This window comes from Coleofasciculus sp. B1-GNL1-01 (genome assembly GCF_040220235.1).
In the GTDB taxonomy this organism is placed as follows: Bacteria; Cyanobacteriota; Cyanobacteriia; order Cyanobacteriales; family Coleofasciculaceae; genus Coleofasciculus.
In genome coordinates this window covers 1-57,671 of sequence record NZ_JAVJTO010000168.1, presented here as the reverse complement: position 1 = coordinate 57,671, position 57,671 = coordinate 1, and the positions used below count along the sequence as shown (strand labels likewise).

47 protein-coding genes and 2 pseudogenes (1 of these 49 running past the window's edge) are annotated in these 57,671 nt (G+C 45.3%); 17 read left to right on the top strand and 32 right to left on the bottom strand.

Annotated elements, in window-relative coordinates:
• A protein-coding gene (locus tag RID53_RS35800; RefSeq protein WP_446392620.1) for a type II toxin-antitoxin system HicB family antitoxin crosses the window boundary here: on the bottom strand, positions 1-314 show its 5' portion. The gene continues 64 nt to the left of window position 1, outside the view; the window shows 314 of its 378 coding nt (coding positions 1-314); the start codon lies at positions 312-314; its stop codon lies off the left edge, out of view.
• A 378-nt stretch (positions 315-692) separates the two neighbouring features.
• Here RID53_RS35800 and RID53_RS35795 point away from each other — a divergent pair, with 378 nt between their 5' ends.
• The 3 genes from RID53_RS35795 (at position 693) to RID53_RS35785 (ending at position 2,894) form a co-directional block, all read left to right on the top strand.
• Positions 693-899, top strand: a complete 207-nt coding sequence (locus RID53_RS35795; RefSeq protein WP_446392619.1) for a hypothetical protein — start codon at positions 693-695, stop codon at positions 897-899.
• A 69-nt stretch (positions 900-968) separates the two neighbouring features.
• Positions 969-1,973 (top strand): phenylalanine--tRNA ligase subunit alpha, encoded by a 1,005-nt coding sequence (gene pheS / locus RID53_RS35790; protein WP_446392618.1) that lies wholly within the window; start codon positions 969-971, stop codon positions 1,971-1,973.
• A 96-nt stretch (positions 1,974-2,069) separates the two neighbouring features.
• Positions 2,070-2,894: an oxidoreductase gene (locus tag RID53_RS35785; protein ID WP_446392617.1), complete on the top strand. Its 825-nt coding sequence runs from the start codon at positions 2,070-2,072 to the stop codon at positions 2,892-2,894.
• A 329-nt stretch (positions 2,895-3,223) separates the two neighbouring features.
• On the opposite strand, the gene RID53_RS35780 is transcribed toward RID53_RS35785, so the two are convergent.
• Entirely contained in the window at positions 3,224-3,961 is a 738-nt protein-coding gene (locus tag RID53_RS35780; RefSeq protein WP_446392616.1) for a 2-phosphosulfolactate phosphatase family protein, read from the bottom strand.
• 113 nt (positions 3,962-4,074) lie between these two features.
• Between RID53_RS35780 and RID53_RS35775 the strand changes: the two genes are divergently transcribed.
• From RID53_RS35775 to RID53_RS35760, 4 genes and pseudogenes are all read left to right on the top strand, one after another.
• Complete coding sequence (locus RID53_RS35775; protein WP_446392615.1) at positions 4,075-4,740, top strand: L-threonylcarbamoyladenylate synthase; 666 nt, start codon at positions 4,075-4,077, stop codon at positions 4,738-4,740.
• Positions 4,741-5,158: 418 nt separating this feature from the next.
• Complete coding sequence (locus tag RID53_RS35770; RefSeq protein ID WP_446392614.1) at positions 5,159-6,415, top strand: HetZ-related protein; 1,257 nt, start codon at positions 5,159-5,161, stop codon at positions 6,413-6,415.
• Between the two features lie 397 nt (positions 6,416-6,812).
• On the top strand, positions 6,813-7,523 hold the full coding sequence (locus tag RID53_RS35765; RefSeq protein WP_446392613.1) for a PHP domain-containing protein: 711 nt from the start codon (positions 6,813-6,815) through the stop codon (positions 7,521-7,523).
• A 356-nt stretch (positions 7,524-7,879) separates the two neighbouring features.
• Positions 7,880-8,512: pseudogene (locus RID53_RS35760) on the top strand (YqiA/YcfP family alpha/beta fold hydrolase).
• Between the two features lie 70 nt (positions 8,513-8,582).
• Here RID53_RS35760 and RID53_RS35755 read toward each other — a convergent pair.
• From RID53_RS35755 to serA, 3 genes are all read right to left on the bottom strand, one after another.
• Positions 8,583-9,035: a PPC domain-containing protein gene (locus RID53_RS35755; protein WP_446392612.1), complete on the bottom strand. Its 453-nt coding sequence runs from the start codon at positions 9,033-9,035 to the stop codon at positions 8,583-8,585.
• Between the two features lie 77 nt (positions 9,036-9,112).
• Positions 9,113-10,003 carry a 50S ribosomal protein L11 methyltransferase gene (prmA, locus tag RID53_RS35750; protein WP_446392611.1) on the bottom strand — a complete coding sequence of 297 codons (891 nt, stop codon included), beginning with the start codon at positions 10,001-10,003 and terminating at the stop codon, positions 9,113-9,115.
• Positions 10,004-10,134: 131 nt separating this feature from the next.
• On the bottom strand, positions 10,135-11,718 hold the full coding sequence (serA, locus tag RID53_RS35745) for a phosphoglycerate dehydrogenase (RefSeq protein ID WP_446392610.1): 1,584 nt from the start codon (positions 11,716-11,718) through the stop codon (positions 10,135-10,137).
• Between the two features lie 421 nt (positions 11,719-12,139).
• Between serA and RID53_RS35740 the strand changes: the two genes are divergently transcribed.
• The gene (locus tag RID53_RS35740) at positions 12,140-12,319 is read left to right on the top strand and encodes a hypothetical protein (protein ID WP_446392609.1); all 180 of its coding nucleotides are present in this window, start codon (positions 12,140-12,142) and stop codon (positions 12,317-12,319) included.
• A 15-nt stretch (positions 12,320-12,334) separates the two neighbouring features.
• Here RID53_RS35740 and RID53_RS35735 read toward each other — a convergent pair whose 3' ends face one another.
• The 4 genes and pseudogenes from RID53_RS35735 to RID53_RS35720 form a co-directional block, all read right to left on the bottom strand.
• Positions 12,335-13,921, bottom strand: a complete 1,587-nt coding sequence (locus RID53_RS35735; RefSeq protein ID WP_446392608.1) for a serine/threonine protein kinase — start codon at positions 13,919-13,921, stop codon at positions 12,335-12,337.
• Positions 13,922-14,407: 486 nt separating this feature from the next.
• Positions 14,408-15,829, bottom strand: coding sequence for a serine/threonine protein kinase (locus tag RID53_RS35730; protein WP_446392607.1), 1,422 nt, complete (start codon positions 15,827-15,829; stop codon positions 14,408-14,410).
• A 76-nt stretch (positions 15,830-15,905) separates the two neighbouring features.
• Positions 15,906-17,249, bottom strand: coding sequence for a serine/threonine protein kinase (locus tag RID53_RS35725; protein WP_446392606.1), 1,344 nt, complete (start codon positions 17,247-17,249; stop codon positions 15,906-15,908).
• Between the two features lie 447 nt (positions 17,250-17,696).
• Positions 17,697-17,927 (bottom strand): annotated as a pseudogene (locus tag RID53_RS35720) (serine/threonine protein kinase); the annotation flags it as partial.
• A 297-nt stretch (positions 17,928-18,224) separates the two neighbouring features.
• On the opposite strand from RID53_RS35720, the gene RID53_RS35715 reads away from it, so the two are divergent.
• Positions 18,225-18,725 (top strand): hypothetical protein, encoded by a 501-nt coding sequence (locus tag RID53_RS35715; protein ID WP_446392605.1) that lies wholly within the window; start codon positions 18,225-18,227, stop codon positions 18,723-18,725.
• 43 nt (positions 18,726-18,768) lie between these two features.
• Here the strand turns inward: RID53_RS35715 and RID53_RS35710 are convergent, their stop codons facing one another.
• The gene (locus tag RID53_RS35710; RefSeq protein WP_446392650.1) at positions 18,769-19,743 is read right to left on the bottom strand and encodes an alpha/beta hydrolase; all 975 of its coding nucleotides are present in this window, start codon (positions 19,741-19,743) and stop codon (positions 18,769-18,771) included.
• 90 nt (positions 19,744-19,833) lie between these two features.
• Here RID53_RS35710 and RID53_RS35705 point away from each other — a divergent pair, with 90 nt between their 5' ends.
• The 3 genes from RID53_RS35705 (at position 19,834) to RID53_RS35695 (ending at position 21,941) form a co-directional block, all read left to right on the top strand.
• Positions 19,834-20,613: a photosystem II S4 domain protein gene (locus RID53_RS35705; protein ID WP_446392604.1), complete on the top strand. Its 780-nt coding sequence runs from the start codon at positions 19,834-19,836 to the stop codon at positions 20,611-20,613.
• A 20-nt stretch (positions 20,614-20,633) separates the two neighbouring features.
• Positions 20,634-21,482 carry an ABC transporter permease gene (locus RID53_RS35700; protein ID WP_446392603.1) on the top strand — a complete coding sequence of 283 codons (849 nt, stop codon included), beginning with the start codon at positions 20,634-20,636 and terminating at the stop codon, positions 21,480-21,482.
• Between the two features lie 255 nt (positions 21,483-21,737).
• Complete coding sequence (locus RID53_RS35695; protein ID WP_446383012.1) at positions 21,738-21,941, top strand: hypothetical protein; 204 nt, start codon at positions 21,738-21,740, stop codon at positions 21,939-21,941.
• A 238-nt stretch (positions 21,942-22,179) separates the two neighbouring features.
• On the opposite strand, the gene RID53_RS35690 is transcribed toward RID53_RS35695, so the two are convergent.
• A complete protein-coding gene (locus RID53_RS35690; RefSeq protein ID WP_446392602.1) occupies positions 22,180-22,626 on the bottom strand; it encodes an SRPBCC family protein in 447 nt (148 codons plus the stop codon).
• 233 nt (positions 22,627-22,859) lie between these two features.
• Between RID53_RS35690 and ispG the strand changes: the two genes are divergently transcribed.
• From ispG to RID53_RS35665, 5 genes are all read left to right on the top strand, one after another.
• A complete protein-coding gene (gene ispG, locus RID53_RS35685) occupies positions 22,860-24,077 on the top strand; it encodes a (E)-4-hydroxy-3-methylbut-2-enyl-diphosphate synthase (RefSeq protein WP_446392649.1) in 1,218 nt (405 codons plus the stop codon).
• Between the two features lie 182 nt (positions 24,078-24,259).
• Positions 24,260-25,357 carry a DNA methyltransferase gene (locus RID53_RS35680; RefSeq protein WP_446392601.1) on the top strand — a complete coding sequence of 366 codons (1,098 nt, stop codon included), beginning with the start codon at positions 24,260-24,262 and terminating at the stop codon, positions 25,355-25,357.
• A 376-nt stretch (positions 25,358-25,733) separates the two neighbouring features.
• Positions 25,734-26,780 (top strand): class I fructose-bisphosphate aldolase, encoded by a 1,047-nt coding sequence (locus RID53_RS35675; protein WP_446392600.1) that lies wholly within the window; start codon positions 25,734-25,736, stop codon positions 26,778-26,780.
• A 252-nt stretch (positions 26,781-27,032) separates the two neighbouring features.
• Complete coding sequence (locus RID53_RS35670) at positions 27,033-27,257, top strand: hypothetical protein (protein WP_446392599.1); 225 nt, start codon at positions 27,033-27,035, stop codon at positions 27,255-27,257.
• Positions 27,254-27,556: a type II toxin-antitoxin system RelE family toxin gene (locus RID53_RS35665; RefSeq protein WP_446392598.1), complete on the top strand. Its 303-nt coding sequence runs from the start codon at positions 27,254-27,256 to the stop codon at positions 27,554-27,556. The genes RID53_RS35670 and RID53_RS35665 overlap by 4 nt, the downstream gene beginning before the upstream one ends.
• Positions 27,557-27,690: 134 nt before the next feature.
• On the opposite strand, the gene hypE is transcribed toward RID53_RS35665, so the two are convergent.
• The 21 genes from hypE to RID53_RS35560 all read right to left on the bottom strand — a co-directional run bounded on the left by hypE (position 27,691) and on the right by RID53_RS35560 (position 56,988).
• Positions 27,691-28,779: a hydrogenase expression/formation protein HypE gene (gene hypE / locus RID53_RS35660; protein WP_446392597.1), complete on the bottom strand. Its 1,089-nt coding sequence runs from the start codon at positions 28,777-28,779 to the stop codon at positions 27,691-27,693.
• 331 nt (positions 28,780-29,110) lie between these two features.
• Entirely contained in the window at positions 29,111-29,323 is a 213-nt protein-coding gene (locus tag RID53_RS35655; protein ID WP_006106176.1) for a tautomerase family protein, read from the bottom strand.
• A gap of 320 nt (positions 29,324-29,643) precedes the next feature.
• The gene (gene hypD, locus RID53_RS35650) at positions 29,644-30,786 is read right to left on the bottom strand and encodes a hydrogenase formation protein HypD (RefSeq protein WP_446392596.1); all 1,143 of its coding nucleotides are present in this window, start codon (positions 30,784-30,786) and stop codon (positions 29,644-29,646) included.
• A 34-nt stretch (positions 30,787-30,820) separates the two neighbouring features.
• Positions 30,821-31,066, bottom strand: a complete 246-nt coding sequence (locus RID53_RS35645; RefSeq protein ID WP_446392595.1) for a HypC/HybG/HupF family hydrogenase formation chaperone — start codon at positions 31,064-31,066, stop codon at positions 30,821-30,823.
• A gap of 188 nt (positions 31,067-31,254) precedes the next feature.
• Positions 31,255-33,777 (bottom strand): carbamoyltransferase HypF, encoded by a 2,523-nt coding sequence (gene hypF / locus RID53_RS35640; protein WP_446392594.1) that lies wholly within the window; start codon positions 33,775-33,777, stop codon positions 31,255-31,257.
• 476 nt (positions 33,778-34,253) lie between these two features.
• Positions 34,254-36,107, bottom strand: coding sequence for a 2-succinyl-5-enolpyruvyl-6-hydroxy-3-cyclohexene-1-carboxylic-acid synthase (gene menD, locus RID53_RS35635; protein WP_446392593.1), 1,854 nt, complete (start codon positions 36,105-36,107; stop codon positions 34,254-34,256).
• A 369-nt stretch (positions 36,108-36,476) separates the two neighbouring features.
• The gene (locus RID53_RS35630) at positions 36,477-39,218 is read right to left on the bottom strand and encodes a bifunctional acetate--CoA ligase family protein/GNAT family N-acetyltransferase (protein WP_446392592.1); all 2,742 of its coding nucleotides are present in this window, start codon (positions 39,216-39,218) and stop codon (positions 36,477-36,479) included.
• Between the two features lie 225 nt (positions 39,219-39,443).
• The gene (locus RID53_RS35625) at positions 39,444-40,055 is read right to left on the bottom strand and encodes a hydrogenase maturation protease (RefSeq protein WP_446392591.1); all 612 of its coding nucleotides are present in this window, start codon (positions 40,053-40,055) and stop codon (positions 39,444-39,446) included.
• Positions 40,056-40,140: 85 nt separating this feature from the next.
• The gene (locus RID53_RS35620; protein ID WP_446392590.1) at positions 40,141-41,307 is read right to left on the bottom strand and encodes a SpoIIE family protein phosphatase; all 1,167 of its coding nucleotides are present in this window, start codon (positions 41,305-41,307) and stop codon (positions 40,141-40,143) included.
• A 105-nt stretch (positions 41,308-41,412) separates the two neighbouring features.
• The gene (locus tag RID53_RS35615) at positions 41,413-41,919 is read right to left on the bottom strand and encodes a PAS domain-containing protein (protein ID WP_446392589.1); all 507 of its coding nucleotides are present in this window, start codon (positions 41,917-41,919) and stop codon (positions 41,413-41,415) included.
• Positions 41,920-42,021: 102 nt separating this feature from the next.
• The gene (locus tag RID53_RS35610) at positions 42,022-42,279 is read right to left on the bottom strand and encodes a (2Fe-2S) ferredoxin domain-containing protein (RefSeq protein WP_006106178.1); all 258 of its coding nucleotides are present in this window, start codon (positions 42,277-42,279) and stop codon (positions 42,022-42,024) included.
• A 16-nt stretch (positions 42,280-42,295) separates the two neighbouring features.
• Entirely contained in the window at positions 42,296-43,069 is a 774-nt protein-coding gene (gene pflA, locus RID53_RS35605) for a pyruvate formate-lyase-activating protein (RefSeq protein WP_446392588.1), read from the bottom strand.
• Positions 43,070-43,430: 361 nt separating this feature from the next.
• Positions 43,431-45,716: a formate C-acetyltransferase gene (pflB, locus tag RID53_RS35600; protein ID WP_446392587.1), complete on the bottom strand. Its 2,286-nt coding sequence runs from the start codon at positions 45,714-45,716 to the stop codon at positions 43,431-43,433.
• Positions 45,717-46,783: 1,067 nt separating this feature from the next.
• The gene (locus RID53_RS35595; protein ID WP_446392586.1) at positions 46,784-47,557 is read right to left on the bottom strand and encodes a hypothetical protein; all 774 of its coding nucleotides are present in this window, start codon (positions 47,555-47,557) and stop codon (positions 46,784-46,786) included.
• A gap of 130 nt (positions 47,558-47,687) precedes the next feature.
• Positions 47,688-49,577, bottom strand: coding sequence for a S8 family peptidase (locus RID53_RS35590; protein WP_446392585.1), 1,890 nt, complete (start codon positions 49,575-49,577; stop codon positions 47,688-47,690).
• A 549-nt stretch (positions 49,578-50,126) separates the two neighbouring features.
• Positions 50,127-51,851, bottom strand: a complete 1,725-nt coding sequence (locus tag RID53_RS35585; RefSeq protein WP_446392584.1) for an iron uptake porin — start codon at positions 51,849-51,851, stop codon at positions 50,127-50,129.
• A gap of 93 nt (positions 51,852-51,944) precedes the next feature.
• On the bottom strand, positions 51,945-52,442 hold the full coding sequence (locus RID53_RS35580) for a transcriptional repressor (RefSeq protein WP_446392583.1): 498 nt from the start codon (positions 52,440-52,442) through the stop codon (positions 51,945-51,947).
• Between the two features lie 192 nt (positions 52,443-52,634).
• Positions 52,635-53,450, bottom strand: coding sequence for a hypothetical protein (locus tag RID53_RS35575; protein WP_446392582.1), 816 nt, complete (start codon positions 53,448-53,450; stop codon positions 52,635-52,637).
• Positions 53,451-53,549: 99 nt separating this feature from the next.
• Entirely contained in the window at positions 53,550-54,515 is a 966-nt protein-coding gene (locus tag RID53_RS35570; protein WP_446392581.1) for a multicopper oxidase domain-containing protein, read from the bottom strand.
• Positions 54,516-54,800: 285 nt separating this feature from the next.
• Complete coding sequence (locus RID53_RS35565; protein WP_446392580.1) at positions 54,801-55,541, bottom strand: FHA domain-containing protein; 741 nt, start codon at positions 55,539-55,541, stop codon at positions 54,801-54,803.
• A 466-nt stretch (positions 55,542-56,007) separates the two neighbouring features.
• Positions 56,008-56,988 (bottom strand): cysteine peptidase family C39 domain-containing protein, encoded by a 981-nt coding sequence (locus RID53_RS35560; RefSeq protein WP_446392579.1) that lies wholly within the window; start codon positions 56,986-56,988, stop codon positions 56,008-56,010.
• Positions 56,989-57,671 lie beyond the last annotated feature (683 nt).

Genomic DNA, 57,671 nt, shown 5'->3' with positions numbered 1-57,671 from the left:
CGACGATAAGCTTGGATATAATCCAACATCTGATCAAATTGAGAATCATCCTTATATTTACCCGCCAATTTCAGCCAAGGATTGTCAGATTGAGGACGTTCAATATCTAGAGAAACAAGTTCAGCGTTCTCCAAACGTGCCTCTAACAATTGACGTAAACTCACTAATGCCGCTTCGCGAGTTTTCCCCGTTGTCTGACAATCAGGTAAACCCCATACCATTGCTTTATAGCTACCCCGTTCTTGTTCAATAAGTACAGAGTAGGTTAACTGAGACAAATTCTCTATCGGAGTAAACATAAAGTTAGTTGTCATAAAACTTGCCCTATTTCACTTCAATCATAACTCCCAAAAGACAGTTTCGTTCGTAGCTGCGCTTGTAATTGCGCTTGTAGTTGCGCTTGTAGTTGCGCTTTAGCGCCATCAACGCTTCAACATTGAGGACAAACTTATAAGAGGGCGACCCAAGTTAATTGAATGGATTAGTATTGTTAATTAATGCAAGCGGGTCGCCCCTACAGGTGGTTAAATGGCGAATGACAAATGACAAATGACAAAGGACAAATGACGAATAACAAACATTATCCTACATCTCCCTACAAACCCTAACATTACCAAGTCCCCTACTTCTGCCTACCTAAAATACCTGTTACCCAAGCCATCATGGTTATATCGATAACCGAGATAAACACCATGATCAACACCAACCCGCCAACCCAACCGAATCTAGAACCCCAAACCAACACCATCGAAACCCTCACACCCACACCCCTAACCCAAATCAACCCCACAACCCTAGTCCAGTACGGCGGGATCACCACAGCCGTTATATTAGCGATCGCACTCCTAATTCTGGCGTTAGCGGAATATAATAAGGTCTTCTTTCCCCCTCGCCGTTAGCCGATAACGGTAAACTAAGAAAAGCCTTTGCTAGCAAAGCACCGCTCAAACCTGATCACGACTGAATTCATGACTACTTCGCTCAACGAGCTAGAAACCCAATTAGTCGCCCTCAAACAAGAAGCCACTCCTGCGATCGCCAAAACCGATACGCTGGATCAATTGGAACAATTGCGCGTCAACTACTTGGGGAAAAAAGGACAGTTATCCCAAATCTTGCGCGGGATGGGGAAGCTATCCGCCGAAGATAGACCACGAATTGGGGCGCTGGCTAATGAAGTCAAAGAAGCCCTGCAACAATCCCTAGACAACAAGCGCCAAGAGTTACAAGCCGCCCAAATTCAGGCACAACTAGCCGCCGAAACCCTTGATGTGACCATGCCAGGGGTATATAACCCTCAAGGTCGAATTCATCCCCTCAATAGCATTATCGACCAAGTGCTGGATATTTTTGTCGGTCTAGGGTACACCGTCGCCACGGGACCCGAAATGGAGACTGATTATTATAATTTTGAGGCATTAAATACCCCCCAAGACCATCCGGCGCGGGATATGCAGGATACCTTCTATCTCCCCGATGGAAACCTGCTGCGAACCCATACCTCTTCGGTGCAGATTCGCTACATGGAAAATAACGAACCCCCGATCCGAATTATTGCCCCAGGGCGGGTTTATCGCCGGGATACTGTTGATGCGACACATTCGGCTGTTTTCCATCAAATTGAGATTTTAGCCGTTGATGAGGACATCACATTTGGAGATCTCAAAGGGACATTAAAAGTCTTTTTCCAAGAATTATTTGGTGAAGATGTCGATGTTCGCTTACGCGCCAGTTATTTCCCATTCACCGAACCCTCGGCGGAAGTTGATGTCAAGTGGAGAGGGAAATGGTTAGAGATGGGCGGCTGTGGAATGGTTGATCCCAATGTGCTGAAAACCGTTGGTTATGATCCAGAAGTTTATACCGGGTTTGCGGCGGGGTTTGGCGCGGAACGTTTTGCTCTAGTTATGCACCAAATTGATGATATTCGCCGTTTATATACCAGTGATTTGCGCTTTTTGCAACAGTTTTAAGGGGTCATTGGTCTTATGTCATTTGTCCTTTGTCATACTCGCTGCCCTTGAGAAGCAAGCTACGTCCTTTTGTCGTTCCTACAATAGGAGTCTCCTATGTCTAGCGGTTCAAAGAAAAAGGTTGCGATGGTAACAGGCGCTTCGTCTGGGATCGGTAAAGCGATCGTGCAGCAACTTCTAAAAGAGGGTTGGATCGTCTATGGTGCGGCGCGGCGAGTGGAAAAAATGGCGGATATTGAAGCAATGGGAGCCAAAGTTCTGCCCCTTGATGTGACCGATGATGCCAGTATGACAACGGCAGTGCAAACCCTACTTACGGCTGAAGGGCAGATTGATGCATTAGTGAATAATGCGGGGTATGGTTCCTACGGGGCGCTGGAAGATGTGCCACTCCAAGAAGCAAAGCGACAGTTTGATGTGAATGTGTTTGGCTTAATGCGGCTGACGCAACTGGTTCTACCATCGATGCGGACGGCAAAATCTGGCACCATCGTGAATATCAGTTCCATGGGAGGACGAATTTGGATGCCTATTGGTGGTTGGTATCATGCCACGAAACACGCGGTTGAGGTATTATCCGATGCCTTACGGATGGAAACCGAACCCTTTGGTATCCGCGTGGTGGTGGTGCAACCGGGGGCGATTGAAAGTGAATGGTCAAGTATTGCGGCTCAGACGTTACGGGAGAATTCCCAGGGATCAGCGTACCAGTCAACGGTTGAACCCATGGCAAAGGTGTTAGAAGATTACCAGAATGCCTCAAGTCCTAATGTGGTTGCTAAAGCGGTGTCCAAGGCGGTGAATAGTCGCCATCCCAAGCGGCGGTATGCTACACCGATGGATGCCAAACTCTATATTTTTCTCCATTGGTTGTTACCAGATTGGGCGTGGGAGCGGTTGATTGCTAGTGCGATTCAGTAGGAAGATGGGGGAGATGAGGGAACACCTCGACTTCGCTCGGTGTGTCAGATGGGGAAGATGGGGAAGTATTGAATGTGTAGGGGCGGGTTTCATGATTATTGTTGCTGAATTGACCCTGATGCGAATAAACCCGCCCTGACCGAGTGTTGACGTTTTGATTAACTTCCCTATCTAAGCTGTTATGCATTTAAATTGGCGATTAGTAGCGAGCAAGATGCAAAGCCTGCGGCATGGCTTCGCTAAACGCACTACAAGGATTTCACCATTATTAACATTAAGGTTGAAATGCCGAACAGCTTACCCTCTGCCCTTTGGCTGGTTTCTAACACTCAGAATTTTCTAACTAAAACTCCAGGTTCTTTCTGAATCGGTAAAACATCTAAACTATCCGCTTGAGCGCAATACTTTAAATCCTCATGACCATTTAACCGCAGTAGGCGTTGACCATGACTGGCATGGTGAAACATTTCTAACATCTTGTCTTTCCACTGAGTATAAAGGGCAAGAGCGCCAATCACTTCATCATTACCCGCGATATCACTAAGGGAGTGATCGGTTTGAGAAATCAGGCTATCGGCGATCGCACCAGCACAGACGGTATCTTCAAGGGAATAAGACCCTTCCCAGCCAGAACCGACTAACCAAACGGTTTCCGGCTTTTGCTCCAGCAAATATTTGACAACCGTCTGACGATTCACCATAGCGGCGGCTAGCACCACAGGAGCGTTCTGCACCCGTTGTAAGGCGCGAGTGCCATTCGTGGTCGTAATAAACAAACGGCGTCCCTGAACCCGCTCTGGCGTGCAGTCGAGGGGAGAATTGCCTAAATCACAACCCGCGACTTTTGATCCGCCCCGTTCTCCGGCGCGAAGGCGTTTTTCTGGGAGCCATTGTTCACTCACTTGCATTAACTGATTAATATCGCTGAAGGCTTGCACCGCTTCAGCACCTGCGTGCAAAGCTGTAGCAATAGTGGTTGTCGCTCGTAGCACATCAACCGCGATCGCACAGTCTGGCGTCGTATCAGTTGGGGTAAGTTCGGGGGTGTGGTAAATAAATAGCTTCACTGGCTAACTGCACCTGCGTTTTCAAATGCCGACTCCATATTGTACCCACTTAAGGTCGTAGGGTTTAGGTTTTTATAAGATCATCTAACCATTGCAATCATTTAGAACGATTTATGGCAACGATTTACACCATCCATCCGGACACGCCTCAAATACGCCGAATAGAGAAAATAAGGGACAACCTGCAAGACGGTGCGGTGATGTTATATCCCACAGATACCGTTTATGCCATTGGTTGCGACTTGAATGTCAAATCGGCTGTGGAACGGGTCAGGCGTTTAAAGCAACTCTCGAATGAGAAGCCCTTAACGTTTTTGTGTTCCTCGTTATCCAACATCTCTCAATATGCTTGGGTCAGTGACCCAGCTTATCGGATTATGAAGCGTCTGATTCCTGGACCCTATACCTTTTTGTTACCCGCAACTAAGTTAGTACCTCGATTAGTGATGAGTCCTAAGCGTAAAACCAGTGGTATCCGAGTTCCGGATCATCCGGTTTGTCAAGCCATACTCGAAGCGCTAGGTAATCCTGTAATTTCCACGTCGGCTCATTTACCTGATGAGATGGGAAACTTCCCCACCGTGGGACTGGAAACCGCCAGACTCTTTGATCAGTTTGAGGGTTTAGTGGACATTATTGTCGATGATGGCTCGAAACCCGGTTTCCAGGTATCCACCATTCTGGATATGACCGGGGATGAACCAACAATCCTGCGGAAAGGTTTGGGAGCAGAAGCCGCCATGACGTGGGCTGTACCCGCTGACCAGAGTTGGGAATAGGGTTGACCCATCGGTGTAACCCGTTAGAGTCAAACCCAATCCAGTTCGGCTTTCGCTAATCAGCATTCGGACTACAGGAGACAGGCGGGGGATTTCGGATGAATGTCCAGAAATAAACCCAGTTTGTGAATTGTCTACTCTCACTCAATATTAAAGCCGTGGAAATACTAACCCCTTGCCAATTGCCTAAATGCAGGTGTAGCAAGGGTTAGCAGCCATAAGCATAGTCCCTAAATAGGCGAGGGTGTCTGCCGTGTACTCGTGATCTCTCGTTTAGTGACACACCACTCAACCAAAGACTAGGCATAACGTTTTACATTCAAATTGTGGACAGCAACAGAGCATTTATTCCGAATAACCACTCGTTCCTCTGCTGATGTCTTGGTAATTCGTAACTGTAGTCTTTAGGGGCAATACCATGAACGTTAAAACTGTCAAATCTATCACTCAACCTTCCCCAAACCACCTAGAGAATCCGGAAGTTTTCGGCACAGACACTCAAAGTTTAATTGATCTGTTGCTAGAGGAAATGCGGTCGGCACTCTATGGTTCCAAAGCTTTAGAAACCAACGGTGGTTTGACTTCTCAGCCCAAACGCCTACCCAGTCGCGCTCAAGTTGTGGCAAAACGCATGGTGCAGGAGGTACAACGAATTTGCCGCAAGAGCGATCGCATTCAAACTTCGGGTCAAGTTCGTTCCTGGCAAATTACGTTAATCCGTCACCGCTTACATAAGTGTTTAGGCTACTATAAATTGGGGTCTAAACAAGGGCGGGTTGATTTACACAGCACATTAAGTGCCATGGTTTATCGCCATGTTGCCCAACCTCAATCCCAGTTAAAATTCTCGGCTCGTTATAATCTGATTGAGGACTTTTTACAAGACTTTTATGCTGAGTCCTTAAAAGCATTTCGTCGGGAAAATGAGGTGGATGTAGACTACACACCTCGCACTCAAATCGAACTGGCAGAGTATATGGCATTTACGGAACAGTATGCCAAGCGGCGCATCACCTTACCGAACCGTTGTAGTCAACAGCTTATCGTCCTAAGAGCGCAAAGCTTTGCCAGACGCCAACCCAATGAAACCGCTCTGGATATTGAGCAAGCGGTAGAATATGCCAAGGGTGAAGAAGCCCAAGAGTTAAGCCGCTCCCCGGCGATGCAACAAGTACGGGCGCACCTAGTCGCTCAAACCACTGATCCCAGTGAATCAGTATTGCGCGATCGCGTGGTTGGTGAACTGATTAATTATCTTGAGCAACAAGGTCACTCTGACTGCGCGGATTACTTGGTCTTAAAGTTACAAGACCTCGCCGCACCGGAAATCGATGAGATTTTAGGGCTAACCCCCCGCCAACGGGACTACCTGCAACAGCGCTTTAAGTACCATGTCGAAAAATTCGCCCGGTCATCCCACTGGAAACTGGTACACCAATGGCTAGGAGCCGATTTAGACCAAAAATTAGGCATGACCTCTGACCAATGGGACACCTTTTTGGCTACACTTGATCAGCAACAACAGCAACTCCTGTCTCTTAAACAAGCCCACAAGAGCGATGCTGAAATTGCTAAAGCCCTCAAGTGTACACCCAAACAATTACAAAAGCGCTGGACAAAGTTACTAGAATATGCATGGAAAACGCGCAATTCTGATGGAACTCTAGCCAAGTAAGGAGTGCAACAGTTGAATGTGGAGGAGGTCGAACGCAAAAACTTGATTCTCTTAGCCTGTTATTTAAACGGTTCAAGTCCAACCGTCCGTTATCCCCCTCTAACTCCTCCGGTTTAGATGGGGGATTCTCCTAGTACAGGCAGATGGCAGACGGTTCGTAGCGGGCTACCTCTGGGAAAAGCGGGAAGATTAGCGAACGTTATGCTAACGCGAGAAAGTACCAATGGTAAATGAGACCGCTTTACAGGGTTTTTACAGACGATGACTACTAAGTTTTGCTAAGCTAGTGTTAACAATTTGAAATGATTAGGACATATATCTGGGCAAGCTCACTAGCTTGAGCAGTTGAGGAGAGCCTCTCATTCATTAGACTCATCTATTAATAATATCAGCAAATATGGTGGTTAAAATGGCTCCAGTTTTAGTATCATCCCCAATAGCAGAACAAGATCAACACGCTCTCCGGCAGGTCTGGCAAACCTTGGGTCCCGATAGTTGTCCTCGTTCCTACAATTTCCATTGTCATACCAAGGCGTCTGATGGTCAGCTTCATCCCCAAACGTTAATTGAACAAGCTGTTTCCATTGGTCTGAAAGGGTTTGCTATCACCGATCATCACACAATCGAGGGCTATCAAATCGCTAAAACCTGTCTAGATTCCCTCCAAGACGCTTTACCCACTCAGGCAATTCCTCACCTCTGGACTGGCGTAGAAATCAACGCTCGCTTATTGAATACGGATGTTCATATCTTGGGCTATGCATTTGATCCCAATCATTTCAGGTTAAAGTCTTATCTCCAAGGCAAAGCCCCCAAACATCAGCAGGCTGAAGCCGCAACTGTCATCGATGTTTTGCATCAGGCGGGTGGATTAGCAGTGCTGGCTCATCCGTGCCGTTATCGGCGGCGTTCAGCCCAAGAATTGATTCCCGCTGCTGCTAGCTTGGGAATTGATGGTGTAGAAACCTATTACGCTTACGCTAACCCGAATCCTTGGCATCCCAGCCCTAGGCAAACTCAGCAAGTGAAACAGTTAAGTGCCACCTATAATTTGTTCAATACTTGTGGTACAGATACCCATGGTTCAAACTTGCTACGGCGTTTGTGATGACAAATCTCAATCAACCAGTAGGGGCACGACATGTCGTGCCCCTACTGTATTGGTGCTAAGTTCTCAGTGATACATCACCACTAAACTCCAGTCTGCATCATCATCAAGATAAAAATGCTCAAAGTCGTGAGGACTAGGAGGATGCCTAGAGCGACCGATTGACCTAAATGTTTTGAACTTTGTGAAACTTTCATGTTTTCGGTGTTTATTTTGAGGATAGATTATGAACATATCAAACTTTTCGTTAAGTTTATGAGAAAAAGCAATATGTCTTAATTTTATTTAACATAAGTACACGTTTTAAAGGTTTCAAAGCGGTATTGGTAAATGAGAAGCCGTAGGGGAAAATAGTTTTGAGGTATATTTACTTACACGGTTTGGCGTCCAGTCCGGGATCAGCAAAGGCTGTTTATTTACGCGATCGCTTTGCGGAGTTAGGAGTGTCTCTGTTAGTTCCCGATTTGAACCAGGGTGACTTTTCTCATCTGACACTTACCCGTCAGATTCAGCAAATTCAGGCGGAGTGTTTGTCAACGCCCACCCCAATCACAGTAATCGGTTCGAGTTTAGGCGGACTTACGGCGGCTTGGTTAGGGGAATATCACACGTTTATCCAGAGGTTGATTCTGCTAGCGCCAGCCTTTGGATTTCTCTCTCATTGGCTATCTACTCTGGGAGAAGAAACACGGCATCAATGGCAAGTTGAAGGATATCGTCCTATTTATCACTATGGCGAACAGAAAGAACTACCCCTTTCTTATAAATTTGTGGAAGATATCCGTTAGTATGAACAAACTCACCGATTGAAACGACCTCTTCCTACTCTGATTTTGCATGGGCAGCATGATGACGTGATTCCCATTAATGAAAGCCTAATCTATGCCAAGGAACGGTCTTGGGTGCAGATTATTCCACTCAATAGTGATCATTCGTTAAGTGGCGTAAAAGCCGAAATTTGGCAGTCAATTCGTGATTTTTGTCAATAACCTTGTAGAGACACGCCATGGCGCGTCTCTATAATTCAGTCAAGGATTTGAACCTCTAGCATTTCATAATTCAAATTGGTCGCAAACGTGTCACCTTCAAGGTAAAAGGACCCCCTCCCGTTTCTCCAAAAGCACGCACCCGAATAATATAGGTTCCGGTTTCAGTAATCCGGGAAAATAGCAACGAATTCGTCGTACCATCGGGACCATCATCATTTTCGGCAATCGTCGAGCCATCAGAGGCTAGGAGCGTAACAATTGTATCGAAGCTATCTGAAATTAAATCAATAGCCACTTGATCGCCAGCACTCAATTCTATCGTGTAGTCCCGGGCAAACCCCCCCTCTCCCGTGGGAATATCTTGGTCAGTGAGGGTATCAGAAACTTGATTACGCTCAGGAATCGGAATCGGATTATACAGTTGATTTTGCGCTCTCACAGCCGCCGCCGTTAAGCCCACTGTCAAAAAGGTTGTAGGAACAAGCAGAGCAAAGCCAAAACGAGCGGCAAAGGCATTCATCATAGAAAATTCATTTACGCTGAACGGGTCAATTATAGGCGTTCTACTGTAGGTATTGATGATGCAGCACTCCTAATCATCTATCGTCGAATATTAAAACAACACCACTCTTGGCGTTTCCAGAGAGTCGCTACTGTCCAGTTATGTTGTTCTAGGGTATCAGCAATAGGTTTAGCCTGATCCAACAATATTCCGCTAATAATTCCCCAACTGTGGGGACTGGCGATCGCACTGATTCCAGGAATCAGGTCAATAATCACTTCTGCCAGGATATTGCAGAGAATACCATCAACCTTTTTCTCCCCCAAAAGATGAGATAATAGCTCAACACTACCTTTCTTCACCACAAAGCGATCGGCACTAATCTGATTCAATTCTCGGTTACTGCGGGCAGAGCGCACTGCTAGGGGATCAATATCTACCCCCAAGACTTTTTTTGCCCCCAATAACACAGAGGCAATGGATAAAATACCCGATCCACACCCAATATCCGCAATAATGGGGTGGCTATTATCATAACCAATTCGCATTTCCAGGGCTTCTAGGCACAGATGCGTGGTGGGATGGGTTCCCGTACCAAATGCTGCACCCGGATCGAGACGCAACAGCAGGCGATCGGTTTGTTGGGGTACAGATAACCAAGCCGGGTAAATCAAAAAGCAATCGCCAATTTCTGTGGGTTGCCAATGCTGTTTCCAACTACTTGCCCAGTCTTCTTCATCAATTAAGTGCCACTGGGTTAAGGGGAGTGGCAATCCTACCGTCAGCGCATCTTGACGCAACCATAAAGAAAGTGCTGCCAAATCCAACAAATGTGCCTGATTTTGGGGTAAGTGCGCTCGGATCAATTGAGAGTGTCCTTTGCTTTCACAAGACATTCCCCGACAGCCGAAAGTATCCAGTCGCCAGAAGATTAAATCCTCCAAGGCTGGATCGCCCAAAATTTTAATTTCCCACCAGCTATTTGCCATACGATTTCAGATTTTAGATTTCAGATTTTAGATTGAGGGAGAGTCGTTGGAAACCAACAGAGACCGCAGGATCGCTGTTCTACCGTCTGAGTCATCCAAAATCCAAAACCCAAAATCCAAAATTGACGTGACTACAGTGTTACCGTATAAGCGTCCCGAATACCAGGAACTTTGGTAATTTCGGTCAAAATTCCTTCCGGTAGGGGATCATCAATGCTCAAGACCATTACAGCATCCCCTCGCACAATTTTGCGACCGACCTGCATACTGGCAATATTGACATTAAAACTACCCAGTAGCGACCCAATTTTACCAATAATTCCCGGCATATCGCGGTGCAGGGTAAAGAGCATGTGGTGACTCGGTGGTACATTAATCGGAAATTCGTCAATACTGGTGATGTGAATTTCACCATCGCTGAGTAGCGCTCCCGTCACCGAATGTTCACCCAAGGAACCCTTTGCCGATAGCAGCAGCGAACCGCCCGAATAATCCTGAACCGAAGCATCGCGGGTTTCAATGACTCGAATCCCCCGTTCTTTTGCCTCAATTGAAGCATTGACGTAGTTGACCCGCTCACGCAAGGCTTGAGATAGTAATCCTTTGAGGGAGGCGACAACTAATGGCTGACTATTATTCGTGGCTAACTCCCCTTGTAACCGGACATTTAGCTGTTCAATTCGCCCACCTGCTAACTGACTGACCAAATTACCCAGGGTTTCTGCCAACCGCATGTAGGGTTTGAGCTGTTCTAGCACATTCGACGATAGTCCGGGAATATTCACGGCTGAACGAGCCGGTAATCCTAAGAGGACATCGCGAATTTGTTCAGCCACATCAATGGCAACATTAACTTGGGCTTCTGCGGTTGACGCACCCAGGTGAGGCGTAAGGATCACTTCCTTACCCAGTTCACGTAGGGGAGATTCTCCCAGGGGTTCTGACTCAAATACATCCAGTGCTGCCCCAGCTATTTTACCTGCCTTTAACGCTTCCGAAAGTGCCGCCTCATCAATGACTCCACCTCTAGAGCAATTGATAATTCGAGCCGTCGGTTTCATTTTCGCCAAGGCTTCAGCATTAATCAGATGCGTGGTTTCCGGGGTTTTGGGAATATGTAGGGTGATGTAATCTGCCTCCCGAAACAACAAATCCATATCCACCAGACGACAGCCAAGCTGATCCGCACGTTCCAAGGAAATAAAGGGATCATACGCGAGTAACTTCATCCCCATAGAACGGGCAACGGTCGCCACATGGGAGCCAATTTTACCCAAGCCTACAATACCGATAGTTTTTTTGTAAACCTCGGCACCGAGAAAGCGCTTGCGATCCCATTGACTATTTTTCACCGACTGATTGGCTTCTGGGATATGACGTGATAGAGACAGCATCATCGCTAAAGCGTGTTCAGCCGCTGCAATAGTATTGCCTTCGGGGGAGTTAACCACGACAATACCCTGACGGGTAGCGGCGGGGACATCAACGTTATCAACGCCAACTCCCGCACGTCCAATAATCTTGAGTTGTTTACCCGCTTCGATGATTTCTTTGGTCACACGAGTGCCAGAGCGAATCATCATGGCATCATAGTCAGGGATGATGTCAACGAGTTGCTCAGGCGATAGAGTGGTTTTCACGTCAACCTGAGCCACTTGGGAGAGGATATCAATTCCAGCTTGATCGATGGGATCGGATACAAGTACTTTAGACATTACCAGTAGAAGGGTTGAAATGAGTTACACCGATTGCGCCTTACTGTAAATTAATATAGGACAGCTTATCAACTACACAACAGGGCTATCGCCGGACAATCGCGATGACTGACCGCAGTAGGTTATTGTAACGGTAAAGGGGTCAGTAGCTACGACATTGACCGAAAGTTTTAAAATTTCCCCAGTTTTCCCGGTTGTTGGCAATGAGAGGTAATCTGTCATGGTTCGCGGAGTCCTCAGCAAAGCGAAGGAGCAGTAGCGAAGCATCGGGTGAGATTCTGACGAAAAGTTCTGACGCTTGTTCCTCGCTAACGCTATAGCGAAAGCTTCACGCTTCCCTCTTCCTAGACACGTTAGAACACAACTTGGTATGGATGATCAGGGACTTCTACGACAAAATTTAAATCCTAGACGACTCACCATGACTATTCGGATAGCTCAAGAATCGGATATTCGCGGAATTCTAGGCTTTGCTGGGATGGCTGAAGATGGTCATGTCACCTTGGCTTATGTACGGTGTGATTGCACTGTTTGTAGTAAGCACTTTAGTGCATTAAAATGCTTTTATTCTAGTACGGAAGCCCCTTTATTATCACTTTAACTCCCGCACATCCATTTAGCAGAACACTGCTTTAAGAAGGAAAAATATTAGTTCAATAAAATTACCAAAAGTTTTGTCAAAGGTTTTAGCTGAAATAAAAATTATCACTGTAGCAATCATAAATAAAAAAAGTGATCCTAAGAAAAAATATGTTCCTATCGATATCCATAATTTGCCACCAAACTTTAAGTGTTTTGGCGATACCATAACCTTCACATCGTTTCCGTATTTCGTGATAATTAACTCTAATAAATTGCTGATTTCAGATACAATCCAATTAACTTCGCGCTCAGTAAGAGCCTCAGTAGGAAGTTTATATACCTGTCTTCCTGCCCGAATTTGAATGTTGTGACGAATACACGAGTCTGTATCGGAATACTGTGAAAATTCTAATTTCCAAATAGCTCTCCTTGGACTTGGGGGTAGATGATTAAGCGAGATTTTGTATGGATCAATCCGCAGTCGGGTAGATTTGGGGAAAAGCTTAATAATTCCTCCTATTATAAGGAAAGAAAAGCTCACTATGAAAATACCTATCAAGCCATTAAGTAGACTCATAAAAAACTTACCGTAAAACAACCAATTAAACACATTGATTATCATGAATACGCCAGCTTTAAGAACTGAAAAATTTACTATAATAAATATAAACAACAATCCCATGCATAGATACCTCAACATTTTTTCTAATCCAGAAAAATCAGAAAATATAAATTCCAATTTATCCCGATAATTATTGATTCTAATTTTACTTACACCAATATTTTTGGTAACCGAGTATATTTCTTCGATTAAGAGCAGTTGTTTCAGGAGTTTAAATGATTGTTTAGCAGAAGTTAAACGATTGTTTAAATCCGGTTCAGTCATCCACTTCAACCAATCAACAAAAGCTGAATCGAGATAATTTTTTGATTTCAACTGAATTCGCCAGTCCTGCTGAGGTAAATCAGCGGGATGCATCCCAGTTACTAAGTAAATTAATGTTGCACCTAAACTGTAGAGATCAGACGTCGGAACAACTTGTCCATCAAATTGTTCCGGCGGCATATACCCATAGGTTCTCACAATCCTAATCGTACTACCTTCTGTTGCGGCTAAGGTTTGAACTGAGCCAAAATTAACTAAATACACTTGACCAACACTGTTGCCTGAGCGGTTTACCAAGAGAATATTACTCGGCTGAATATCCCGATGAATTACTGGTGGATGCTGTGTGTGTAAATACATCAAGATTTCGAGTAATGCTTTAGCGATCTGCTTGATTTCCGCTTGGTTAAAAGTGCGACCCAATTTCACCCATTCTTCTAAAGACTTCGCTTTGATATAGCTCTGTACTAATGCAAATCCTTTAGTCTTGGATGTCTGGAATTTAAAGTAGTCTAAGTAACGCGGAATTGCTGGATGGGAGAGTGATTGTAAGGTTTGGGCTTCTCGCTCAAACAGTTTTAGATCATCCCATTGAAAGTCTGCACCACAGACCAAGAGTTTTATGGCGACTAATTCCTGGGTTTGTAAGTCCCGCGCCAGCAGCGTGCGTCGTCCACCATTTTTACCGAGCGGTTTCTGGATTTGGTAACGTTTTTTTAAGACTTGCTTCCCCATATTTTTACCCTAAGCTGTTGTGCCTTTAAACTACTGACTCAGATTCACTGTTTGCCGAGATCATCAGTCCAGTAATTATTTCCCACCTAAGGTAGCACTCGTTACTCAATATTCCCTTTTGCAGAGACGTTCCACCTTCACATCTCTACGCCTTGTGTCTGTACAGAGGACTTGCAGCAGGTTTTAACGGATTGGTAACTGGTGAAATCGGTTATCCGACAGACTGACTACCGAGTTTTCCGGAAAGTTTTGATTTTTCTTCTAGGATAGCGATCGCGACAGCACATTTCATCCACTAGCCAAATTTCTTAACATCTTCTTCGGTGCTACGCTTGAAGTTAGGTAGCACTATTGCTGGCACAGAAATGTTAATATCGAACATTCTTATTATGTCTGGAATATACCTGTCTATCTAAAAGCAGGAAGGTTCTCGCTTCAGGTGGAGTCGCTATTGTCGTAAAGGTTGTCGGTTAGTAGCTAAGCGTTTTAGCGTATCTGTGACTGGTGACGCACGTATTCATCAGTAATCGGCACACCCGACCATTCGCTGATTTCGTGGGCTAACCACTCCATTTCTGGCTCTACAAGTCCCTCAATATTGGCAGATAGTACATAAGTGAGTACATGGTTCTGTTGTTTAGCAATTATTGTAATTGCTTGATAACGATTGGTATAGTGCAGTTGGCGAATATTATTCTTCCTGATCGGAGGTTTATAGCTTTTTAACCAGGGGTACTCATAAGTCAATGTAATTTGTTGGTTGTTGAGAGTTAATCGAGTTGTTCGGAACAAATTTAAAAAATTTCCAAACGACATATAGATAGCGATTAAAACACCTGTAAAAAATAGAGAAAAGAATAGTAGAAATGAAGATAGTAAAATATTGTCTTTAGCCAAGTCAAATAACCCAAATGCAATAAAAAATGCAACAATAAAGCACGGGAGTGAAAACAACAATATCAAGAGAAAATATGTCCAGAATTTGCCTCTAAAAATTGATCGTGGCGGTGGGATAAAAATATCTACACTTTCCCCATCTTTTTTGACTTGAATCCTACTCCCGAATGGTTGGCGTCTAACCGCCGGGATATAGGTTTGCTGACGAGGCTGATCCAAGGCTTTCATCGCTTCCCCAGCCGATGCCAGACGCCGATTTAGACTCGGTTGTGTCATCCACTTCAACCAATCAATCAAATCTGAACTGATATTAACAGATAATTCAAACTGAAGTCGCAAATTTTCCTGAGGTAATTCAGATGGATTCCTCCCTGATACTAAATAAATTAAGGTTGCACCCAAACTATAAAGATCAGAAGCAGGAACCGTTCGTCCACCAAATTGTTCAGGTGGCATATATCCATAAGTTCCTACAACCGTAATCGTGCTACCTTGTTTTGCCGCTAGGGTTTGTACTGAGCCAAAATCAACTAAATAAACTTGACCGATACTGTTACCTGATCGGTTGGTCAATAAAATATTACTGGGCTTGATATCTCGGTGAATGACTGGTGGCTGTTGCTCATGCAAGTAGCGCAAAATTTCCAGCAGTGCTTGAGCCAGTTGCTTAACGTCTTCTTCGCTAAATGTTCGTCCATTCTTTAACCATTGTTCTAAGGATTTAGCTGGGATATAGCTTTGCACCAAAGCAAATCCTTTACCGATTGAGGTGTCTAGATCAAAATAATCTAGGTAATGGGGAATTGCCGGATGGGAAAGACGTTGTAACGTTTGCGCTTCTCGTTCAAACAGCTTCAAATCATCCCATTGAAAGTCTGATTCAAAAATCAACAATTTTATCACAACTAAGTCTTGAGTTTGTAAGTCCTGTGCCAGCCAGGTGTGTCGTCCGGCATTTTTAGTCAACTGTTCCTGAATAAGATAACGTCCTTTTAAAACTTTATTTTTCATTTTTAATAATCCTATTAATTTTATGTTAGTTAATTATTGAGTTCTAATTATTTTTATTGATAATGGGCAAATCTAACTATTCGCTGAGTTCATGAGCTATCCAATCAATCTCCTTATCAGTAAGGTGTTCGGTAGGAAGGTTATATTGCCGTGTTCCTGCCCAAATCCGAATGTTGCGACGAACACGCCAGTCTGTATCGTACTGTTGGAAAAATCCTAATTTTAAAATAGCTTTTCTGGGACTTTTTCGTCGCTTATTAAGTGATATTTTATGTTGATCAATCCGCAGTATGGTAGATTTTGTAAAAGTTTTTATAACTATTATCAATGGTGTTATGCAAAAAATAATTATAAACAGAATATGTATAAATGATATCAGTAACTTTCCCTGAAAAAAGACGTTAATGGATTCATTTAATATCAAACTAAAATTGTTAAAAAATAAATAAAATTGACGCCCAAAATAATTGATTAACATTATCCAAATCAAGCCAATAGTTGTATACTTTTCTAAAGTATTATGGTCAGGAATTATAACTTCTATGCTAGTTTTATTATTGTTAATTTTTACTTGACTCCAAGTCGGTTTTGTCACAATTATTGGTGTCCTATGATTCTGTTTTTTAAGTGATTTTAACCCTTGATTAGCAGAAGTTAAACGCCTATTTAAATCCGGTTCAGTCATCCGCTTCAACCAGTCAACAAAAGCTGAATCGAGAGGAATTTTTGGTTCAAACTGAATTCGCAGATCCTCCTGGGGTAAATCAGCAGGATGCATCCCGGTTACTAAGTAAATTAACATGGCACCTAAGCTGTAGAGATCAGACGCCGGAACCGCACGTCCACCAAATTGTTCTGGCGGCATATACCCATAAGTTCCCACAACTGTAATCGTGCTACCTTCGGTTGCGGCTAAGGTCTGAACTGAACCAAAATCAACTAAATAAACTTGACCGACACTGTTACCTGAGCGGTTTGCCAATAGAATATTACTCGGCTTAATATCCCGATGAATCACTGGCGGATGCTGTGCGTGTAAATACATCAATATTTCCAGCAACGCTTTAGCTATATGCTTGATGTCATCTTCGTTAAAAGTGCGACCCAATTTTACCCATTCAGCTAAGGATTTCGCTTCGATATAACTCTGTACCAAGGCAAAGCCTTTCGTCTGGGATGTTTGAAATTTAAAGGAGTCTAAGTAATGTGGAATAGCCCGATGGGAGAGGGATTGTAAGGTTTGGGCTTCTCGCTCAAACAGTTTGAGATCGTCCCAATGAAAATCTGCCCCAAAGGTGAGAATCTTGATAGCAACTAATTCTTGGGTTTGTAAGTCCCGCGCTAGTAAGGTTTGTCGTCCGCCATTTTGACCAAGCTGTTTCTGGATTTGATAACGTTCTTTTAAAACTTGCTCCACCATGTTTTCCCCTAAGCTGTTGTGTCTTTCAATTACTAATTAAGATTGACTGTTTGCTGAAAATACTGAATGAAATTTTGGGAACATGGTAACATTTGTTACTGACTATTCCATTTTGTAGAGACGTTCCAGCGGAACGTCTCTACGTCTTTTCTGGTTGTCCGCACCGATGAATTGGGTTGGTGTAGCCACAGATGTTAACGGGTTGACAACTGGTGAAATGCGTTATAGCACTACGGGGATAGGTTAGGACATCAGTTTAGTTTATCCCAATAGGCAACAGGCAACAGGCAACAGTACAGAATGTCCTCTCCCTGCCAAAGTAGCTGCTATATCTGACAGACTGGCTACCGAGTTTTCCGGAAAGTTTTGATTTTTCTTCTCTGATAGCAATCGCGACAGCACATTTCATCCACTAGCCAAATTTCTTAACATGTTCTTCGGTGCTACGAAAGTGCGACCCAATTTTACCCATTCAGCTAAGGATTTCGCTTCGATATAACTCTGTACCAAGGCAAAGCCTTTAGTCTTGGATGTTTGAAATTTAAAGGAGTCTAAGTAACGCGGAATTGCGGGATGGGAGAGTGACTGTAAGGTTTCGGCTTCTCGCTCAAACAGTTTGAGATCGTCCCAATTAAAATCGGCATCAAAGGTGAGGAGTTTGATGGCGACTAAGTCTTGGGCGCAAGCCTTGCGCCCCTACGGTTAGGTGTATCGCATCGGCTGGAGAATTGCTATAGCAGTACAGGGAATTTCATTGACCCGCCAACTTTCTTAACAGGTTCTTAGGTGTTACGATTGAGGTTAGGCAAAAATGAAGCGTAACCCTTAATCTTAATCTGAATAACACTGACTTGAGGGTTTGTAATGGGTGAGCAGGCGTTTATGGCGCTAAAGCGCAACTACAAACCTAGCTTAGTTCAGTGTGATTCATCTTAGTCTCGAAGTCTTTGTAACGATTTAGCTCTACCTGATATTATGAACTACCTGATTGCTGTCCTGAAAAATCGCATTGAAGCCGAAGAAGCGTACACGGTTCTGGAAAAAAGAGGTTTGCCGATGAATCAAGTCACGATTCTCGGTAAAGGCTATCAAAGTGCTGATGAGTTTGGCTTAATTGACCCGAATCTGCAAGCAATCAAGCAAGTTAAGCAACTCGCCTACTGGTTGCTTCCCTTTGGCTTTGCGGCTGGATATGCCTTTAACCTACTCACGGCGATCGAAATTCTACCAATAAGTCCCATAGGGAATCATATCATTGGCGGTATCTTCGGTGCGATCGCAGCAGCCATGGGCAGCTTTTTTGTGGGTGGCGGAGTTGGCATTGCCTTGGGTAGTGGTGACGCACTCCCCTATCGCAATCGTCTCAATCAAGGAAAATATATCATTGTTGTCAAAGGTTCAGATCAATTAATTCGCCAAGCTACCCCCTTATTGAAACAATTTGAACCAGAGACGATTCAAGGATATAGTGAATGACAGTCGAGCGAAAAATGAGACTGATCGCACCTCAGGTGAACCATTAATCGTCCAGTCTTTCTAAGATGATTTTTACGGCTTGGATAATTGCATCGGGTCGATCCACCCAGACAAAATGACCACTGTTTTCAACCGTAATTTGTACGCAATTTGTCGAGAGTTTAGCTAACTTATCGTGGATGCGATCGCGTAACTGATTGGCGGCTTTCAATGGCATCAAAATGGTTAGAAGTGAAGGGATGAAAAATGAAGAGGCTTTAAGACTAACAATCGGCAGATCCTTAAGATGACTAGCGCAGCGGACTTGGCGACCACTTGTATCTAAACGAAAGATTTCTCGGGTCATCGTTACCCAGTGTTTGGGGCGACAGAAAGAGCGTTTTACCGCTTGACGAGAATCCAGGGAAAACTGACGTAATTTTGGTTTGATTAATTCAAATACGCCAATTATATTTAGTAGACGAATGATGCCCAATGTTGCTCCCAGAACGGACATGATAAAGCCTGACGCAAAGAACAATTGTAATCCGCGCAGGATTAGGGGCATTTTTAACATCGCTGATTCATGTAACCCGTCAGTCAGAACTAATCCTACAACTTTTTCCGGATAACGAGAGGCGTAAAGACGCATATTGTAACTGCCAAAAGAGTTGCCCACTAAAATATAAGGAGGTTCTAAACCTGCAAGAGTCAGCATCTGGTTAAGTTCGGTGACAATCTGATTACTGGTGCGAGGATGAGGGCTGCGATCGCTCCAGCCAAAACCCGCACGATCATAAATACAAACCCGCGCAAGTTGCGCCAATTCATCCACCAAAAAATAGCCCTCAACTCCGCCCAAACTATGATCGAGTACAACGGTTGGATATCCGGTTCCTGCTGTAACGTAATGCAAGCAGAAACCGCCCACATCCACCCGTTGACCCGGTGGTGGTGTACGATCTTCTCGCCAGCAGGCGATCGCTTGATACAAGGTTGTAGCCGTTAGGATTAAAACTCGCAGGGAAAACAGCGACATCAGAGGGTGCGCCATAGTAGAACTCTAGCGATTTTTTCCGGGATGAAATACAATTACAAAATTAAGCATAATTCATAATTCATTATTCCCATGTTGCCACGAGAGGACTTACTCAAAGGCGTCGAAAATCGCGATACGGTTGCCCGTGTGATTGATCAAGCGGAACAAGCGATCAAAACTTGGGAAGTGGTGTTAACCGATTTCCTCTCACCGCCTGTACTGGTGGAAATTCAGCAGCAGTTTGCGCGGTTGACGGAGGTACAACTTTTACCATGGGGAGGATATCCTCAAGCTGAACGTCAACGGCTGGGGATCACCCGTGAAGAATTACCTCTGGATCAGTCTCAGGTTGAGGTAGCGGCGTTAGATATTGAGGGTAATTTTCTCTTTGATCCAGCCACCCATCGGGATTTCTTGGGCGCGATTCTGGGAACAGGGATTGTGCGAGAGAAAGTTGGCGATATTATTGTTTTAGGCGAACGCGGCGCTCAAGTGATTGTGATTCCAGAAATTGCCTCGTTTCTGGAGACGCAGCTAACTCAAGTGCGTTCGGTTCCGGTGAAAACTCGACCGATTGAGTTGAGTCAACTCAAGATTCGAGAACCGAAGAAGAAAGAAATGACGACAGTCGAAGCATCGATGCGCCTAGATGCGATCGCGTCAGCCGGATTTGGCACATCTCGCAGTAAAATGGCAGATTTGATTGGGGCGGGTGATGTGCGGGTAAACTGGAAAGAGGTGAGCCAAGCGAGTTACTCGGTTAAACCGGGCGACTTAATCGCGATTCGGGGTAAAGGGCGCTTGCAAGTTGGAGATGTTAGCATAACCAAAAAAGAGCGTTACCGTATCCAGTTAACCCGATTTATTTAACCATTTTCCAGCAGCATTAGATGACAGACTCAGTAAGCCATCAGCAGGAGGAACTTCCCGTCGAGATGCAATCATCTAAACTCAAGCCGAGCTTTTCTTGGCAAGGGATATTTTCTTTGCTGATGTTTTTTTATATGTATCTGCCGATTTTGGTCTTGACATTTTATAGCTTTAATCAGTCAGCCTATAGTGCCAATTGGCAGGGATTTACGTTGGAGTGGTACATTAAGCTATTTAGTGACGCACGGGTGCTGAAGTCGTTGCAAAATAGCTTGACGGTTGCTTTTGTTGCTGTCATCATTTCCGCCGTGATTGGCACGTTGATGGCGGTGGGGTTGGTGCGTTATCAATTTATGGGCAAGGGGTTATATCGTGGAGTATCCTACTTACCGTTGATTATTCCCGATATCGCCATGGCAGTGGCGACTCTGGTATTTCTGGCGGTGATTGGCACGCCATTAAGCTTGTGGACAATTGTGGCGGCGCATGTGGTATTTTGTTTGGCATACATTGCCTTTGTTGTCTCTTCGCGTATTTCCAGTCTTGATCCGTATTTGGAAGAAGCAGCACTCGATTTAGGCGCAACCCCCTTTCAAGCGTTTATTAAAGTGTTGTTGCCAGAATTGATGCCTGCCATAATTGCAGGGTGTTTAATTTCCTTTGTTCTCAGTATGGACGATTTTCTGATTGCTAGCTTTACGGCTGGAACCGGATCGACAACTCTACCGATGGAGATTTTTAGCCGCATTCGTACTGGAGTTAAACCCGATATTAATGCCTTGAGTGTAATTTTAATTGGCGCATCTGGGGCAATTGCCTTTGTGGGTGAGTGGCTGCGCTATCAAGGGGAAAAGAAGCGATTGAGATAGGGATTCGTCTTATGTCTTATGTCTTATGTCTTATGTCACTCGTTACTCGTCATTCGTCATTCGTCATTCGTCATTCGTCACTCGTCATTCGTCAAAGAATAGTAAGCATGGAATTATAAAAAAATATAGGTTAGTTGTCAAACCATAAGACTATATTCTCCAGGATTGGCTAAATGCATTAAAATTTGTAAATATAGAGAAATAAGATATAGCGTTTAAATTTGTCCGACGAACCTGGAAATAAGGAGGGGAGAAGTGGAACCTACCATAAACTGTGCTGAAGCCTGCGTCAATGGTTGTGTATTGGGTGATAAATGTCCCCACAAGGAGTATGCGGCTAAAGCCTCAACATTTATCAATGAGACGTCATTGGATAAAATGTATGAGATAGCTGAGGAGGCGCGACGGAAGAAACTGATGGAACCACCTAAGTGGGTGATTCCCGATTTTCCGGAGTAGTTAAAATTGGATTAAACTCACGTATTGCACCAGTCTCCATCAGCCAATGTCATGTAAGGTGGGCAAGAGTTATAACCGTTACCCCCTCTGAGAGTAAAGCGTGTTGCTTTTGTCCACCCCACGGCAACTTAGAATTCAGGATTCAGTTAGGAGAGAGGATGGGAATGATGATAAATAAGTATATAGACATAAATTTTTGTTAACTGAGTTACAGGTTGTCAAGGACATTAATTATTTACTATTCTCTGTTTTTGAGTTGACCTGATTCTACAAAATTCTTTAAGCTCGACAGTAATAAATCCCAAACCTTAAGCATTTCAGAGTACATTTGCTCAGACTTTAAGTTGGTATGTTCTAGTTTAAGATTCGTTCCCCGGTCAACTTCATCAAGAGTGTAACAAATAGTCAACTGGTTTTCTGGCGTTCTATCTGTACCGTGATTGTCGCTCCAATATGTATACTGAAACTTCTGATTAGGGGTTAAGATATCAATTTTACCATAATCAATAAAGTCTTCACCGTTATTGTTTCCTTTAAGGATAATATCACTACCAACTTGCCAATCGGATATCACTTCTTTCAGAGGATAATATTGGATAATCTTTTCTGAATCGGTTAACGTGTCAAAGAGTAAACTCGGCGGTGCATTAATAAACAAGTTTTTTGTTATTGAAAAGCTTTTCATGATTTCTTGTCCTACAGCGTGAGCAGGAGAACTGGTATCATACGCAGTACCATCACCAGGCGTGGCACTGCAAATCCCTATTTTTAGCAGCTATGGCTAGTTAGAGCCTACGTTAACACTACCAAACGCGATCGCACTTTCTCTTGCCTTAACCCAAAATCGCCCCAACTGTGGCACTCTGGGATAATAGAAAACATACAGATAGTCTAGTTACAGAAATTATCCCGATGGTTATGCAAACACTTCCAACTCCTCAAACGGCTGCCAAACCCCCAGCATTGGATACCGTTATCCACCGTCGCCAAACCCGCCCGGTATCCGTCGGGAATGTCACGATTGGGGGCGGACATCCGGTGGTGGTGCAGTCGATGATTAATGAAGATACCTTAGATCTTGAGGGTTCCGTGGCTGGGATTCGCCGCTTGCATGAAATTGGCTGTGAGATAGTCCGAGTCACGGTTCCCAGTATGGCACACGCCAAAGCCCTCGCCCAAATTAAGCAGAAACTGATTCAGACGTACCAAGAGGTTCCCTTGGTGGCGGATGTTCACCACAATGGGATGAAAATCGCCCTAGAAGTCGCCAAGCATGTAGATAAAGTGCGGATTAATCCAGGGTTATACGTGTTCGAGAAACCAAAGAGCGATCGCACGGAGTATACTCAAGCTGAATTTGAACAAATTGGCGCAAAGATTAAGGAAACTTTAGCACCCCTGGTCGTTTCTCTCCGGGATCAAGGGAAAGCGATGCGAATTGGGGTGAATCACGGTTCCCTGGCGGAACGGATGCTATTTACCTACGGCGATACCCCAGAAGGGATGGTGGAATCGGCGCTGGAATTTATCCGAATCTGTGAATCCCTCGATTTCCGCAATTTGGTGATTTCCCTGAAAGCCTCCCGTGTTCCCGTCATGCTGGCGGCGTATCGGTTGATGGTACGGCGTATGGATGAGTTGGGGATGGATTACCCCTTACATCTGGGTGTTACAGAAGCTGGCGATGGGGAATATGGACGGATTAAGTCTACAGCAGGTATTGGTACTCTGTTAGCCGAAGGAATTGGGGATACGATTCGCGTTTCCCTGACGGAAGCGCCGGAAAAAGAAATCCCGGTTTGTTATAGCATTCTCCAGGCGTTGGGACTGCGGAAAACCATGGTAGAATATGTCGCCTGTCCGTCTTGCGGTCGCACCTTGTTTAATTTAGAAGACGTACTGCACGAAGTTCGGGAAGCAACGAAACACCTGACGGGTTTAGATATTGCTGTGATGGGGTGTATTGTTAATGGTCCAGGAGAAATGGCAGATGCGGATTATGGCTATGTGGGTAAGCAACCCGGTTATATTTCCCTGTATCGCGGACGGGAAGAGATTAAGAAGGTGCCGGAAACTCAAGGGGTTGCGGAGTTAATTAATTTGATTAAATCCGATGGTCTTTGGGTTGATCCCTAAGATGAGTGGGGTACGAGCGATCGTACCCCTAAAATCACATTAGCAGAAGGTAGAAGGGAAAAAAGAAAGTTACGAGGTAAAAGGAAATGATATAGCCCTACGGGGTACGGAAAGGACATTCCCCTGTTGCCTATTGCCTGTTGCCTGTTGCCTTTTCACCCAATTGTATTGTCCTAACCTTAATGCGTAGTGCCATAACCGACCCTTTCTCTGGGACAGCAACAACAGGTTTAGTTGCTGCTGAACAGGGATTACAAGCTCATTGTTTAGATATTAATCAATTTCTGATCTGGCTGGGTAATGCCAAATGCCGGAATTATTCGAGTTCGGAACTGGATGACTTGAATCAGAGAATTAAAAGAAGCATTTATCAATGTAAAGGTCTGATTGATCAAGAGTGCTGGACTCCTAATATTTATAACATTACTCGCTGGTGGAGTACACATACATTAAAAATTCTAGCAGCACTTCGACAAGCCTTGGTCAGCGAATTTGGTGAACCGAAAGAGGATGATATTTCTTCCTTGGCATGGGTGGCTTTTTGCCGTTTAGTGATTGAAACCTCTTCCGCCGCCTTTAATCATGTGTCTATGTCGTTTCATCAGCAAGTTACTCGGTATGAAGTTGAACAAATTGAACAGCTTTACCAAATTATTGTTGAAGCGATAATTAATAGTATCAGTCACCCTTTAGCAGGTAAAGCAACAGTATTCTATGCTGATTCACGGTACTCTGTATCCAATGACATGAAATATTCTCATGTCGTAACCTCACCACCTTATCCCAATCGGATGAGTTACATTCGTGAACTTCGTCCGTATATGTATTGGACAAAGTTTCTAGATACTGCCAAAGAAGCAGGTGAGATAGACTGGCAAGCGATTGGAGGAACATGGGGTGTGGCGACGAGTAGATTACAGAATTGGGACTCTAATGAAATCGAATGGTCAGCTTCGTTGAACAGGATTGTTTCCCAAATTGAGGAATCAGAAAATAAGAATGCTCAGCTTATGGCAAAGTATGTCAAGAAATATTTCTATGATCTGCACTTGCATTTAGATAATTTGCGTCACAACTTACAGGATAATGCAGTGCTGTCATACATTGTCGGGAATTCTTCGTTCTATGGGATTTCGGTTAATACGGAAAAACTTTTGGAAGAATCATTACACCAACTTGGATATACCAATATTGGTAGTAACGTTATTCGCAAGCGAAACAGCAAGAAAGAACTGTTTGAATACTGTGTTTATGCGACATGGAAAGAGAATAGAAAATAGCAATAAATCAAACGGACAACATGTGCCAACTTAAAAGCCGCAGGGAGCGATCGCGCAATTGCAGGTTGGTTGAAGTAGGATGAGGTAGAGCAAGAGTTGGAGTCGCGATCGCGATTGAAAACCAGTAACGACTGATTGGCTGGGCGTCAGTTTTGGCTAATTATCAAGAATTAATATCAATAGTAAAAATAAATCATTAGACAAGATTCGGCATCTATCGCAAGAGGGATAAGATGCAAATATCTGGTAAATCAAGGCTTCTATGTCCTAGTGCCGAAGAAAAATCTGCCCAATTTCAGATTACTTGTTGCAAATAAACCCATTAACCTGCATCATTTATGAATAGATAGCAAAAAAACTTTATAGAGGTTTCACAATGAGTACCTACGCACAAGAACTCAGAGCGACGGCACAGGCAATGGTTGCCCCCAGCAAGGGTGTCTTGGCGATGGATGAAAGTAACGGCACTTGTAATAAGCGATTGGGGAAGGTTGGTATCGACCAAACCGAAGAGATGCGTCGCACCTATCGCGAGTTAATTTTGACCACGCCTAACTTGGGGAATTACATCAGTGGCGCGATTCTCTATGATGAAACCATTCGCCAATCGACCAAAGACGGGATACCGTTTCTCAAGGTGATGACCGATACGGGGATAATCCCTGGAATTAAAGTGGATACTGGCGCCAAAGACATGGCAGGTTTCCCTGGGGAAAAAGTCACCGAAGGACTCGATGGTCTGCGCGATCGCATTGCGGAGTATTATCAAATGGGCGCTCGCTTTGCCAAGTGGCGGGCAGTGATCACGATTGGTGATGGCATTCCCAGCCGGGGTTGTATTGAGGCAAATGCCCATGGATTAGCCCGGTATGCCCAACTCTGTCAGGAAGGGGGTTTGGTTCCTATTGTGGAACCCGAAGTGCTGATTAATGGGGATCATACTCTGGAACGCTGTTATCAGGTAACCGAAGAAACCCTACGCACGGTTTTCAATCAGCTTTATACTCAGCGAGTCGCCTTCGACCAAATGATCCTCAAACCCAGTATGGTCATTTCTGGGAAGGATTGCCCCAACCAAGCCAGTGTGAATGAAGTGGCAGATGCGACGGTGCAATGTTTAATGAATTCAGTTCCAGCATCTGTGGCGGGTGTAGCATTCCTGTCTGGGGGTCAAAGTAATGAGCAAGCATCGGCTCACTTGAATGCGATGAATGTGAAGTATGCAGAGCAAGCGCCTTGGTCCATAAGCTTCTCTTATGCCCGTGCTATTCAGCAACCTGCTTTGGAAGCATGGAAGGGGAAAGAATCCAATGCGTCTTTAGCTCAAAAACTGCTGCTGCATCGGGCGAAGTGCAATAGTGCTGCCCATGATGGTAAGTATACACCTGAGATGGAGAAAGAACTGGAACCTGTAACCGCTTAGGTTGAATAGCACTGAAAAGCGTGCATTTTGGGATTGCCCAAACCCTTGATATACCGTAGGGTGGGCATTGCTTACCAGCCTTAAGTAAGTGCCATTCCGTTTAAGTTCATTCTCAGGACTTACTCAGGTTGAACCGTTGAACAAGCATCTGTAGGGGTAATTATGAATTGCCCCTACTTAATTCGGAAATGAGTTATTCTGAAACCAAGCCTGGAAAGGCAGGCGTTCTCTTATCTGGTCAAGAGGAAATACATGACAGCGCTGGAAGCTTTGCAATCTGTCCAATTTGTCACTGTAAAAGGCAAGCGTTTAGCCGTTATCAGCGCCGATGAATGGGAAGCGCTAATTGAATGGTTAGAAACCCTCGAAGATGTACAAATTGCCCGGACAGCATTTGCCGACTTAAAAGCAGCAGGGGGCGATCGCGCGGTTGCAGGTTGGTTGAAGTGGGATGAGGTGGAGAAAGAGTTGGAGTGAGTCGTTACACAGTCTATGTTACTCCTGATGCCTTTGGCGAAATCAAAAACCTTCCAGGGAATATTAAACAGCGCATCAGACGAGTAATTGGGGAATTAGCCGACAATCCCCGCCCACCTCAAAGCAAAATGCTTAACCTCCCCGATGTGGAAGCAGAGGTATGGCGGCTACGGTTAGACAATTGGCGACTATTGTACGCGATCGCAGAAACAGACAAAATTATCGATGTATTGGCTATCCGTAAACGCCCCCCTTACGATTATGGAGATTTAGAAACCTTACTGGAAGAGTTAGAGTAGCGATCGCGATCCCCCTTATAACTTAGTCCGCGTAGGCGGACTTTGTTTGTGTAGCAGCGATTTTAATCGCCGTGGCAAAAAGCAGATTGGGTATTATAACCTCATTTTTTTTAGCACTTTGTACAGTACCCCGATTAACAAATTCTGGGGAGTTGATCCCCCACTAGCATATCGACAATGCGTTCCGCCCCAAAAGCCGTTTGCAGTAATACCACACCCGCCGGGGAATCAATCACTTCACCGACAATACAGGAATCCTTTCCGGCTGGGTGAGACTTCATCACCGATAATACAGATTCAGCGTGCGATCGCGGTACAATAACTACCAGTTTTCCTTCATTGGCGAGATATAACGGATCTAATCCCAGAATCTCACAAACTCCATTCACCTCTTCCCGAATCGGAATCGACGCCTCATCCAGACGAATCCCCACTTCGGAACTTTGGGCGAATTCATTTAGTACCGTGGCGACACCACCACGAGTTGCATCCCGCATCGCGTGAATGTCAGGACAAACCTCAAGAATGGCATCTACCAACCCATTTAACGGTTGACAATCGCTTTTAATGTCGGTTGACAATGCCAATTCCCCACGGGCGATTAAAATAGCTGCACCATGATTTCCCAATTGACCATTAATAATTACTGCATCACCGGGTTGAATATGATGGGCGGAAATAGAAACATTTTCTCTAATCACACCAATTCCGGCTGTATTGATAAACAGTTTATCCGCCGAACCCCGATGAACAACTTTAGTATCCCCAGTCACTACCTTCACCCCAGCAGCATCGGCGGCGTTTTTCATACTGAGAACGACTTGCCGTAAGGTTTCAACTGGAAGTCCTTCTTCCATGATCATGCTACAGGTTAAATATAGGGGTTTTGCCCCACTAACGGCTAAATCGTTGACCGTTCCATTAATAGCGAGTTCACCAATATTACTACCGGGAAAAAATAGGGGATCAACGACATAAGAATCCGTGGTAAAGGCTAATCGATCGCCCTGAGTGATGAGTTGGGCGAGGGGAATTGTGGCTTGATCTTCGAGTTGGGAGAGGATGGGGTTATCGAAACTTCCGACAAAAATATCATCGATTAAATCCCGCATCGCTTTGCCACCACTACCATGTGCCAAGGTGATGGCGGTCTCTTTAACTTTATTCGGGCGGCGTCGGATTTGTTCGATTTTTTGGAAGAGAGGATTTTGGTTATTTGTCATTTGTCTTATGTCATTGGTCAAAACACTGATTTCACGGATTTCTTGGGGAGATAGGGGTAGGGAGGTGAGAGCTTATTGACACTGATTACACAGAGAATTTAGTTCTCTCATCAAGATAGGATGATTGGGATTTTTAGCGTCATTCGTCATTTGTCATTGTAAAGTTGGGGCGGGTGTAGGTGTAGGGTGCGTTAGCGTAAGCGTAACGCACCATTTCCAACGATAATAGTGAAAGTGAACCCCTACACAATGTCCCCATCTGACACACCGAGCGAAGTCGAGGTGTTCCCCATCTTCCCCTCACGATAACACTTATTCAACAGCCTCTAATTTAGGTGTGATGTTTCCCTCCTTTACCGGGTTTATCGGAATGTAATTCGCCGCCAACTGCCCAATTTTCGCGCTCAAATTCATCAATGTGAATTGTCACCCATTCTGGTTTCGTGCCCAAAGTGGAAACCAGGGTATCTGTGAGGGCTTTGGCGAGTTCACGTTTTTGATCAACCGAGTGACCTTTGGCAATTTGAACAGTAACAAATGGCATAACCGTTTATTCTCCACTCTAAACCTGTGTTTTAACAGTATTGTATGGGGGAAAACGGACGGATTCTGTAGTTTAATTATCGGTTTGAGTCAAGGGCGATTCCAGCATCTGTAGGGGCGGGTTTTACGAATAACTTGCAAGCAAAAACGGGTCACTTATGTAAACCTGCCCTGTTTCTATAGCGTTTTATATGAGTTGTGAACCCCACCCCTGCCCTCCCCTTGCTAAGGGGAGGGTTTGGGAGGGGTCAGATTTTCACATACAGCTTGGAAATGCTATAGTGTTGTTAATTAATCCAGGCGGGTCGCCCCTACAGGGGATTAATTGATACCTACAGCCGTTTTGGTGACTTTGGATAGGCGTCCATATTTGTAATACGCTGCACAAGCCCCTTCTGAAGATACCATACAAGTTCCAATTGGATTTTCTGGTGTACAAGCGGTACCAAAAACTTTACATTGCCAAGGTTTCATGACGCCTTTGAGGATTTCGCCACATTGACAGGCTTTGTGATCGGCGACGTGACGATTGGGAAGGGTAAATTTAACTTCGGCATCAAATTGGGCGTATTGGGGGCGAATTTTGAATCCGGAATTGGGAATATCACCGAGTCCCCGCCATTCAAATTTTTGCCGTACTTCAAAGACGGTATTCATGGCGTCTAAGGCGACGCGATTTCCTTGGGGTTGGACGATTCTATCATATTGGTTTTCCACCTCACAGCGCCCTTGAATCAGTTGCTGCAATATCATCCACAGGGATTGCAAAATATCCAAGGGTTCAAATCCGGAAACCACTAAGGGTTTTTGGTACTGTTGGGCAATAAAGTGATAGGGTTCTGTACCAATAACCATGCTGACATGACCCGGACCAATAAAGGCATCCAGTTGTAAATCGGGATTCTCTAATAAGGCTTGCAGGGCGGGAATGACTAGAACGTGATTGCAGAACATACTGAAGTTTTGCAGTCCTTCAGCATCGGCTTGCAGGATGGTTAACGCGGTACTAGGGGCGGTGGTTTCAAAGCCAAGTCCAAAGAAAACCACTTCTTTATCCGGGTTATCTTTGGCAATTTGCAGGCTATCTAGGGGAGAATAAACCATACGAATATCCGCCCCGGCTGCTTTGGCTTGGAGGAGGCTTTTCTGGGAACCGGGAACCCGCATGGCGTCACCAAAGGTGGTGAGGATTACATTAGGATAATCTGCGATCGCGATCGCGTCATCTAGGCGTCCCCTTGGCATGACACAGACGGGACAGCCGGGACCATGGATTAATTCGATGGTGTCGGGTAAGATTTCTTCGAGTCCATATTTAAAGATGGAATGGGTATGACCGCCACAGACTTCCATCACTTTTAGCGGTTGGGTTGATGTTTTGCCCAATTGAGTGGTTAAGGTTTGGATTTCTCGCAGTAGGGCTTTGGCTTTTTGGGGATCGCGAAATTCGTCAACGTATTTCATAGTTTGTCATTGGTCATTGGTCATTGGTCATTGGTCATTCGGTTAAGGCGAGTTCTTGGAGTAATTGTAAGGTTTCGGCGGCTTCTTGTTCGTCGAGGCGATTCATGGCGAAGCCGACGTGGACTAATACCCAATCGTTAATACAGGTGTCAATGGGATGATTGTCATCAATAATACAGGCAATATTAACTTGGCGTTGGACGCCGCCAATATTAACCATGGCGAGTTGGTGTTCTTTATCTGTTATTTCCGTAATTTGACCGGGAATGCCTAAACACATTTTTTTGTTGTCCTTTGTTGGTTGTTTGTTGTTTTGGGTAAGCTGAGGTTTGAATTTGGAGGAGGGCGGATTTTGTTGTTCCGTTAGTGGTGAGGAGGGCGGGTTTTGTTGTTCCGTTATTGGTGGGGAGGGCGGGTTTTGTTGTTCCGTTATTGGTGGATATTTGAATTGATTCCCTAAACCCGCCCCTACAAATTGTCCCTAAACCCGCCCCTACATCTTGCGGCGATTACGGCTTGTCCTAAGGATAGTCCTCCATCATTGGGTGGAACTAGGCTGTGTGTCAATACGTTCATCCCCATTCTCTCTAAATTTTCCCTGACTTGGGTCAATAAAATCCGGTTTTGAAACACACCTCCGGTGAGGATTACTTGGTTGCTGATTAAATCAGGACGTAACTGCTGAACCATAGTCGCGATCGCATCGGCTAATCCTTGGTGAAATTTGGCGGCAATGAGGGACTTTGACGCATTTTGCTGTAAATCGTCCAATAATGCAAGCCATAGGGGATAAGGATCTAAAATTAATTCTGTTTCCTGATCTAGTTTGCCAATTTTAAAGGGATATGCCCCCCCTTCTTTAACATAATTTAAGCTATCCGGCATAACCAGGGCTTCCATTTCAATCGCGGCTTGCCCTTCATAGCTACAGTCTGCCCGACAAATCCCCAAGGCTGCGGCGACTGCATCAAATAATCGTCCAGCAGATGAGGCGAGGGGGGAGTTAATCCCTTTTTCGATAAGTTGATTCAGCAGGTGATGAGGTTTTTGATCCAGAAATTGAATTAAGTCTAAGTCACCATACTCTTGTTTTAACTTGTTCCAGTCCAACGTTGCGATTAAATGGGCGTAGGTATTGCGCCAGGGTTGATAAATTGCCTGTTCGCCGCCAATCATGGCGATGGGTTTAAATTTGCCTAATCGTTTAAATCCTTGATAATCGGCTAACAGGAATTCTCCACCCCAAATTGTGCCATCTTCCCCATAGCCTAATCCATCTAAGGCGATTCCTAATAGGGGAGGAGTCGTGAGTGGGATGCTATTTTCTGCCATACAAGCGGCAATATGGGCATGATGGTGTTGGATAGGATGTAAGGAAAGATTATTAGCAGTTGCTAGTTCTTTCCCTAGTTTCGTCGATAGGTATTCGGGATGTTTGTCTGTCGCGATCGCACTCGGTTTATGGTCAAATAAGTTTAGGTAGAGATTGAGGGTGTTTTGGTAAGCGTTAAAGGCAGCAGCATTTTCTAAGTCTCCTAAATGTTGAGATAAGATGGCTTGTCCATCTCGCAATAAACAGAAGGTATTTTTTAGTTCACTCCCCATCGCCAGAATGGGTGGACATTTTTCAAATCCTGGGGGTAAATTAATCGGTTTCGGGGCATATCCACGGGCGCGGCGTAGGGTTTGGATGGAGAGGGTATGTCTTTCTTTAACGCTTCTATCGTTCACCGGATTGGGAAAACCTCTCTCCTGCGAGGAGAGAGGCTTTGAATTCTTCCCCAAGGTTTTAGGGTTGAGTTGAGACGGGATAACTCGCACTACTGAATCATCGACACGATTAACGATATCACGGTTATGCAGGAGCAAATAATCAGCGATTTTGCCTAATTTTAAACGGGCGTCTTGATTATCGATACATTGCGGTTCATCGGAGAGATTCCCACTGGTTAAAATAATCGGAGAATCTAGCTGTTGCAAAATCAAATGATGGAGGGGGGTGTAGGGTAGCATAAACCCCAATGTTGTTTGTCCCGGTGCAACTGAATCCGCAATTTTGGCTGTAGAGACGTTACCTGCAACGTCTCTACAATTGGCGCGGTTACTGGTTATATCAATTAAAACAATAGGTGCGGCGGGACTTTGTAATAATTCCTTTTCCTCGGCATTCAGAGTACAATACTGTTCAATAACCTCCAAATCTCGCGCCATTAAAGCAAAAGGTTTATGATACCGTTGCTTGCGCGATCGCAATCGTTGTACTGTGGTTTCATTGGTGGCATCACAGGCTAAATGAATCCCGCCTAATCCTTTAATCGCCACGATTTCCCCTTGTTTCAGCAGCGTACAAACGGTATCGATGGGGTTAGATGTATCAATCTTTTCACCATTCGCCCATTCTAACCATACCCTGGGTCCACAAACCGGACAAGCGATCGGTTGGGCGTGGAAGCGGCGATTTTCGATATCGTGGTATTCCCTCGCGCAATCAGGACACATCGCAAACTTCGCCATGCTAGTCTGTTTACGGTCATAGGGAATCGAGCGAATAATACTCAGGCGTGGTCCACAATGGGTACAATTCGTAAACGGGTAATTGTACCAGCGCGATCGCACATCAAAGGTTTCGGCTTGACAGTGAGGACAAGTGGCGGCGTCAGGGGGAATTTGGGTTTGAACGGTACTATTGACACTCTGGGTAATGGTAAAGTCATGGAACGTGCGATCGCCTGGATAAGAAGTACGGTCAATCGATTCAATCTTGGCAAGGGGAGGGCAGTCTGTTTGTAAGCGTTGCACAAAATCTGCGATCGCGTCCGTTGTTCCTGATACGTAAATTAAGACACCTTGACCATCATTACAAACTTCTCCGACTAGATTACACGCCTTTGCCAAACGATACACCGTTGGGCGAAATCCCACCCCTTGTACTGTACCGCGCACGCGAATTTCTTCTTGGCTGATTATGGATGGATGATTGTTTATTGCCATTTGCCTAATCTAGACAATCCTCCGCTATTGTAATTGATAAAATAGAACAAGCCAGGGATTCAAATCCCTGGCTAAAAGCTTAAGTCGTCTAAAGACGACTAAACACGGGTTTTAGTCCACTTCAGTGGACTTAAGCTATAAGCCATGAACTTGAGAACAGTGTGTTTTCATTTCCGACCAAATTGAAGCGATTGACGCTTTTGAACAAGGACTCAATGCTTAGTGAATAAAAATGTTAACAACCTGTCGCAACGACCCGCCAGGGATTCAAATCCCTGGCTAAAAGCTTAAGTCGTCTAAAGACGACTAAACACGAGTTTTAGTCCACTTCAGTGGACTTAAGCTATAAGCCAAGAACTTGAGTTCTTGGCGGGTGACGGGAGGTTACTAAACGTTTAAAATATAAGTCTGAGTCTGACAGATTTAAGAGGAATGGTTGTAGGTTGGGATGTTCCCAGGAAACCCAACATCAAAGGCTAAGGTTCCCTTACTACGAACGAACTTAGATGGGTTTGTCGCCACGTTGCGTCTGCTTTGCGATTTGTGGGTATTTCTAACACTCGAATCCCTTTACTCGGTAATGAACTCAGTAATTGCTGCAATTGTTGCCACGATTCAATACGTTGATACTCTACCCTGTATGTTAAACATAATTGTGCAAAGTCTATATGTTGGGGGGTGGCAAAGAATTCTTCAAAGGGTGGCTCAAAGTCGGAAATGGGTAACATCTCAAAAATACCACCGCCGTTATTATTGATTAAGATGATGGTGAGATGACCAGCAAATTTATTGTTGAGTAAAAAACCATTGGTATCATGTAATAAGGCTAAGTCTCCGGTTAGCATTACGGCACTCTGATTCCGGTGAGCAATGCCTAATGCTGTGGATAAAGTGCCATCAATGCCATTCGCACCGCGATTAAACCAGGGCTGAATTTCTGTATTCCCTGGTGACCAAAAGAATTCGACATCCCGCACGGGCATACTATTGGCAATAAATAAGGGTGTTCCTGGCGGCAAAGATTGAGAGAGTAACCAAGCGGCTTTTCCTTCAAATAATTGCGGCATTTCTGCCATGGTTTTATCAACAGCTTCCCTTATTTGCGTTTCTGCGTCATACCATTTTTTGAGGTAATGTGGGTTTTGTGGTGAGACAGTTCTCTCCTGTTCCTTTATCAGGGTGGGTTGAGTTACGTTATCAGTTTTGTCAACAACGTTATCTGTAAAACCCGCGCCTACAGTCTGATTTTGTGTCTTATTTGTTGTTATCCATTGCCCGATTGCTTCGATAGAAATCCGCAGATGCGTGGTTTTCCCATGCAGGGCATCTAAGTTATGATGACAGGGGTCAATAATCCAGCGTTGGGGTTGATAAGTATTTAACCAAGCGCGTAGTTCTTTACTGGTGGGAAGTTCGCCAATTTGAATAACAAGAGTCGGTGTTAGGTGTTGAGCCAGTTGGTGATTCCGGAGGATTAAGTCATAAGTGGAAATGAGATAAGGATTCAGGTGAGCGTAGTTTCTTAGGGGAGAAAGCCCTTCGGCTAATAGGGGAAAGTTTAGAGATTGCGAAAGTTGGGCAATTGCCTGACAATAGGCTTTAGGGTTTTGGGGTTGGGCTAACCCGGCAATAATTAAACCGCGATCGCACGCTTGCCAATCTGAATAGGGAATCCTGTGCAGAGGTGCAGGAGAGAGGGGATGCACAGATGCAGGAGTAACAGCGGCAAAGAAATCCTCAGCCTGGAATTGGGATTGTAACTCAGTGACGGCTGGATCAGGAATCGGTGCCAGAGGATCACGGAAAGGGCAATTTAAATGTACTGGACCGGGAGTAGGAAAGCGCGATCGCTCCCAAGCGTGAATCACGGTTTGTCGCAGATATCTCAACATCCCGATTTCCAGAGACGGTACGGCTAATTCCGTTTGCCAGTTGGGATAATTGCCATAGAGTTTTACTTGGTCAATCGTTTGCCCCGAGTGACAATCGCGTAGTTCTGGGGGACGATCTGCGGTTAAAATTAATAGAGGAACGCGGCTTTCTCGTGCTTCAATAATCGCGGGATAGAAATTCGCCCCGGCTGTCCCCGAAGTACAAACCAACGCCACAGGTAACCCTGATTTCCGGGCAACTCCCAAGGCGAAAAATGCAGCCGAACGTTCATCGAGAATCGGAATTGCCTCAACTTGGCTGTGTTGTGCAAAAGCAACAGTAAGCGGGGTGGAACGTGAACCGGGACATAAGACGGCAGTGGTTAATCCCAACCGCGTTAACGTTTCCACCAGTATAGAAGCCCAGACAGTATTGGTATTACGAAAGTCAATTAGCATCGCACCCAATACTATAGCGCTACGCGCTAGGCAATGGGCAATAGGCAATGGGCAATAGTGAAGAAAAATGCTTACCTTACAAGGGATTGAGCGATTTAAATTTTTCTTCTTTTGTCCTAACGTGTGCGCGTAGTGTCGTGGCACACCTTAGCAAGATGAATTAGAATTACGCCCGGAAACTGTAGGGGCGCAAAGACTTGCGCCCGATTCAATGGTCAAATCTATTCCACAATTTTAGCTGTGCCACGCCAGTAGTGCTATATAGCAGAAGCGTCTGGTTGTTGAGGTCTAAAGTTCTGTAGGGGTACGACATGTCGTACCCCTACAATGTCCTACCCCTACGATTCAGCGTCTGTGGGTCAATCCTAACTACAAACGAATCTCGGCTGTGACTAAATCATTACCTGCCCGTTCCAGATGGAACCCCACTTTTTCCGCCACCTTCTGCATCGGCACATTTTCTGCCAGAATATCAGCAGTAATCCGCGTCAGTTTCTCTTGGCGACCCACTTGAATAATCCGTTTCAGTAATTCCGTTCCTAATCCGCGACGCTGATAGGGGTCACTAATTAACATAGCGAATTCCCCTTCATTAATCCCATGCATCTTACTCAATCGCGCCACGCCCAAGATTTCGTGTTCTCCGGTTTGCGGATTTTTATAGTCCGCCACCAGTGCCATTTCCCGATCGTAGTCGATAAAGCAGATGCGGGTTAATCGTTCATGGGCAATCCGCCGACTCAGCTTCATTAAGCTGAAATAACGCAAATAGACACTTTCCTCCGATAGCGTTTGGTGGAATTGCACGATTAAGGGTTCATCCTCTGGACGAATCGGACGAATGGTCACCGACGTACCATCATTAAGCTGCCATGGGGTGACGTACTGCCGAGGATAGGGACAAACCGCCGTTTTGGGGAGTTGGTTTTCCTCTACGTCAAGATCATGAAGGATAATCCGCGCATCTAGGGCGATGAGTCGATCTGAAGACGCTTGCAGGGGATTAATGTCAATTTCTTTGATCCACCGCTGTTCAATCACCAACTGGCTAAAGCGAACCATAATTTGCTCAAGTTCGCCTAAATCAACAGCTTGGCGTCCCCGTACTCCTTTGAGTGCCTTATAGATTTGCGTCTGTTCGATCATCCGTCGCGCCAGGGTAGTATTCAGAGGTGGGAGTGCGATCGCCCGATCCTTGAATACCTCAACTAACTGTCCCCCAGACCCAAACACTAACACCGGTCCAAACTGCGGATCAACAATGCTGCCGATAATCAGTTCATAAGCACCATCCTGGCGCACCATTTCCTGAACCGTAACACCCAGGAAATGTTCAGCCCCAACTTTCTCAGTTACCGTGGATTCAATCGTCTTATACGCCCAGCGCACCGCTTCTTCATCGGTGAGATTCAACTGCACCCCACCCACATCGGTTTTATGGGTAATGGTTTCCGAGAAGAGTTTCAACACCACCGGGTATCCCAGGGAATTTGCCCAATTTACCGCATCCTCTTCTGTTTTTGCCACCCCAGTATGTACAATCGGGATATTATAGGCAGCGAGCAGTTGTTTCGATTCCAACTCCGTCAGAATCGTCCGTCCCGCCTTGCGTGCCGTTTCAATCATCTTCTGGGCTGAAGCGCGATCGGGTCCGGTTTCTTCGGATGAGGGTAAAATTGGCGTTTCGTAGATCCCACTCAGGTTGTAGCTGTACTGCCACATTAAATTAAATAACCGCGCCGCATCATCGGGGTAGGGATAGGTGGGAATACTAGCACGGTTGAGTAAGGTTTCCCCAGTTTTGGTTTCTGATCCTCCCATCCAACTGGCAAACACAGGTTTTCCAGCTTTCTGGGCATAAGGTTTTAACTGTTCGGCAATTTGAGTCGGATCAGTCATGGCTTGGGGTGTGAGAATCACCAGCAAGCCATCGCTGTTGGGATCTTCAACCGCAATATCTAAAGCTTTGGTATAGCGATCGGGGTCAGCATCACCGAGAATATCAATGGGATTACCATGACTCCAATGGGTGGGCAGGATTTCGTTCAGGGCAGTTACCGTATCCTCAGAGAGTTCTGCCAATGCACCACCCGCGCTAATTAAGGCGTCTGTTGCTAACACCCCTGGTCCGCCAGCATTGGTAATAATCGTCAAGCGAGGTCCTTTGGGACGACGGGGTTGTTTTGCCCACACCTCCGCCATATCAAACAGTTCAGAGATGGTATTCACCCGCACCACCCCACAACGGCGGAAGGCAGCATCCAGGACATTATCACTACCCGCCAAAGACCCAGTATGGGAGGCTGAGGCTTTAGCGGCGGCTTCGGTTCGCCCAGTTTTAATCACAATAATCGGCTTGGTTAATGCCACTTCCCGCGCCGCTGAAAGGAAGGATCGGGCATCGCCAATGGATTCCATATAAATAACGATGCTATGGGTGTGAGGATCATCACCCAGATAGTAAATCAGATCCCCCCAACTTACATCCATCATCGAACCAATGGAAATAAAGGCGCTAAAGCCCACATTTTCCCAAAAACTCCAATCGAGGACAGCAGTACATAATGCCCCACTCTGACTAATAAACGCCAAATTACCCGGACGCGCCATGGTACTGGCAAAGGTAGCATTTAACCCACTGCGCGGACTCATTAAACCCAGGCAATTCGGACCAATAATTCGCATCTTGCCCCGGGCGGTTTCCAGGATTTGCTTTTCTAATTCAACTCCCTTAGAACCCGTTTCTTTAAATCCCGCTGAAATAATAATCGCACTTTTTACGCCAACCTCAACGCACTCTTGGACGACTCCGGGTACGAAAGGGGCGGGTATGGCAATGATCGCCAGATCCACGGGATCAGGTATATCTTTAATACTCGAATAAGCAGGAATTCCCAAGACACTATGGCGTTTGGGATTCACTGGAAAAATGGTTCCCCCGAAGGGATTACTCATTAAATTCCATAGCAGGGTTCGCCCGACACTGCCCTCTTTATCCGTCGCCCCAATCACAGCAACGGTATCGGGGGCGAAGAAGGAGTGCAGGGGTTGACGTTCCGAACGCAGAATATCATACGCTGGATCGGTGGTTGGTTTAAGTGGCTTAACCATTGTTTTTTCCTTTCCTTAATTAATACTTCTGGGGAAAAATTGAAACGGAACGGTTAACACTGAACACACAAGGACTAAAACCTAGGGTTCTCCCTGATAATCTGCCATCTCAGTTGGGGAAGGTGGGGAAGATGGGAAGGTGAGGAAGATGGGGAAGATGGGGAAGGTGAGGAAGATGAGGAAGATGAGGAAGGTGGGGAAGATAATAGTTTGAAGTTCTACCCTTCACTTGGTTCGAGGGCATGGCGCTTTTATTAACTCCCCCAGCTCCCTCTGCTCCCCCGGCTCCCCCGGCTCCCCCGGCTCCCCCGGCTCCCTCTGCTCCCCCAGCTCCCTCTGCTCCCCCATCTCGGTGCAACCTGATGATAATTGAGTTGGCGATTCCGCTTGTATTGCCAACAGGCGATGAATATGAATCAGGGCGTCGGTAACTCCCTGTTGGGCAATGGGTGAGAGGGTTTCGCCAAACTCGAAGTCAACAGCGGGGATAGTAACCAGCCAAGCGGAGGGAGAATGATCATAAAGGACTTGGGCTAACGCTAACAGCGATCGCGGATCACAATGATGCCCGACCGAGATTGTATCAGCATCCTCCGATCGCAGGGGAAAGACTTGCACCGTGGCTGTCTCTCCAGATACCGGATAAGCATCCACAAAAATCGCCCCCTCCACCGTAGCTAAGGTTTGTGCCAATTCTGGAGTCAGTTGGTGCAGGGGAAGCGATCGCACTCCCAAAAATCCCCACTCTTGTACCTCCATTGCCACAACTTGACCCACACCGTCATCCCGCCGCAGTGTATTCCCATAGCCAATCACCACCCATTGGTCATTTGTCATTGGTCTTATGTCCTTTGTCCTTCGTCAGGCTTGACTGGATGTTTACAGACCGTAACATCATTCCCTTGATCTCCACTGACCTAACTTAGCAGTATTCTAACTGGACTTCTTTCTTATGATTTTGCAAATACTTCACTACCTCTTCTACTAAATTTCGGCGGATGGAAATGTTTTTGGGTAACAGCGGATTTTGGTAAAATTCGTTAATTTTCTGCCCCACCAAGAAGAGTACCGAATCCGCCATCAAGATTTCCTTCGCCAGCATCGCTGCACCATTGCGATCACTCGGTAGGCGATCGATATCACATTTACATTTTTTTAAGATTTCTAGGCTTTTGGAGATAGTTAATATCCCTTCAGTTACCAGGTCAATTTGGCTTAACTTACCAATCGGCGGCAAATCCGGTCGCATCGTGGCAATATCCATTTCCACCTCTTCACCCAGATATTTCCCCACAATATTTCCCGTGGTGCCGCCACAGATCACTTTTCTACCCTCAAAATTTAATAAGCGTTCCACATAAACCTTGTCGTGACGTTGATCTAGAGGGGGTCCGGTAAAAATCATTAACTCATTACGCTTTCGCACACAGACGCCCACAAACGTGGCATCATCCCCAATTTTCCCTTGATAGAGGTTGTGCGTTTCGCCAATCACTTTACGGACAATATTACGAGCAGTGTAGGTATCCCGAATATATAAGCTTTCAATGTATTTGGCAATATTTTCCCAGCCCCAGCCAAAATTTAAGACCGCACCCAGCCCCGCATACAAGACGCCATCACTAATCGCCCCCAGGAAATCTCCCCGTTCTAAATGCCCTTCTGAAATAACAATGTCTTTCTCCAGAATTTTCTCAGTTCGGGTTTCAACGGGAACAGGTTTTCCTTTCCTAAAATGAAAAATGGGTGGGTTATCAAAGTTTATAACTTTAAATTTATTGGTTTTATGATTAATACGAATTATAGTAAAGGTGGCGTAAGCAATTTTGCGGACACTACAAATTGGCAATGTACCAATCACCGTTTCAATTACCTCGGTTAGAGGCAGATCGGCATTCAACATGGTGATCAAGATTTCCGTCGTCAGCGTTGCCAGGATATTAGCCTTGACACCACTTCCCAACCCATCCGATAAAACAATCGTCGTTTTATCCTTTGTCTTGATAAACTTAACCTGATCGCCACATAGTTCCTCTCCCTTTTTATTTAAGCTTAAATCATAGATATCTAGAAAATGATCACGACTCATAAGCTTTTATATTATATAGTTAAACGACTGCTCCCCCTGCTTCCAGACGCGCCATGGCACGTCTCTACATTGCTCCCCAGCTTCCCCAGCTTCCTAACCTATCTTCTACCCCATCTCCTGTTCCACCATTTGAATAATTTTCAATAGACTCACCTTCGTCGTTGCCGTTGTTTCTCCCAATATTCCGGCAATTTCTTGGACAACTTTCATTTGATTATCCACCACCTCATTAACCTTTTCCACCGTTTCTCGCTTAACTTTTATCAATTCTCGCTTACGCTGTAATTCATAACTCATATTCACCAAAATAGCTGCAATTATATTTTCCTCTTTAATCGGAAAAATAACTTCTCTGACATAAAGTTGGTGATTCGCGTACTCTTTTTCCTTCCCCTGAATCACCTCATCCTGATCCCAGACCCGTTGAAAATCACTGACATCCGTCAAAATTTTGGAGGCGGACTGACCAATAGCCGCCTCCTGTTCCACATTAAACATTTTGCAAAACGCAGGATTCACCAACTTAATCGTCATATCTTTATCCACGACAATCAAACCATTTGGGTCATACTGCCACAATAATTCCCACAAACTCTTATCGTTATTCGCCATAGTATTTATTCTTCAAGTTGCTATACCAAAGCTAACTGAAATGTATTGTTCCCTGTTCCCTGTTCCCTCTCCTCACCCTAAATCACCTCCTCTCCCTAGACATCATTGAATACAGGGCAGAATCTCTTGTTTAAACTTTTGCTCAACATTATTCGCATTGATATTGACAAAGAATTTATCCTTAAACTTCATCACAATACCAGCGCTACAGGTCTCTAAACAAAAAGACCCCTTTAATTCAACCTTATCCTCCAAATTGTAGGTGCTAATCAACTGCTGAATTTTGGGTAATACTTCATAAACACCCAATTGATGACAGGCTGAACCCATACATAAATAGAGATTTTCTTTCCCGTCCATGGTCTACACCTCAATCTTACTGCACGTTCAGCCCCTGTCTTTGAAAGATGTCCATAACCTGCTGTACCTGTTGGGGCGTTGGCGAGGGTGTGTCTTTAAGCTGATAGTCATACCCTAGCTGTTGCCATTTATACTCTCCCATTTTGTGAAACGGCAGAACTTCGACTTTTTCCACATTGCCCAAGCTAGAGACAAACTGGGCTAATCCCTCGATACTCTCTAGGTTATCGGATAAATTGGGAACTAGGACAAAGCGAATCCAGGTTGGCTTTTGAATCTCACTCAGATACTGGGCAAATGCGAGTGTGGGTTCTAGGGAAACGTTGGTAATCTTAAAATAAATTTTGGGATCAAAGGATTTGATGTCTAACAAGACCAAATCGACATGATCCAGCACAGGTTTAGCCACATCCAAATTCACATAACCCGACGTATCCAGGGCGGTATGAATCCCTTGGTCTTGGCAACGTCGGAAAATTTCGCGGACAAACTTCGGCTGCATCAAGGGTTCACCCCCTGTTATGGTAACGCCGCCGCCAGAAAAGCGCATGTAGGAACGATACTTTGGGATCTGGGTCATCAGTTCATCAACGGTAACCTCCTGACCTTCACGGATACAGCGGCTATCCGGATTGTGACAATAAAGACAACGCAGGGGACAACCTTGGGTAAAAATAACAAAGCGGATACCTGGACCATCCACTGTACCGCAGCTTTCTAAGGAGTGAATGCGTCCAGTTACTGAGGTTTTGGGAGTGGCGATTGGGGATTGAGAAATTGATGATTGCATTACCATAGTTCGATTTTTGAGGTTTGATTGTTTCAGACGTGCCATTACAGCACTTTCTAACACGGTGTAGTACAGTAACGATGAGACAGTGCGTTTCTACTCTTGGAAATTGTGTATCACATCGAGTCTGAAAACGCTGTATTCGTCTGTAGGGGCGTGTTTTATGACTAATGTTTACAGAAACCTAGATGTAACTAAACTTGCCCTGAATGAATATTGAATGGATTAAGGTGTGGTCAAACAATAGCGAAGCGTTGCGGCGGGGGTGTGGGGGGGTCGCAACGTCCCCACTGGGGGGTCTGGGGGGCTAGCCCCCCAGAAAAACGGACTTGTCTACCTAATCAGGTAAAAGGAACTCCGCCTAAATCCGTTCGTGGAATGTGCGATTAATCACATCCAGTTGCTGTTCGCGGGTTAACTTAATAAAGTTCACCGCATAACCCGATACCCGAATCGTTAATTGCGGGTATTTCTCCGGATGATCCATCGCATCCAGCAGGGTATCGCGATTGAAGACATTGACGTTGATGTGATGACCTTCATCATGGAAATACCCATCCAGCATTCCCACCAAGTTGTTCACCTTAGCATCATCCGTCTTACCCAACGCTTGGGGGACAATGGAGAACGTATAAGAAATCCCATCTTGGGCGTGTTCATAAGGTAGTTTCGCCACGGAAGCCAACGCTGCGATCGCGCCATTGCTATCACGACCATGCATCGGGTTCGCACCAGGGGCAAAGGGTTCCCCAGCTTTGCGCCCATCGGGGGTACTTCCGGTCTTCTTCCCGTACACTACATTGGAGGTAATCGTCAGAATCGACTGGGTAGGAACAGCGCCGCGATAGGTCTTATTCTTGCGGACTTTATCCATAAACGCTTTCACCAGGTTGGCAGTAATCTCATCCACTTGATCATCATTATTGCCAAACTTGGGATAATCGCCTTCCACCTCATAGTCTACGGCGAGACCTTGATCATTGCGAATAACTTTCACCTTGGCATATTTAATCGCCGATAACGCATCGCCAACCACCGACAAGCCAGCAATCCCACATGCCATTGTCCGATAAACATCCCGGTCATGCAGCGCCATTTCCAAACGCTCATAACAATATTTATCGTGCATGTAGTGGATCACATTCAAGGTATTGACGTAGAGTTTCGCCAACCACTCGATCATTTGGTCGAATTTCCCCATCACCTCGTCATAATCGAGGTACTCTGAGGTAATCGCTGCCAGTTCTGGACCGATTTGTTCGCCCGCTTTTTCATCCTTACCACCATTAATCGCATAGAGTAAGGCTTTTGCCAGGTTAACCCGTGCGCCAAAGAACTGCATCTGTTTGCCAATCGGCATCCCCGAAACACAGCAGGCAATGCCATAATCATCACCATAGTGCGATCGCATCAGGTCATCGTTCTCGTACTGAATCGAACTGGTTTCTACCGATACCTTGGCGCAGAACCGCTTAAAGTTAATCGGTAGCCGTTCTGACCACAGGACGGTTAAATTTGGTTCCGGTGCAGGACCCAAGTTATAAAGGGTATGCAAGAACCGGAAACTCGTCTTCGTCACCAACGGACGACCATCTTCACCCATTCCGCCAATGGCTTCGGTTACCCAAACTGGGTCACCAGAGAACAGTTCATTATAAGCTGGCGCCCGCAGGAAGCGTACCATCCGCAGTTTCATCACGAAATGGTCAATTAATTCCTGCACCTCGGATTCATTCAGCGTGCCGTTATTTAAATCCCGTTCCACATAAATATCCAGGAACGTAGACACCCGTCCCAAGGACATCGCCGCGCCATTTTGTTCCTTCACCGCACCCAAATAGCCAAAGTACGTCCACTGTACCGCTTCTTGGGCAGTTGCCGCCGGACGGCTAAGATCACAGCCATAGCTAGCTGCCATTTCCTGAAGTTCATTTAGCGCCCGGATTTGTTCAGAAATTTCTTCCCGTTGCTGAATAACCGACTCATCAATCGCATCGAATTCCAGAGAATCTTGCTGCTGTTTTTTATCAGCAATTAAACGGGTGATTCCATATAATGCTACCCGGCGATAGTCACCAATAATTCGACCTCGACCATAGGCATCCGGTAACCCCGTAATAATCCCAGAATGTCGCGCTTTCCGCATTTCCCGCGTATAGGCATCAAACACGCCATCATTATGGGTTTTGCGATAGTTGGTGAAAATCTCTTCTGTTTGGGGATCAAGCTGATAGCCGTAAGCTTCGAGGGATTTCTTAACAACTCGGATACCACCCAAGGGCATAATTGCCCGTTTTAACGGTTTATCGGTTTGGACACCGACAATTTGTTCCAGGTTTTGATCAATATAACCCGGTGCATGGGCGGTGATACTGGTGGGGACTTTGGTATCGACATCTAAAATACCCTTTTCCCGCTCTTGCTGCATCAAATCGCAGACGTTTTGCCAGAGTGTTTTCGTCCGTTCCGTTGCTCCGGCAAGGAAAGAATCGTCTTGTGTATAGGGGGTGTAATTCTTTTGGATGAAATCCCGGACATTAATTTCATTCGTCCATTTACCGGGATTAAAATCCTGCCATTGTTCGCATAAAACACTAGCTGTTTCATGTTTTTGCGTAGATGTGTTAGGGGCAACTGTCCCAACCATAGGCATTATTTACCTCTTTTTTTGTGCAAACTTTTGAACGTTAGACGTAGCCCTGACCATTCTTTTAGAAATTTTGGTCAACAGTCTAAGGTGATTGTGATTCTACTAAAAACTCGTAGCGTTTTATTTGTACCTCAGGCTCTTGACTCTAGTCATGGGTCTATAGGAAGAACAGTAAGGTTTATCCTAACTAAATCTATTCCTTGCGGTCTATTTAGCCTGGACGTTTACCGCTCTCTCTAACTGTCTATCTCTATCGTAACTCCATCGATATTAAATCAGCAAATTTTGGAGAAGTCAATCTACTGCTTTACAAATATTTTTTATGTCAAGGTTGGGTGATTTTTCGAGAAGATGTGGGGATAATACCTACCCATTCCAATCAGTTTGGTGTTAAAATAGAAGGATATTTCAAAAAGAATCCCCCCACACCCCATACCCCACACCCCACACCCAGTATCCTATCGTGGGTAATGTGGCTTACAGCAGTTTGCTCTGCTATGCGGTACATTGTCGATCCCCCTAAATCCCCGTGCAATAAAAGCGAAGCATCCTCTGGTTTCCCCCTTTTGAAGCAGGGCTAATTCCGCAGTGATGAGAGAAAATTAGGGCGACCAGGACTATTCAGACGGCAAGACGACTCTGGGCTAGAAGAACACCATTAGAACACATATAGCAATCCTATTTAGGTTGTGGCAATTTTCAAAACTGAAACCCTTGCTATACCTAGGTTTCAAGCTCTTCACTGGTTGCGTCCTATTTAGGATTGCTATAGTTACTTTACGCGATCGCTCTTTCCACTAGCACTGGCTGAGGAGCTTGTTGCCACAAAGGTTCTAGGGTTTAGCTCAAAGACGCGATCGCTCTTTCCACTAGCACTCACCTAGGAGCTTGTTACCACAAAGGTTCTAAGGTTTTCGATTAAACATGGTTGCAAGATTTAGTGTACGCGCTTATCCTGGTCGCCCTAATTTTCTCTCATCACTGCGGAATTAGCCCTGCCTTTTGAAGGGGGACGGAAGGGGGATCGACAATGTACCGCATAGCAGAGCAAACTGCTGTATCTGTCAATTGGGCAGAGGTTGCACGGGACAATCCTTTGAGCAATACACTTCGACAAAACGAATCGTCGCCGTATCCTTATACTCCTTCGTCTGGTTAAATTCCTTTTGTGGTGAGGGATAGACCCCAGCCAAGCTATCATCATTCGCTGCACCAAGCCGAAATGTCATGTCAGGAGACGGGTGTTGAGCAAACTTGACGTATTCCCGTGACTCGTTAACAGTGTGATAGGTCAGAGTTGCCTCTCCGTAAACCTCTTCTGCTTGCTTGAGGGGGGTTCCGGGTCTAACACCCTCAGCCGTTTGATAATTGGGATTGTCTGTCACTAGCGCCTCGATGATATCGTCATCACTCATCGGTATTCCCGCCGGATACAAGATGTAGTATTGGGGTTTACCCTCTTGAACGATCGCGATCGCATCAAAATCGACCATGAATGGTGACGTCACCTGAAACTCAGCTTGATCAGCCAGCAATTCTTTCAGTTCACCCAGCGTCATCCCCACTTGCGCCACTCCAATCCCCTTTGCAGATATCCGTTGGGTTTGAGCCGATTGAGTTGATTTAGACGGATCAATCGTAGGACTTTCGCCAGGTGAGGTGTCAGGGGATGATGGCTGCGCCGATGGTGCATCTGGAGAAGACACAGAAGAGGTATCTGTCGGGTTTGGAGGGTTGTTCTCGCAACTGACGAGTAGACAACAAACAAACATGATCAGAGGGATTTTCAGTTGGCGCATGATTAATTCAACCCGTTTTAACTCCAATGGCACGCTCATTAAGCATTGTGAAATCGCCGTAACCCTTGATATACCGTAGGGTGGGCATTGCCCACCAGCTTTAAGCCAATGCCATTCGTTTTAAATCTTGCACAGTCCAGAGAAAACCTCGCTTTCAGCGATGGGAGTATCAATCAGGCTTCTTCCCTAATAATCGAACACCTATCCCCACAGCACCGAATACCAACAACCCTAACACCGAACCCGGTTCCGGAACAGTAGCCGCTACAGCGCGATCGGCTTGAATTAACCCGAAACCACTATCAAAGTCAAAACCAGGACTCTCCATATCCAGAGCAGTCGTTTCCAATATACGATAAATTTCACTTGGACTCATATCCGGCGCAGCATCCAACATTAAAGCCGCCACAGCCGCCGCATGGGGAGCCGCCGCCGACGTACCAAAGAAGTTGGGAAACCCATCACCTTCAGGATCTCTAGGATCTAAGAAAGGAGGTGGGAAAAAAGTTGTATTCGTTCCATCAGCCGCAATAATCTCTGGCTTCAAGCGAATCTCCGGATTTGCCAAGCGATTACCCGCCGTATCAAACAGAATTGGTGTGGGTCCTGCTGAGGAAAATGGCTCCAATAAAGCTGGATCAACACCAAATTCGGGTGTGTCTTGATAAAACGCCGCGCCAACAGCTTCTGCTCCCCTAGCATTAGGATGTCCGAACACCGTTCCACTGGCAGTATCATACTCGTTCAACGTACCCTCGCCAAACAAGATGTACTTCATCAATCCAGGATCTAAACCCTCAACCTTTGATATCGCTAAGTTAAACGTATCGGTTCCTAATGAGCCATCATTGAAGAACGAGAAAAATTCAACCGCATCATTCCCCACATTTTGATTAACACTGCTCGCCAATATATTCGTTCCTGACTGATCAAACAGGAAAATATCCAGATCATTAAGAGAACCCGCACCACCACTTACCGAAAAGAACGGGGAATCCCACTGAAACGAGATGCCAAATCCGCTATTCTCAGGAATCGTCAAACTTTGGAAAATATCAACGCCTGCACCTGAATCAAAATCATGAAATTCACCGCCGACTAACGGTTCAAACAGATTACTGCCATTAAACGCACTTTCGTAAGACTGTCGAGCATCGTTACCCGCCGCCGAGAAATAGGAAACACCCTGATCAACGACAGTATCAATCGCTTGAGCAATGACTCCATCCTGGAACATTGGTTCAGTGGGGTAAAAAATGTCATCGACAATAATGTCCGCACCTGCATCGGCGAGTGCCAGAATCCCTTGGGCAAAATCGGTTTCATTAAACGCCGCCGTGTGAAACGCCAAATCCGCACCCGGAGCCACATCATGAATCAGTTGCATCATGGCACGACCTTCATCGATACCAAAGATATCGTCACCTAAACTCCCATCATTGGGTAAATCTTTCAGCACGTTGATACCCGATGGCAAATCCCCACTCGCCACCTCCTCGGCGGCTGTACCAGAAAAATTAAAGCTATCCGATAAAACTCCAATTGTAACCCCGGTTCCATCCACACCAAACTGCTCACGCGCTATATCTGCACGTAAAGCGGCATTAGCCTGACTGGTTGTTCTGCCAACATTGGTGATGGGTTTATAGGCTGGTTTCGCGAATTTTAAGCTCTCTAACTGTGCCGCCGATGCCAAAGCCTCAATCGGCAGCATTCCTGATACAAAAGAGCCAAAGGTTGAAGCATTTTGCAATCCCAATCCTTGTAAGTCAGATAAGAGCGAATTTACATTATTTGCGGCAACAGCATCAATGACCACATTGTTCTTGTAGGTCTGTAATGAAAATGATGTATTCTGCCCAGAATAATTGGCTCCATTAACCGCCATGGGCGCCAAATCAAACATCAATTTACTCAGGGAACCTTGTTTTAGGGCGCTCGTTCCAGTATAGTTTTCTCCATTTGTGAATGTAATTGCCTCTGCTCTATTGGGTAAATAGGTAATCGTCGCTGTTGTCAGAAGGGTAACTGATGCAACCGTTTTAGCAAGACGTTTCATTTTTTCGACCTGCCTAAGGAATCATGATTTATCTATCTCTATAATAAATCTATTTAAATTAAATATGTGAAACATATCTTTATCTTTATCAAAGATTTAATTTTTTAAATCAATAGAAACACTTATTTATATAAAGATTCTGTAAATGAAAAGGAGGTATATGATGGTAGTTTCCTCATTCAAGTGTTATAATGTGTTAGTTATTAAAAAATTCCAGATCAAACGTTACTGATTGTTACGATACCTCTTAGTAAGAGGCAAGCATTTTAATATTGATTCCGGCTTCAGCCATTTTCTATAAGATAAACTTATGAATTTAGATCGATTGAGTCAAGCGGTTATCTTTACATAGGCTTTATAAAGGCGTGGGATGGATGTAGAGACGCGCCATGGCGCGTCTGAGGAGCAAGAGGAGGCGATTGAAATCGCTGCTACACAAACAAAGTCCGCACAAGCGGACTTTGTTATAACGGGGGTAGCTAACCCGGATTTGGTATTAGGGTCACGCCAATACAATTTGGCTTAACCTTAAATGGTGCAAGATGTAGGTTAAAAGCTAAAGGTGGTGCGGATAGCCCCGATTACAATGTCCTCATTATCATTATCGTGATCAGGTGCCGTGAGCCAGATGATTCCCGGTGTAATGGCAATGTTATCGGTTAGCTGATACTGATAGAACGCCTCAATGTGGAGAGACGTATCCTCATCTTCTATATCGATCCCGCCAATATTAACGCTAGAATCTGTCACTTTCGGTTCCATCCCCACCAAAATTCCAGCGACACTTCCCTCTTTGCCTAAATCGGGGAAAGCTAAACTAACTGCCCAATTCCAAATATCCAAGTCACCGCGATCAATTTGTCCCCCCAGCGTCGAAAGGGTTGTGGTTTGGGTGTAGCCCACCCAACCGCCAAGGGCAAAGCGATCGCTTAACCGCCATGATACTTCTACACCATAAGAATTGCTAGACGTGGGGACAGCATTACCGATCAAGTCTTCAGTAAAGCTGCGAAAATTGCTCAGCTGACTTCCAGTATCGGTGTCTCGATTGTAGGCATGGATATAGGTTAATCCAATATTCAGTTTATCGCTGGGCTTAAACAAAATCTGGGCAAGCGCCCCATAAGGACCATTGAATATGCCAGTATCGTCTCCGGGATCAGCCGCCTCACTTGCTAAATAGCCAGCACTGAGTTCTAGCGTGTCACCGAATGCGTGATTAATCCCGATACCTGCACCATCCAGATAATAATAGATGGAATGCCGTGTGCCAAAGCGAGACAACGCCCCACTACCCCCATCACCATCCAGGAAAGGATTAACCGTGCTGGCAAAGTCATCGGATGCACCCGCATTAGCATCAAGGACAACACGGGTATTTTCACCCACGGGGAAATCATAGAGTAACGCATCAACGACAACATCACTATCCGTTGCACCAGCAAAGAAAAGATCGCCTTCAGGTGTAATTGTCTGTTGAGTTAGAGAACCTAAACCTTCAGCTTGTAGTCGGGTTCTGAGTACATCTTCTCCGGTGAAACTGGTATTTAATTCCAGGCGGGTGCGATGACCAAAAATGGTTACATTATCGATATCATCTCCATTGGCATCCTCTCCCGCAGCCACACCCGTCAAACCAAAGATGACTTCACCGGATAGTTTGGTGGTTGTGGAAAACTGATTATCCTCTAAGAAGGCGACTCGTCCCTCTAAATTATCTACCCGCGCTCCGAGGGTGGCTAGTTCGGCTTCAAATTCTTGGATTAACCGTTGCAAGGTTTCTAAGTCACCTTCGCCAACACCGTCAGTCCCTGCAATTAAGCGTTCGATCTGCTGCAAACAGGCATTTAACCCGGCGGCAAATTCATAACGAGTCATAGCACGGTTCCCCCGGTAGGTGCCATCGGGATATCCCGCAATACAACCATAGCGTTCAACCAGCGATCGCAAGGCTTCATACGCCCAGTCTCCTGGCGATACATCCCGTAACTGAGAGACATTAGTCACTTGATCTAAAGCGTTCGTCTCGTTGCTGTAGTAGTTAATTTGTTCCCAGATCTCATCGCTGGAATCGCCGCTACTATCAGGAATTTGGGCGATTTGGCTGATGGGATCAGATGTTTCGTTGTCTAGGTTGGCTGGAATCGCTAGGGGGGCTGTGGTTTGAAGCGAATCCACTTCTGTGGCGATCGCACTCACTCCCACGCCGACTATTGCTGCCACAATTGTCGGGCTAGCTATCCCATAGTTCCACAGTAGACTTGATTGTTTCATGTCCTCACACCTATAACGTCATAGTTGGGGATTGATTTTCCCTGGACTGCATCAAAAGAATGATTGTCATTATCGAAAGGAAGTTATATTCCGTCAATCCCCGTACCGGGGACATGACCAGTTTCTGGGCAATAAAAGGGGCCACCCTTGCCGTACTGCCTCTAAGCAAACTGCATGCAGGGTTAGCTGGCAGTCAAGCAGTTCCACGTTTTCATCCCTCGCTTGTTGTTGGCTAATCGTTAAAATTGATGGATCTTTGAACTCAATCGTCTGATGACACTGAAGACAGACAAGATGATGATGGTGTTTTAAACCCGAATAATTTAACTCATAATGCTTATGTCCTTCTGCCAGTTCCAGTTCTCGCAGCACACCGATGCGAACCATTAACTTAACGGTTCTGTATACAGTGGACAGGCTGACATTTTTTCCTTGCTCCTCTAACCAATCATGCAATTCTTCGACACTCAGATGCTCACCTGGGGGAAGTTCCTGAAACACTTGCAGAATCGTCTCCCTTTGAGGAGTCATTCGCAAATTTCTGCGGTTGAGGGCGAACTTGAGTGAGTTTGCCGTTAAGACTTCACGCATTTAATAATTTGTCATTCATCCTTCGTCATACTCGCTCCCTTGAGAAGCAAGCTACGTCATTTGTCATTTGTCAGGGCTGGAGAGCTATTTCCCTAACTTAATATCGTTAGATTTATGTCCAAACCCTTGATAGACCGTAGGGTGGGTTTCGGCTTCGCTCAACCCACCCGTCTTAAGTTCGTGACATTCGACTTAAGACGGGGATGAGGAGATGGTTTGACTGGTTTGTTGAATGGTTTGAGTTAGGGTTGATACCTCCTCTGGTGTCATAACTGGCGTTGCTGGAGGAGTCGCACTGGGTAAGGCGTTTTGGAGTTCATTCAGGCTTGATTCTAGGGTTTGAGCCTGATCAGGATAGTCTTGACTCACCTGATCTGCAATACTTTGATACAGGGTGTTGGCATAGAGGATAAATCCCCGTGCATCTTGGTATTCAATCGTCTCCACAATTTTGCCATTCGCGATCGCGGCATTATACTCTTCCTCGGCGGTACTGAGTATTTGGTTAATCACACTGAGGATAAAGTCAGGAGACTGACGTTGAGAAGCAGGTAACGTTTCAATCGCCTGATCAATCTCTTGCATCACCGCCTTATAGTTTGTGGTTATCTCAGGCGCATTTGGTTTAGATTTAACAAAATCATGCAATGTATTCAGCGTTGGTTTAAAGTCTTTGACATTGCGTTCGGGTAACTGATTTTCTACGTCAGCATAGAGTTCTTCAATTGGGTGACCAATATGCGGTTCAGCTTGTTCAGGTTTTCCTTGGTCAAGGAGTTCCTTTGCCACCAATAGATGCCCTTTCATTAAACCTAAAGCGGTCATGTAGTCAACATCCTGCTGCTGATCTGCGGCGGTTGATGGCGGCGCTGTGGTTTGGCTAGTCGTCGCTGGTGAACCGTTAGCCTCTGGCGTTGAGGGATTGGGTGTTTGCGGATTGCCACAGCTAGCCAGGGCAATCAGAGTTGCTGCTGCACCCGTGATCGACAAAAAACGAACCGATGACATTGTTAGGAATTTTTAGCAATAACTGGGTTTGAGTGAATGGTTCTTAGTCTACATCTATTGATAGTATTTTGCAATAACTGACAAAAAAATAAATATTGATCACAGGGGGATCACGTCAAACATACCCATACAGCCATTTTCCGCGATCGCATCTTGGTGAGGATGGAACATATACTCACCGGGGTAGGGGTAGGAAAATTCCAGGATATGCCGTTCAGCCGTCCCCATAGTAATCACATCCGTTTCCATTGTGGGGGTGAGGGTGCGCCCGGTGGGATAAACTTGGAACAGGTTGGCATGAATATGAAACGTCGCCGCCGCATCGAATTCAATCATATTTAGCAGATACAGCCGCACCAGTTGGTTTTGATAGATCGGGATGGGATGGTCTAAATAGTAGTCAGGGATACCATTGAAGGCGTAGAGTTCATTCTGATTATCGTTGTTGATGTCATATCCGCCCATCACCAGAACCATCTCATCAGCGGGAGGGCGTTTTTGACGAGGATCAACAATGAACATGCCATAAAGTCCTTTGCTGATATGGCGAGTTACAGGGGCAATGTGACAATGATAGAGGTGGACACCAGAAGGTTTAGCATCGAATTCGTAAATGGTTTGCTTACCATGGCGTATGGGTTTTACCCCATCCATTTCTGATGGGTGAGTGCCATGAAAGTGCATACTGTGGGAATGTCCGCCTTGATTGTGGAAAATAACCCGGATGCGATCGCCCTCGGTGGCGCGTAGGGTTGGTCCGGGAACGCGATCGTTAAAGTTCCAGCTTACGAAAGAAACAGCACTATTCAGTTGGAGAGTAGAATTTTTAGCAACAATCTCAAATTCGCGAATTGTGCGCCCATTTTCCTGCTTAATTGTGCCAGAGTCAAAGTCTCGTAACACGGACATGGGGTTAAAATGATCCGTTGTTGTCTCTGGAAGCTCAGGAATGCTTACTCTAGAGGTAGATTGTCGTCTCCAGATTTGCCCTGCGATCGCGGCACTCGTCACTCCAGCGCCGATTAATCCCCACTTCAGTATCTGGCGGCGAGTCCATGGTTTCATGTTTGATCCTAGATGTGGATTTTTCATTAGTGATGGCTTGTGACAGTCATTAATTGATAATAATTCTTTTCTAGCAACTTAATCAAGGGAGTGTGTTTATCGTACTATTCTTTTTTCTAATGCCACAGTAATCACTTCAGCTTCTCCTCTATCAAAGCTAGGGAATAGTAAAGCAAGTTGTTTTTTATGGTGAATAGTTTTAATAGTATTCCAAGTCGCTTTTTTTAAGCTGCCATTCCTTTAAATTTGGTGTAGGTAGCGAGAAGGCTTTTCACACAACAAGGTTTACGTTTTGATCAGTCGCTTTAGCGCTAATAGATTCAATGTTTTAACCTTGCCAAAGACAAAAAACTGATAACCACAGAATAAACTTAAAATTGATAAAGCAACTAATCCGACAACCTTTGTTAGCACAAAAAGCTGATGGGTCATTATCGCGATTGCCACGCCAGCCGCAATCAAAACCCAACCTAAATGACGTTTGCTTCCACCATAATTTACAGTTAGCACTCCCAGAATCTCTACAATAACAAAGGGAAGGGCGAAGTGTGAAAACCAAAGACTGGAACTAAGAAATGCTAATCCGGCTAGAATTAACCCTGTACCCGTTAACTTAGTAACAAAGGTTTCCTGTTCGCTAAGATTTTCCGAATTAGGGATCACAGCAAGATTGCTGGCGTCTTCAAAGATAAATGTGACTAAGCTATCTTTCCCTAATTCTATTTTGTCGCCCGGATTGAGAAGGTGTCGATTGGCGGGGGTGAGACGCATACCGTTTAAGTATGTACCATTGGAACTGCCAACGTCTTCAATAAAATAGTGGTCTCCCTCAAGGGAAATAGTGGCATGGTTTCGAGATACAATGTAGGAATTGGGAAAAGTGGACACATCAATCTCCGGTTGTATGTTGCCCTCAGCCTTACCAATGTGAATCACCGAACGGTTGGGCGGTAACTCCAGCGGGGTGTTGGTTTGAACGTGGAAGAGTTTTACCTGTTGTCCCGGTTGTATTTGTGTATTTTTCATAACGTTTGTGTGGAGATAGGTTCCTGAAAGACGGAGAAGACGATGGGAACGTGCTGCCGGATTTCCCAATAAAATCAGTTAGGTCTGATACTTATTATGCTCGATCAATTGGAAATTGAATCGGTTTATTCGCAAGTCGATTGTTAAGATATTCTAATTTATTATGCCAGTCCAACTCAGCCGCCAAGAACTCAAGTTCTTGGCTTATAGCTTAAGTCGGTTAAAACCGACTACAATTCTTGTCCAGAGGTAGGTTGGGTCGAGGAACGAGACCCAACATAAGCTAGTAAGCTGTCATGCATTTAAATTGGGTATTAGTAGCGAGCAAGATGCAAAGCCTGCGGCATGGCTTCGCTAAACGCACTACAAGGCTTTCGCCATTATTGACATTAAGGTTTAAATGCCGAACAGCTTACTCTGTTGGGTTGAGCGAAGTCGAAACCCAACCTACTCACAGATCGCCATCTTAAAAGGTGTGTTTTAGCTGGGGTGGATAGGTAACAAATATAGCTTGACCTATCCAATAGCCTTTCATCTGATCAAATGTTAGGATTTGACGCCCGTAAAGCGGATTCCCCACGGTTACCGTTTGCGCTTTGGCATCAACCGATAATAGGGCGATGGCATGGTTAAATATTACGCCATCTACAGGTTCTTTGACGGTCAGTACAGCCGGTTGATCCACCGCAATTAAATCATCAATCGTTAAACCCCATTGATAGTTCGGCGCTAAACCTAGCTTTTCCATTGCCCGAATTGAACCTAACGTGTAAGTTCCTTTTCGCGTCGTATGGGTGAGTTGAACTACATCCCGTTCCGATAAATTGGGATCTAATCCTACCAATCGGGCAAGTGTAGCGATACTAGCTGGGGCGCAGGTGTGAGACGTGGTTTGCAGAACAACTCCTTCAATGACTAATGGTTCACTTGCCATCCCCGTAATGGGTAATGTGTAATACAGAATAATCATCAAGGGTAGCATCATTCCTACAACGACTCCCACCAGCAGACGTAACTGTCGGCGAGAACGTTGTTCGGACAACTCAATTGATACGACTAGCCCTAACGTTAAGCATCCCAACGCCAGGATAATGGGCTTATGATAAGCACCGAGATATAAGCGAACAATTAAGGGGAGAAGGCGGTAAACCTTGAACTGTACGCCGAGAATAATCAACGTTGTAATTGTCGCGATCGCGAGAAACATGCGATTAATCTTGCGGCGGTAATTCTTTGGGTTGTTAGAGAGAGTGACTTGGGCGGCTAAACGATTTCCCACAATTGCACCGCTACTGAGAGGAAACAGGCAAAACAGGGTAATAAACAGGATGAGATAGTGCGATCGCATTGCCCAAAGGGTTAGGGAAACCCCTAGAATATAAGCTGCGAGGAAAAGTTGAGGCAATGTGATGGGTGGTTTAAGCGGAAGTTTGAATAGACTGTTCATCGTTATTTCGACAACAGCAGCTTTGATAGTTTGAATCCCAGAATGTGTAAGCGTTTCAACCTTGGGACATCTTGCCCACTCTCCGTTCCATTGGTCAATAATAATGCAAGATTTGAGTGGGTTCCCTATAGGAATCCGCTATACCTCGTGAAGGCGATATACCCAGCTTTTGGGGCATCTGAAATAGGATAGCTATAGGGCGCGATCGCACTCACCAAAGAAAGCTGCTGTATGGGGTAGTAAATCCGTGGCGAGTGGAGTCTACTGTGATATATCTCTAGTCGAGTGGGGCTTATGCAGGTTTGTTTCGTAGTAAGGGCTTTAGCCCTAGATTCTGTCGGGCTTCCTGTCGTTTTCCCCATCTACAACCATATCAGTGTCTCATACCCGCCCCTACCTGAATAAGGGCGGGTTTTGTTGTTCATTTATCGGTGAATATATGAATTGGATGGCTAAACCCGCCCCTACAATTAATCCTTCATTGTGTTCGGGGGTATGCTGATTAATTAGGGGCTGCTGAATAAGTCTTGTGGTGGGGAGAGGGAATAGGGAATGGGCAATGGGCAATGGGCAATGGTTTCACCCCTCTGTCGAGGGAAAATTTGGTGCTGTTGTCGGCGAAAAGTTCAGGATACAAGAGGGGGGTAGTATAAAAACCTTGCACTTGTTGGGTCGAAAAATGG

Coding starts and splice junctions, on each gene's coding strand:
- RID53_RS35795 (WP_446392619.1), top strand. CDS start 693: ATGATCAACACCAACCCGCCAACCCAACCGAATCTAGAACCCCAAACC.
- pheS (WP_446392618.1), top strand. CDS start 969: ATGACTACTTCGCTCAACGAGCTAGAAACCCAATTAGTCGCCCTCAAA.
- RID53_RS35785 (WP_446392617.1), top strand. CDS start 2,070: ATGTCTAGCGGTTCAAAGAAAAAGGTTGCGATGGTAACAGGCGCTTCG.
- RID53_RS35775 (WP_446392615.1), top strand. CDS start 4,075: ATGGCAACGATTTACACCATCCATCCGGACACGCCTCAAATACGCCGA.
- RID53_RS35770 (WP_446392614.1), top strand. CDS start 5,159: ATGAACGTTAAAACTGTCAAATCTATCACTCAACCTTCCCCAAACCAC.
- RID53_RS35765 (WP_446392613.1), top strand. CDS start 6,813: ATGGTGGTTAAAATGGCTCCAGTTTTAGTATCATCCCCAATAGCAGAA.
- RID53_RS35755 (WP_446392612.1), bottom strand. CDS start 9,035: ATGATGAATGCCTTTGCCGCTCGTTTTGGCTTTGCTCTGCTTGTTCCT.
- prmA (WP_446392611.1), bottom strand. CDS start 10,003: ATGGCAAATAGCTGGTGGGAAATTAAAATTTTGGGCGATCCAGCCTTG.
- serA (WP_446392610.1), bottom strand. CDS start 11,718: ATGTCTAAAGTACTTGTATCCGATCCCATCGATCAAGCTGGAATTGAT.
- RID53_RS35740 (WP_446392609.1), top strand. CDS start 12,140: ATGACTATTCGGATAGCTCAAGAATCGGATATTCGCGGAATTCTAGGC.
- RID53_RS35735 (WP_446392608.1), bottom strand. CDS start 13,921: ATGGGGAAGCAAGTCTTAAAAAAACGTTACCAAATCCAGAAACCGCTC.
- RID53_RS35730 (WP_446392607.1), bottom strand. CDS start 15,829: ATGAAAAATAAAGTTTTAAAAGGACGTTATCTTATTCAGGAACAGTTG.
- RID53_RS35725 (WP_446392606.1), bottom strand. CDS start 17,249: ATGGTGGAGCAAGTTTTAAAAGAACGTTATCAAATCCAGAAACAGCTT.
- RID53_RS35715 (WP_446392605.1), top strand. CDS start 18,225: ATGAACTACCTGATTGCTGTCCTGAAAAATCGCATTGAAGCCGAAGAA.
- RID53_RS35710 (WP_446392650.1), bottom strand. CDS start 19,743: ATGTCGCTGTTTTCCCTGCGAGTTTTAATCCTAACGGCTACAACCTTG.
- RID53_RS35705 (WP_446392604.1), top strand. CDS start 19,834: ATGTTGCCACGAGAGGACTTACTCAAAGGCGTCGAAAATCGCGATACG.
- RID53_RS35700 (WP_446392603.1), top strand. CDS start 20,634: ATGACAGACTCAGTAAGCCATCAGCAGGAGGAACTTCCCGTCGAGATG.
- RID53_RS35690 (WP_446392602.1), bottom strand. CDS start 22,626: ATGAAAAGCTTTTCAATAACAAAAAACTTGTTTATTAATGCACCGCCG.
- ispG (WP_446392649.1), top strand. CDS start 22,860: ATGCAAACACTTCCAACTCCTCAAACGGCTGCCAAACCCCCAGCATTG.
- RID53_RS35680 (WP_446392601.1), top strand. CDS start 24,260: ATGCGTAGTGCCATAACCGACCCTTTCTCTGGGACAGCAACAACAGGT.
- RID53_RS35675 (WP_446392600.1), top strand. CDS start 25,734: ATGAGTACCTACGCACAAGAACTCAGAGCGACGGCACAGGCAATGGTT.
- RID53_RS35670 (WP_446392599.1), top strand. CDS start 27,033: ATGACAGCGCTGGAAGCTTTGCAATCTGTCCAATTTGTCACTGTAAAA.
- hypE (WP_446392597.1), bottom strand. CDS start 28,779: ATGACAAATAACCAAAATCCTCTCTTCCAAAAAATCGAACAAATCCGA.
- RID53_RS35655 (WP_006106176.1), bottom strand. CDS start 29,323: ATGCCATTTGTTACTGTTCAAATTGCCAAAGGTCACTCGGTTGATCAA.
- hypD (WP_446392596.1), bottom strand. CDS start 30,786: ATGAAATACGTTGACGAATTTCGCGATCCCCAAAAAGCCAAAGCCCTA.
- RID53_RS35645 (WP_446392595.1), bottom strand. CDS start 31,066: ATGTGTTTAGGCATTCCCGGTCAAATTACGGAAATAACAGATAAAGAA.
- hypF (WP_446392594.1), bottom strand. CDS start 33,777: ATGGCAATAAACAATCATCCATCCATAATCAGCCAAGAAGAAATTCGC.
- menD (WP_446392593.1), bottom strand. CDS start 36,107: ATGCTAATTGACTTTCGTAATACCAATACTGTCTGGGCTTCTATACTG.
- RID53_RS35630 (WP_446392592.1), bottom strand. CDS start 39,218: ATGGTTAAGCCACTTAAACCAACCACCGATCCAGCGTATGATATTCTG.
- RID53_RS35625 (WP_446392591.1), bottom strand. CDS start 40,055: ATGACAAATGACCAATGGGTGGTGATTGGCTATGGGAATACACTGCGG.
- RID53_RS35620 (WP_446392590.1), bottom strand. CDS start 41,307: ATGAGTCGTGATCATTTTCTAGATATCTATGATTTAAGCTTAAATAAA.
- RID53_RS35615 (WP_446392589.1), bottom strand. CDS start 41,919: ATGGCGAATAACGATAAGAGTTTGTGGGAATTATTGTGGCAGTATGAC.
- RID53_RS35610 (WP_006106178.1), bottom strand. CDS start 42,279: ATGGACGGGAAAGAAAATCTCTATTTATGTATGGGTTCAGCCTGTCAT.
- pflA (WP_446392588.1), bottom strand. CDS start 43,069: ATGCAATCATCAATTTCTCAATCCCCAATCGCCACTCCCAAAACCTCA.
- pflB (WP_446392587.1), bottom strand. CDS start 45,716: ATGGTTGGGACAGTTGCCCCTAACACATCTACGCAAAAACATGAAACA.
- RID53_RS35595 (WP_446392586.1), bottom strand. CDS start 47,557: ATGAGCGTGCCATTGGAGTTAAAACGGGTTGAATTAATCATGCGCCAA.
- RID53_RS35590 (WP_446392585.1), bottom strand. CDS start 49,577: ATGAAACGTCTTGCTAAAACGGTTGCATCAGTTACCCTTCTGACAACA.
- RID53_RS35585 (WP_446392584.1), bottom strand. CDS start 51,851: ATGAAACAATCAAGTCTACTGTGGAACTATGGGATAGCTAGCCCGACA.
- RID53_RS35580 (WP_446392583.1), bottom strand. CDS start 52,442: ATGCGTGAAGTCTTAACGGCAAACTCACTCAAGTTCGCCCTCAACCGC.
- RID53_RS35575 (WP_446392582.1), bottom strand. CDS start 53,450: ATGTCATCGGTTCGTTTTTTGTCGATCACGGGTGCAGCAGCAACTCTG.
- RID53_RS35570 (WP_446392581.1), bottom strand. CDS start 54,515: ATGAAACCATGGACTCGCCGCCAGATACTGAAGTGGGGATTAATCGGC.
- RID53_RS35565 (WP_446392580.1), bottom strand. CDS start 55,541: ATGAAAAATACACAAATACAACCGGGACAACAGGTAAAACTCTTCCAC.
- RID53_RS35560 (WP_446392579.1), bottom strand. CDS start 56,988: ATGAACAGTCTATTCAAACTTCCGCTTAAACCACCCATCACATTGCCT.